Annotated in this window: 53 protein-coding genes and 1 pseudogene (2 of these 54 cut by a window edge); 25 read left to right on the forward strand and 29 right to left on the reverse strand. The window is 71.2% G+C overall.

Annotated features, from left to right (window positions below; translation table 11 throughout):
- From BI06_RS11385 to BI06_RS11425, 10 genes are all read right to left on the reverse strand, one after another.
- Positions 1–375 carry the 5' portion of an NUDIX domain-containing protein gene (locus tag BI06_RS11385; protein ID WP_043467761.1) on the reverse strand. Its footprint begins 111 nt before the window's first position, so only the first 375 of its 486 coding nucleotides appear in the window; its start codon is at positions 373–375; its stop codon lies beyond the left edge, outside the window.
- A 32-nt stretch (positions 376–407) separates the two neighbouring features.
- Positions 408–1295: a phosphotransferase family protein gene (locus BI06_RS11390; RefSeq protein WP_149030343.1), complete on the reverse strand. Its 888-nt coding sequence runs from the start codon at positions 1293–1295 to the stop codon at positions 408–410.
- Positions 1292–1783: an NUDIX domain-containing protein gene (locus BI06_RS11395; RefSeq protein ID WP_051740764.1), complete on the reverse strand. Its 492-nt coding sequence runs from the start codon at positions 1781–1783 to the stop codon at positions 1292–1294. Before BI06_RS11395 ends, BI06_RS11390 begins: the two co-directional genes overlap by 4 nt.
- Positions 1780–3156, reverse strand: coding sequence for an NUDIX hydrolase (locus BI06_RS11400; RefSeq protein WP_051740766.1), 1377 nt, complete (start codon positions 3154–3156; stop codon positions 1780–1782). Before BI06_RS11400 ends, BI06_RS11395 begins: the two co-directional genes overlap by 4 nt.
- Positions 3157–3326: 170 nt before the next feature.
- Positions 3327–4505 carry a hypothetical protein gene (locus BI06_RS11405; RefSeq protein WP_063794551.1) on the reverse strand — a complete coding sequence of 393 codons (1179 nt, stop codon included), beginning with the start codon at positions 4503–4505 and terminating at the stop codon, positions 3327–3329.
- Between the two features lie 5 nt (positions 4506–4510).
- The gene (fxlM, locus tag BI06_RS11410) at positions 4511–6604 is read right to left on the reverse strand and encodes a methyltransferase, FxLD system (RefSeq protein ID WP_033825794.1); all 2094 of its coding nucleotides are present in this window, start codon (positions 6602–6604) and stop codon (positions 4511–4513) included.
- Positions 6605–6627: 23 nt separating this feature from the next.
- Positions 6628–7887, reverse strand: coding sequence for a lanthionine synthetase C family protein (locus BI06_RS11415; protein WP_043467762.1), 1260 nt, complete (start codon positions 7885–7887; stop codon positions 6628–6630).
- Positions 7884–10844 carry a lantibiotic dehydratase gene (locus tag BI06_RS11420; protein ID WP_233290109.1) on the reverse strand — a complete coding sequence of 987 codons (2961 nt, stop codon included), beginning with the start codon at positions 10842–10844 and terminating at the stop codon, positions 7884–7886. Before BI06_RS11420 ends, BI06_RS11415 begins: the two co-directional genes overlap by 4 nt.
- Positions 10845–10977: 133 nt before the next feature.
- Positions 10978–11142: an FxLD family lanthipeptide gene (locus BI06_RS46155; RefSeq protein ID WP_082527239.1), complete on the reverse strand. Its 165-nt coding sequence runs from the start codon at positions 11140–11142 to the stop codon at positions 10978–10980.
- A gap of 148 nt (positions 11143–11290) precedes the next feature.
- On the reverse strand, positions 11291–12109 hold the full coding sequence (locus BI06_RS11425) for a TauD/TfdA family dioxygenase (protein ID WP_051740768.1): 819 nt from the start codon (positions 12107–12109) through the stop codon (positions 11291–11293).
- 177 nt (positions 12110–12286) lie between these two features.
- On the opposite strand from BI06_RS11425, the gene BI06_RS11430 reads away from it, so the two are divergent.
- Together BI06_RS11430 and BI06_RS49385 are read left to right on the forward strand one after the other, a co-directional pair.
- The gene (locus BI06_RS11430) at positions 12287–12709 is read left to right on the forward strand and encodes an NUDIX domain-containing protein (RefSeq protein WP_033825797.1); all 423 of its coding nucleotides are present in this window, start codon (positions 12287–12289) and stop codon (positions 12707–12709) included.
- Positions 12710–12712: 3 nt separating this feature from the next.
- Positions 12713–13858 (forward strand): helix-turn-helix domain-containing protein, encoded by a 1146-nt coding sequence (locus BI06_RS49385; RefSeq protein ID WP_149030344.1) that lies wholly within the window; start codon positions 12713–12715, stop codon positions 13856–13858.
- A 204-nt stretch (positions 13859–14062) separates the two neighbouring features.
- Here the strand turns inward: BI06_RS49385 and BI06_RS11440 are convergent, their stop codons facing one another.
- From BI06_RS11440 to BI06_RS11480, 9 genes are all read right to left on the reverse strand, one after another.
- The gene (locus BI06_RS11440; protein WP_149030345.1) at positions 14063–16189 is read right to left on the reverse strand and encodes an NB-ARC domain-containing protein; all 2127 of its coding nucleotides are present in this window, start codon (positions 16187–16189) and stop codon (positions 14063–14065) included.
- Positions 16190–16203: 14 nt separating this feature from the next.
- The gene (locus BI06_RS11445; protein ID WP_063794552.1) at positions 16204–18093 is read right to left on the reverse strand and encodes a glycoside hydrolase family 15 protein; all 1890 of its coding nucleotides are present in this window, start codon (positions 18091–18093) and stop codon (positions 16204–16206) included.
- Positions 18094–18125: 32 nt separating this feature from the next.
- On the reverse strand, positions 18126–18674 hold the full coding sequence (locus tag BI06_RS11450) for a hypothetical protein (protein WP_033825799.1): 549 nt from the start codon (positions 18672–18674) through the stop codon (positions 18126–18128).
- A gap of 70 nt (positions 18675–18744) precedes the next feature.
- A complete protein-coding gene (locus BI06_RS11455) occupies positions 18745–18987 on the reverse strand; it encodes a hypothetical protein (protein WP_043467765.1) in 243 nt (80 codons plus the stop codon).
- Complete coding sequence (locus BI06_RS11460; RefSeq protein ID WP_033825801.1) at positions 18984–19502, reverse strand: LuxR C-terminal-related transcriptional regulator; 519 nt, start codon at positions 19500–19502, stop codon at positions 18984–18986. The genes BI06_RS11455 and BI06_RS11460 overlap by 4 nt, the downstream gene beginning before the upstream one ends.
- A 32-nt stretch (positions 19503–19534) precedes the next feature.
- A complete protein-coding gene (locus BI06_RS11465) occupies positions 19535–21064 on the reverse strand; it encodes a Mur ligase domain-containing protein (protein ID WP_043467767.1) in 1530 nt (509 codons plus the stop codon).
- A gap of 87 nt (positions 21065–21151) precedes the next feature.
- Positions 21152–22564, reverse strand: a complete 1413-nt coding sequence (locus BI06_RS11470) for a glutamine synthetase family protein (RefSeq protein WP_051740770.1) — start codon at positions 22562–22564, stop codon at positions 21152–21154.
- A complete protein-coding gene (locus BI06_RS11475) occupies positions 22561–24054 on the reverse strand; it encodes an amino acid permease (RefSeq protein ID WP_051740771.1) in 1494 nt (497 codons plus the stop codon). Before BI06_RS11475 ends, BI06_RS11470 begins: the two co-directional genes overlap by 4 nt.
- A gap of 69 nt (positions 24055–24123) precedes the next feature.
- A complete protein-coding gene (locus BI06_RS11480; RefSeq protein WP_051740774.1) occupies positions 24124–25065 on the reverse strand; it encodes a hypothetical protein in 942 nt (313 codons plus the stop codon).
- A gap of 511 nt (positions 25066–25576) precedes the next feature.
- Between BI06_RS11480 and BI06_RS11485 the strand changes: the two genes are divergently transcribed.
- The gene (locus tag BI06_RS11485; protein WP_033825804.1) at positions 25577–26911 is read left to right on the forward strand and encodes a hypothetical protein; all 1335 of its coding nucleotides are present in this window, start codon (positions 25577–25579) and stop codon (positions 26909–26911) included.
- Positions 26912–26966: 55 nt separating this feature from the next.
- On the opposite strand, the gene BI06_RS11490 is transcribed toward BI06_RS11485, so the two are convergent.
- Positions 26967–28004, reverse strand: a complete 1038-nt coding sequence (locus BI06_RS11490; RefSeq protein WP_033825805.1) for an NAD-dependent epimerase/dehydratase family protein — start codon at positions 28002–28004, stop codon at positions 26967–26969.
- A gap of 505 nt (positions 28005–28509) precedes the next feature.
- Between BI06_RS11490 and BI06_RS52340 the strand changes: the two genes are divergently transcribed.
- From BI06_RS52340 to BI06_RS11500, 3 genes are all read left to right on the forward strand, one after another.
- Positions 28510–28674 (forward strand): hypothetical protein, encoded by a 165-nt coding sequence (locus BI06_RS52340; protein ID WP_199520558.1) that lies wholly within the window; start codon positions 28510–28512, stop codon positions 28672–28674.
- A gap of 95 nt (positions 28675–28769) precedes the next feature.
- The gene (locus BI06_RS11495; protein WP_033825806.1) at positions 28770–29981 is read left to right on the forward strand and encodes a JmjC domain-containing protein; all 1212 of its coding nucleotides are present in this window, start codon (positions 28770–28772) and stop codon (positions 29979–29981) included.
- Complete coding sequence (locus BI06_RS11500; protein WP_033825807.1) at positions 29915–30772, forward strand: aldo/keto reductase; 858 nt, start codon at positions 29915–29917, stop codon at positions 30770–30772. The genes BI06_RS11495 and BI06_RS11500 overlap by 67 nt, the downstream gene beginning before the upstream one ends.
- Here the strand turns inward: BI06_RS11500 and BI06_RS11505 are convergent.
- The gene (locus BI06_RS11505; protein WP_033825808.1) at positions 30760–31617 is read right to left on the reverse strand and encodes a hypothetical protein; all 858 of its coding nucleotides are present in this window, start codon (positions 31615–31617) and stop codon (positions 30760–30762) included. The two genes, BI06_RS11500 and BI06_RS11505, sit on opposite strands and share 13 nt — an antisense overlap.
- A 220-nt stretch (positions 31618–31837) precedes the next feature.
- Here BI06_RS11505 and BI06_RS11510 point away from each other — a divergent pair, with 220 nt between their 5' ends.
- From BI06_RS11510 to BI06_RS11555, 10 genes are all read left to right on the forward strand, one after another.
- Positions 31838–32953, forward strand: a complete 1116-nt coding sequence (locus BI06_RS11510; RefSeq protein WP_033825809.1) for a hypothetical protein — start codon at positions 31838–31840, stop codon at positions 32951–32953.
- Between the two features lie 118 nt (positions 32954–33071).
- Positions 33072–34256 (forward strand): cytochrome P450, encoded by a 1185-nt coding sequence (locus BI06_RS11515; protein WP_158515665.1) that lies wholly within the window; start codon positions 33072–33074, stop codon positions 34254–34256.
- A complete protein-coding gene (locus BI06_RS11520; protein ID WP_051740775.1) occupies positions 34253–35536 on the forward strand; it encodes a hypothetical protein in 1284 nt (427 codons plus the stop codon). The genes BI06_RS11515 and BI06_RS11520 overlap by 4 nt, the downstream gene beginning before the upstream one ends.
- On the forward strand, positions 35533–36708 hold the full coding sequence (locus tag BI06_RS11525) for a glycosyltransferase family 9 protein (protein ID WP_033825811.1): 1176 nt from the start codon (positions 35533–35535) through the stop codon (positions 36706–36708). The genes BI06_RS11520 and BI06_RS11525 overlap by 4 nt, the downstream gene beginning before the upstream one ends.
- Positions 36709–36766: 58 nt before the next feature.
- Entirely contained in the window at positions 36767–38482 is a 1716-nt protein-coding gene (locus tag BI06_RS11530; protein ID WP_233289447.1) for a carbamoyltransferase C-terminal domain-containing protein, read from the forward strand.
- Between the two features lie 84 nt (positions 38483–38566).
- On the forward strand, positions 38567–39943 hold the full coding sequence (locus BI06_RS11535) for a GDSL-type esterase/lipase family protein (protein ID WP_033825812.1): 1377 nt from the start codon (positions 38567–38569) through the stop codon (positions 39941–39943).
- An 88-nt stretch (positions 39944–40031) separates the two neighbouring features.
- Positions 40032–41993, forward strand: a complete 1962-nt coding sequence (rfaE2, locus tag BI06_RS11540) for a D-glycero-beta-D-manno-heptose 1-phosphate adenylyltransferase (protein WP_369826101.1) — start codon at positions 40032–40034, stop codon at positions 41991–41993.
- Complete coding sequence (locus BI06_RS11545; RefSeq protein ID WP_206743635.1) at positions 41990–42955, forward strand: NAD(P)-dependent oxidoreductase; 966 nt, start codon at positions 41990–41992, stop codon at positions 42953–42955. The genes rfaE2 and BI06_RS11545 overlap by 4 nt, the downstream gene beginning before the upstream one ends.
- Before the next feature lie 12 nt (positions 42956–42967).
- Positions 42968–43555 (forward strand): HAD-IIIA family hydrolase, encoded by a 588-nt coding sequence (locus BI06_RS46160; RefSeq protein WP_082527244.1) that lies wholly within the window; start codon positions 42968–42970, stop codon positions 43553–43555.
- Positions 43548–44129 (forward strand): HD domain-containing protein, encoded by a 582-nt coding sequence (locus BI06_RS11555; protein ID WP_033825814.1) that lies wholly within the window; start codon positions 43548–43550, stop codon positions 44127–44129. Before BI06_RS46160 ends, BI06_RS11555 begins: the two co-directional genes overlap by 8 nt.
- Here the strand turns inward: BI06_RS11555 and BI06_RS11560 are convergent.
- Positions 44117–44590, reverse strand: coding sequence for an NUDIX hydrolase (locus tag BI06_RS11560; protein ID WP_033825815.1), 474 nt, complete (start codon positions 44588–44590; stop codon positions 44117–44119). The two genes, BI06_RS11555 and BI06_RS11560, sit on opposite strands and share 13 nt — an antisense overlap.
- The gene (locus BI06_RS11565; RefSeq protein WP_033825816.1) at positions 44574–45350 is read right to left on the reverse strand and encodes a transcriptional regulator; all 777 of its coding nucleotides are present in this window, start codon (positions 45348–45350) and stop codon (positions 44574–44576) included. Before BI06_RS11565 ends, BI06_RS11560 begins: the two co-directional genes overlap by 17 nt.
- Positions 45351–45445: 95 nt before the next feature.
- On the opposite strand from BI06_RS11565, the gene BI06_RS11570 reads away from it, so the two are divergent.
- From BI06_RS11570 to BI06_RS11590, 5 genes and pseudogenes are all read left to right on the forward strand, one after another.
- Complete coding sequence (locus BI06_RS11570; RefSeq protein WP_033825817.1) at positions 45446–46144, forward strand: HAD family hydrolase; 699 nt, start codon at positions 45446–45448, stop codon at positions 46142–46144.
- A gap of 76 nt (positions 46145–46220) precedes the next feature.
- A complete protein-coding gene (locus tag BI06_RS11575; protein ID WP_033825818.1) occupies positions 46221–47069 on the forward strand; it encodes a hypothetical protein in 849 nt (282 codons plus the stop codon).
- A 3-nt stretch (positions 47070–47072) separates the two neighbouring features.
- Positions 47073–47895: pseudogene (locus BI06_RS52350) on the forward strand (hypothetical protein).
- A gap of 52 nt (positions 47896–47947) precedes the next feature.
- Entirely contained in the window at positions 47948–48667 is a 720-nt protein-coding gene (locus BI06_RS11585) for a bifunctional 2-polyprenyl-6-hydroxyphenol methylase/3-demethylubiquinol 3-O-methyltransferase UbiG (RefSeq protein ID WP_051740781.1), read from the forward strand.
- A gap of 234 nt (positions 48668–48901) precedes the next feature.
- Positions 48902–49267: an HIT domain-containing protein gene (locus BI06_RS11590; protein ID WP_233289441.1), complete on the forward strand. Its 366-nt coding sequence runs from the start codon at positions 48902–48904 to the stop codon at positions 49265–49267.
- 16 nt (positions 49268–49283) lie between these two features.
- Here BI06_RS11590 and BI06_RS46165 read toward each other — a convergent pair whose 3' ends face one another.
- Positions 49284–49682, reverse strand: coding sequence for a glycosyltransferase (locus BI06_RS46165; protein WP_082527246.1), 399 nt, complete (start codon positions 49680–49682; stop codon positions 49284–49286).
- A gap of 14 nt (positions 49683–49696) precedes the next feature.
- Here BI06_RS46165 and BI06_RS50585 point away from each other — a divergent pair, with 14 nt between their 5' ends.
- Positions 49697–49921, forward strand: coding sequence for a hypothetical protein (locus BI06_RS50585; protein ID WP_033825821.1), 225 nt, complete (start codon positions 49697–49699; stop codon positions 49919–49921).
- A gap of 62 nt (positions 49922–49983) precedes the next feature.
- Here BI06_RS50585 and BI06_RS11605 read toward each other — a convergent pair whose 3' ends face one another.
- A complete protein-coding gene (locus BI06_RS11605; RefSeq protein ID WP_033825822.1) occupies positions 49984–51156 on the reverse strand; it encodes a glycosyltransferase in 1173 nt (390 codons plus the stop codon).
- 225 nt (positions 51157–51381) lie between these two features.
- On the opposite strand from BI06_RS11605, the gene BI06_RS11610 reads away from it, so the two are divergent.
- Positions 51382–52437 (forward strand): hypothetical protein, encoded by a 1056-nt coding sequence (locus BI06_RS11610; protein WP_033825823.1) that lies wholly within the window; start codon positions 51382–51384, stop codon positions 52435–52437.
- A gap of 130 nt (positions 52438–52567) precedes the next feature.
- Here the strand turns inward: BI06_RS11610 and BI06_RS11615 are convergent, their stop codons facing one another.
- The 4 genes from BI06_RS11615 to BI06_RS11630 all read right to left on the reverse strand — a co-directional run bounded on the left by BI06_RS11615 (position 52568) and on the right by BI06_RS11630 (position 56392).
- Complete coding sequence (locus tag BI06_RS11615) at positions 52568–53752, reverse strand: cytochrome P450 (protein ID WP_033825824.1); 1185 nt, start codon at positions 53750–53752, stop codon at positions 52568–52570.
- 8 nt (positions 53753–53760) lie between these two features.
- Positions 53761–55014: an MAB_1171c family putative transporter gene (locus BI06_RS11620; protein WP_149030346.1), complete on the reverse strand. Its 1254-nt coding sequence runs from the start codon at positions 55012–55014 to the stop codon at positions 53761–53763.
- 25 nt (positions 55015–55039) lie between these two features.
- A complete protein-coding gene (locus tag BI06_RS11625) occupies positions 55040–55528 on the reverse strand; it encodes a hypothetical protein (RefSeq protein ID WP_082527248.1) in 489 nt (162 codons plus the stop codon).
- Positions 55529–55969: 441 nt separating this feature from the next.
- Positions 55970–56392: a helix-turn-helix domain-containing protein gene (locus tag BI06_RS11630; RefSeq protein WP_033825826.1), complete on the reverse strand. Its 423-nt coding sequence runs from the start codon at positions 56390–56392 to the stop codon at positions 55970–55972.
- 368 nt (positions 56393–56760) lie between these two features.
- Here BI06_RS11630 and BI06_RS11635 point away from each other — a divergent pair, with 368 nt between their 5' ends.
- Complete coding sequence (locus tag BI06_RS11635; protein WP_033825827.1) at positions 56761–57102, forward strand: hypothetical protein; 342 nt, start codon at positions 56761–56763, stop codon at positions 57100–57102.
- 239 nt (positions 57103–57341) lie between these two features.
- Positions 57342–57671, forward strand: partial view of a helix-turn-helix domain-containing protein gene (locus BI06_RS11640; RefSeq protein WP_051740785.1) — the beginning only. It continues 1041 nt past the right edge of the window; the window shows 330 of its 1371 coding nt (coding positions 1–330); the start codon lies at positions 57342–57344; the stop codon falls past the right edge of the window.

The following is a 57671-nucleotide window of genomic DNA, read 5'->3' on the forward strand; positions in this document are numbered from 1 at the left end:
CATCGGGGTGGGCAGCGCGGAGGCGTCCATCCACAGGACGGCGAGGTGCTTGTCCGGCTCGGTGTTCGTCAGCTCGCCCCGCCACGAGGTCGCGGCGAAGACTGAGAGCAGGAACGGGCCCTTGCCGTCCCACCCGGCCTTGACCTGGATGGTGTGGACCAGCCGCAGGTCCTCGGGGGCGACGACCAGGCCCGACTCTTCGTGCAGCTCGCGGGCGGCGGCCTCGTCCAGACGCTCGCCCTCCTCGACCTTGCCACCGGGGACGGTCCAGGCGGGCACCGTGGACCAGGAATCGTTGGCGTAGTGGACGCAGGCGACCTTGCTCGCCTTCTCGTCGTGGACGATGACGCACACGGCCTGACGCAGGGACTGCACGGAGACTCCAACCGGTAGTGAGGAAAGGGCGTTCACGCAACGGGGTTCGGGTGGCGTAGCAGGTCGAGGACGGCGCGGGCGTAGCCGAGGACCTCCTCGTCCCGGCGGTGGCCCATGGCCCAGCGCAGCGCGACGGGGCAGTCGATCGCGGCCCACGCTCGGCACGCCGCCCGCTCCTGCGGCGTGAGTTCGCGCCCGTATCCGGTGGTGAATGCGGCTCGCAGGTCGGGGCGACGGGGGGTGAGCTGGAGCGTGAGGCGCATCAGGTCGCGGCGCGCGGGTGCTTCGACGTGGCTGCGCTCGAAGTCGATGACCCCGAGCAGCAGCCGGTCGCTCTCGCGGTGCACGATCCAGTTCCGCGGGCCGAAGTCGCCGTGGCAGTAGGCGAGCGCCGTGCGCGGGGGTTCGTGGCGGGTCGCCTCGACCAAGACGGTGATGTCCTCCTCCGGGAGGCGCGCCTCCCGGGCGCGGGCCAGCGCGCGTTCGCGCTCCTGGTCCCAGGGCAGGTACTCGCCGACGGGAGCGCCGGCCGTCGGCTGCGCGTGGATGACTGCGGCGAGGTGCCCGGCCTGCCGGTACACCTCCTGCTCCTCAGCGGCGGTGAGGTCGGTGCTGATGACCGGGGTGCCGGGCTGCGCGGAGGTGACGACGAGCAGCGACCGGGTGTCCTCGGCAAGCAGGGCCGGTGCCCGGCCGCTGCCGAGCGCTGGTGCGAGGAGACGGTAGGCGGCGGTTTCTCGCTGGTGCATGAGCGCGTTCTTGTGGCGCTTGGCGAACAGCCTGCGCCCGGCGGCACCGAGGACCTCCCAGACGACCGGGTGGCCGGCGCGATCGAGGGAGCGCACGCCCAGCAGCTCGTAGTCCTCTGCCGTCGCGCGCAGCAGATGGTCGACGTCGGCCGGCATGTCGGGGGCACTCACGGGGCCCACCCGACGGTGGACAGGGTGCTGCCGCGGGTGATCTCGGCGAGCGCGTGAGCGGTGTAGGGGACGGTGTCGTGCGCCAGCGAGTCGAGCGGCCACCAGCGAAGTTCCTCGCACTTGTGCGGCTCCGCGTTGCGCACGTGGCCGTGGTAACGGGTGGGGCGGAAGAACAGTTGGAGGCGGCTGCGGCCGTCGTCGGCGTCGAGGTGGTGCAGGGTGTGGACGAGCGCGAGGTCGTCCTCGGCGATGGTGATGCCGAGTTCCTCCTCGGCCTCGCGCGTCATGGAGCGGGTGACCGGCTCGCCGCGCTCCATGTGCCCGGCCGGCAGGTGCCAGAGGCCGTTCGCGTAGGCGGTGTTGCGGCGCCGGCCGAGCAGCACGCGGTCGGCGTTGGTCAGGACGAGGTGGACGCCGACGACCAGGGTCAGCGGATCCGTCCCGGACTCCGGGGAAGCGGCGAGGCGGAGGTCGTCGCGCTGGTTCACGCAGTCCTCCCGGAAGACAGGCTGGCGGCGTCGGCGAGCAGCGGCAGGTAGTGCTGCATATAGGGCGGGACTTTGAGCAGCGGCACCTCGTCGAGGGGGACCATGCGCACGGCCAGGCCCTCGTCGCCGAGCCGCAGGTCCGCCTCGCGGCCGTCCCAGACGGCGTGCAGGACACGGGTGAGCGGGAGGCCGAAACTGTGGTGGGGGTCGGGGAGAGTCCGCAGTCCGGTGATATCGATGCCGGCCTCCTCGCGGACCTCGCGCACCGCGCTCTCCCGGGCGCTCTCGTCGGCCTCGCGCCAGCCGCCGATCGGTGTCCAGTAGCCGGGCCAGGGCATGCCGGGCCGGTCTTCGCGCTGGTGCATCAGCAGTCGACCCGCGGGGTCGGTGACGAAGACCAGGACGCCCTCGAAGTCGTCGTCGTACGGGGCGGGGCGCTCCAGGTAGAGCGGGACACCGCAGCGGTGGGCGCGCATCACCTGCCGGAGCCGCTGGTAGCGGTCCGGCTCCATGAGCGACCGCCAGTTGTGGGCCGTCTCGAACCGGAACTCGGTGTGCTCGGCCGCATCGAGGCGGATCCGAGCCTGCTGCTCGGGGGTGAGGACGCCGCCGTCGAAGACGTAGCTGCAGACCGGCACGGGGTACTCGGTGCCCGCCTGTTCGTGGATGACGGCGACCAGGCGCCGACGGGCGACCACCTCGGGATTCTCGGCGGCGAGATCGAGCCCGATCTCCTCCTCGGCCTCGATCAGCGCGGTGGTGAAAGGCGTCCGGCCGTGCTCGACGTTGCCGCCGGGGAAGTTCCACACCGCCTGGTTGACGGTCGAGCGCATTCCCAAGATGCGGCCCTGCGGGTCGGTGATCAGGAGGCTGGCGTAGGTCGTAGGCCGGGCGATGGTGGTGACGTAGGTGCCGACCGGCCGCCAGCCGGGGACGGCCAGGCGGCGGTTCAGCCATTCGACGACCTCCCGCTGCCCGTCGCTGGTCGGCGGCAGGGCGCCCGGGCTCGTCCACTGGTGGCCGTCGTGGTCCCGGGAAAGGCGGATCAGGGTGCCGTCGGGCACGACGGTGGTGAAGACGAACTGCCGCACCCGCCGCCCGCGTTGGTTGGTGAAGTCCAGGTGCCGTACGTACTCCAGCGGCCACCCGGTCAGCCCGGTCTCCTCGGCCAACTCCCTCGCCGCACCCACCGGCACGCTCTCGCCGTCCTCCCGGCCGCCGCCCGGGTACTCCCACAGGCCGGGCAGAACGTCGTGCGGGGATCGGCGGATCATCAGGATCCGGCCCGCGGCGTCCCGGACCACCACGCCGACGCCGATCCGCTCGATGCCTTCGCGGGCGGCCAGGCCCGTGAGTGTGTCGAAGTCGATCACTGGAGGGGCTCCTCGGTGTCGCGGGCGGGCAGGGTCACCCGGCCGTGAGGCCGGGCGCGGGTACTGAGAGCCGGGACGATCGGGCCTTCCACAGGGGTACCTCCGGGCGCTGGTGGTGTTCGGGCACGCCGAACCGGCTGCCGACAGCGAAGTTCACCGCAAGTGCGCTGTCAGGACGTCGAGTTGGGCGGTTCGGTGTGTGGGGTGGCGACCGATGATGGTGCTGTTCGATTGCGTCGCTCAAGCGGATTTCCCCCGGGCGATCCCGGGTCGAACGGGGCTATTTCGACCACCCTTCGGGCGTGGTCGAGGGCCCCCTCCAGTCGGCCCCGGAGGGCCTTGGGCAGGGTGCCGGAGTCCAGTGCGCAGGCGGCGAGCGCCCGTTCGAGCGGGCTAATCCGGTCCGGTTCGAGGCGGGTGCGGACGCCCTCGTGGGCGAGGAGGTCGCGAAGTGCGTAGCCGTCGCCGGATTCACTCGTTCGGCTGGTCAGCTGCCGCAGCAGGTTTTTCGCGGAGGGGGTGTCCGGGTCGGCGGCGTCGAGGGCGGTCAGCGTGAGGCGGGTGGTGAAGGCGGCGAGGCCCTCCTCTGCGTCGAGCGCGAGGCAGTGGTCGATCGCTTGCTCGGCGGCGTCGTGGTCGCCGGGGCGGCACAGCGCGGTGAGCACCGCGGTAACCGCGTCCTCCCAGGCGTCGCCCGGCTCGGTGTCCTCCAGCAGGGCGAGGGCGCCCGGCCGGTCGCCGGTTGTGGCGCAGGCGAGGACGGCGGCCTGGCGGCCGTCGAGGATGCGCCGGCCGATGCCGCGGTGCTCCTCGATGTGTCGCAGGGCATCCTTCCAGCGGCCGGCGGCGGTGAGGGCGCGGGTGCCGTCGGCGATGACGACTCGCCACAGCCACGCCCGCACTTCGGCGCGCTGCTGGTCGGTCTCGGTCAGCTCGGCCGGGACGGTGATGCCGTCGAGGAGGGTGGCGGTGGCGGTGGTGACGGCTTGGTAGAGGTCGAGGAGCAGTTGGTGGCCGCGTTGGTGGTGGCCGGCGCGGATGTGGAGGCGGGCGAGGTTGACGATCGGCTCGAGTCCGCGGATGGCGCTCATCGCGGGTAGTGGGCCCCGGGGCAGGTAGAGGTCGGCGTGGCGGTGGCACAGTTCGCGGGCGTAGTCGGGCAGGTCGAGATCGGAGGCGAGGAGGGCCGCCTGGTTGAAGACGGTGGATGCCCGGCCCGGGTCTGCTCGCTGGGAGGCCGTGTCGGCCAGCTCGGAAAGCCGGCCGACACGGGCGTTCAGGGGCAGGCACGCGGGCCGGATCCTGGCGACCAGCGGGAAGCGCCGGGCGACGGGTCCGGTCGGGTGCACGGCGGCTACTCCCAGGTGATGGTGATCGGGTGGTTCGGGCGCTCCAGGACGAAGTGGCCGGCCGCCGGGTCGGCGGCGCCGGGGGTGTCGGGGAGGGCGATGCGCAGGCTCCGGGTGCGGAAGCCGGTGCTCCAGACGCGGATCTCCTCGGAGACGAGGTCGGCGAGCGCGGCGCCGTCGGGGCCGTGGCCGATGACGCCGGTCTCGTAGGTCTTGCGGCCGTCGGGGGTGGGCTCGCCGGGGCGCAGGGTGAGGTAGGCGAGGGAGCCGTCCCGGACGGTGGCCATGGCGCCCCAGCCGAACATCGGGGTGACGATGCCGCGCTCGCGGGCGGAGCCGGTGACGCTCATCCGCAACAGGGAGTTGGGCAGCGTCAGGGCCAGCCACAGGTCCTGGTACTCGTAGGTGGTGCCGCCGGGGATGGTCACCCCGGTCCAGGTCTCGTGGCGTCCGCTGTCGAGGACGCCGAGCAGCAGGGAGGCGTCGACCGCGTCGTCCTGGTCCCTGTGGACCTGGAGGGTGACGTCGCCCTCGCCGGTGAGGTGGACGGTGCGGCGGGCGTCGTCCATGCTGCCGCGCAGCGGCATGAAGACCGCGAGCTGGTCGTCGACCGACACCCAGCCGTCCTCGCCGCGCTCGAAGGCGATGGTCCGGGAGGCGGTGCCGCGCAGCCGCAGCGGCAGCACGATCCGCCCGGTGGGCTTGACCTGCTCCAGCCACGGGGTGGGCATCTCGCTGGTGCTGACGGTGGCGATCACCCGGTCGAACGGGGCCGCGGCCGGGTGACCGAGGGCGCCGTCACCGAGGACCGCCTCGACGTTGGTGATGCCGGCGTCGGCGAGGTGCTTGCGGGCGCCGTCGACGAGGTCCTCGTCCACGTCCACGGCCGTCACATGCCCGTCCGGGCCGACGATGCGACCCAAGTAGGCGGCGTTGACGCCGGTGCCCGCGCCGGCCTCGAAGATCCGCTCGCCGGGCTGCGGGGCGAGCTGCTCCAGCATCAGGGCGACGATCGCGGGCTGGGAGGCGGCGCTGATCTGCGTGCCGGAGCCGTCTGCCTTGGTGTAGGTGGGGTTGTCCGCGTACGCGGTCTCCAACGGGAAGCCGGGCAGGAAGTGCTCGCGGGCGACGGTGCGGAAGGCGTCCTCCACCGCGGTGGTGCGGATGGCGCCCTGTTCGAGCAGGCGGTCGGTGAGGGCGGCGCGCAGCTCCTCGGCGGTCGGGGTGGCGGAAGCGGTGTCGCTGCTGAGAGTAGTCATATGGGTGACCTTAGTAGTGGTACGGATGGTGGGCATCGAGGGCGCGGGGCCCTCGTCGGAGTGGAAGACGGCGTCCAACGCCCGTGCGGCCATGGCGGCTTGGTGGTCGACCGGCAGGCCGGCGCGGTTGGCGTGGAAGAGGAGGTGGTGCGCGAGGACCGCCCGCAGCCCGCGGGTGAGGCGGCCGTCGCGGGCGGTGCGGGCGAGGTCCTGCCCGGCCTGTTCGAAGGCGTGGACCCAGCCGCCGTGGTGGGCGAGCGGGGTGGTGTCGCGGGTGAGGGCCCAGGTGTCGAGGCGCATCAGGTGGCGCATCGCCGCGGCCAGGGTGACCGCGCGTTCGGGGGCCACGGGCGCGGGGGCGTCGCGGAGCATCGCGAACTGGGCCCAGACGTCGCCCTGTTCGTACCAGTCGAGTCCGGCCGCGCGGAGCATGGCGGAGGTCAGGACGACGGCGGTCTCGGTGCGGCCGAGGGCGGGCGGGTTCGGCTCGGCGGCCCGCGCGAGCAGGTGGCGGCTGTCGGCGTGGAAGAGGCGGTGGGCGATCTCCATGGCCTCGGGGCCGCCGAACGCCTCGGTCTCGGGCTCGTAGATCACGGTGGCCCAGCCCGTGACGAGGCCCTCCTCGGCGAGGGTGTCCAGCAGGGAGGTGAGGGCGGGCACGGGGGCGGCGGCGGCGCGGTAGCGCAGGCGCAGCCCCTTCTTGCGCATGTACCACCAGCTGTCCAGGTCCCCGTTGTCCTGGGCGAAGGCGAGCACGGGGGCCAGGTGTTGGGCGGCGGTTGGTTCGACGGTGGCGGGGTCGGCGAAGGCGAGGTCGTGCTGGATCCAGCCGGTGGTCATCGGATCGGTCCTCGGTCGGGTGGTCAGGAGGTGAGCAGGCAGGCGTCCCAGCGGGTCGCGGGGGTGCTGTCGGTGGCGGGGGCGAGCAGGGCCAGGGCGGTCCCGGCGGCGCCTTCCAGGAAGGCCGGCCCCGCGGTCGCCAGGAGGCGGTGGGCCTGCTCGTCGGGGTCGGCGTACGGAGGGTGGGTGGTGTCCAGGAGCAGGGCGGCGGCCGAACGCAGGCGGCCGGCGTTGCGCGGGGAGGCGTCGGCGGCGGCGCGGTGGGCGATGTGGGCGAGCCCGGCGTAGCCGTGGCAGGCGGACAGGTCGGTGGTCGTGGCGAGGGCCTTCGGGTCCACTAGCGCGGTGGCCAGCGCGCTCTCGGCGTCGTTTCGCAGGTGCGGGTCGGTGAGGGCGGCGGCGGCGAGCTGCTGGGCGCGGGCGATGCCGGCGGTGCCGTAGCACCAGCTCGGCCGCTGCGGCGCGAGCGGTCTGCGGTCCGGGCCGGTCAGGTGCGCGGGGGTGATCCAGTACGGCCAGGCGTGGCCGTCGCGCCAGCGCTCCAGCCAGGCCAGGACGGTGCGGAGCGCCTCGCGCTGGCCGTCGACCTCGACGCCACGCCGAAGCGCGAGGGCGAGGAGCGCGAGCGGCCCGGCGATCCCGTGCGCGAGGCCGTTGTTGGCGTGCCCGCCGGGGAACCGCTCGTCCCGCTCGCCGGAGGGACCGGCGAGGGTCCACCATCCGGGCAGGACCTCCCCGTCGTGCTTGACGTCCTCGGTCAGGCGGACCAGGCAGGTCAGGATCCGCCGGATCGGCTCCCCGTCGGGGGCCCGGCGCAGGAGGACCGAGCCGATGCCGGTAAGCCCCCGAATCGTGTCGAACTCGGCGAGTGCTGGCAGGTCGCCCCGTGCGGTCCGGGCCTCGGCCTGATCGCAGCGGCGCAACGCGTCGGCGGCCACGACCTGGTCGAGGTGGTCGAGTGCACGCTGATAGGTGCCGGGGCGGGCTTGGGCGGCGCAGGTGAGGGCGTGGGCGAGCGCCGGGGCACCGTAGTAGAGGTAGCTGTCCGTCCCGCTGGTGACCGCAGGGCCGGCCGCGATCGACAGCCAGGCACGCACCGGTTCCCACGGGCCCAGCCCGGTGGCAGCGCGCTCGATGTGGAGCAGGGCGATGCCTGGGGCGCCGTGGGCGAGGGACTGGCGCCACTGCGGGCGTGACGACCAGGCGACGGGTGCAGCTGCCGGGTCGGTGAGCAGTTCGGCGATCCGGTCGGACAGCCGAAGGGCGGGGTGCGGGGCGTTCACAGGTCACCGTCCCGGGAGAGGCGAGCGAGGGCGGCGGCGCGGGCCAGGTACAGGACTTGGGCCTCGTTGTCGAAGTCGATGCGATGCGCCCGGACGAAGCTGCAGTGCAGCAGGGAGCCGAGCACGTCGTCCGCCGCCACACCTTGGGTATACGGCCCGGGGAAGAGACGGCGGTAGGCGTCCAGTGCGTCATCGCGTGCGGCCCAGGCGTCGACGACCGCGGCGCCTCCAGGCTCGGCGCGTAGCACGGCCCAGTCGCCGGCCGGATCCGCGAGGCGGACCGCCTCGGCGAACACCGGCCGGGCGACGGGTGCCGGGGGCTTGGCGGGGACATTGGCGATCAGCCAGCGCAGTCCCGCAGTTGCCGATCCGGTGAAGCCGGCCGCGATGGCGACCGCGTGGGCGGCCAGCAGGGCCTCGCGTCCGGGGAGCGCGATCTGGGTCAGTTGGGCGAGGGCGGAGGCGGAGTCGGCGCGGAAGACCTTCTCGGCGGCGGCCCAGGCGGGGCCTTCGCCCCACCGGCCGGTCTCCGCGTAGGAGGTCGGGTACACGACCTCGGACAGCAGCCCGGCGTGGTGGAGTTCGGTGCTCCAGGTGCTGATGGCAGCGGCGGCGGGGCCGAAGGCGTTCGGGGTGGGCAGTGCTATGCGCAGCCGCAGGTGCTGGCGTGGGTCGCGGAAGCGGACGAACCACCACCTCGGGTTGCCGAGGCGTTCCAGCAGGTCGGGCAGGTGGCGGGCGAGGACGGTGTCCTGGCGTTCCAGGTCGCCGTAGAGGGAGGCGAGGAGCACCGGGGAGGTGGCGGGGGCGTCGCCGTGGCCGCGGCGGAGGATCCTGGCCGGTGTGGGCTTGGGCAGGCGTGGCCAGGCCGGGGCCAGGGTGGCCGTGACGGGAATGGCGATCTCGTGGGCCCGGCCGTCGGCCCAGCCGAGGTCGGCCGGCTCGGGGGCCTCGACGAGGACGGCGTGCGGGGCGGAGCGAAGGTGCTCGCGCAGCAGGACGCGGTGACCGGGGTGGTCGAGGTCCAGGGGCAGGCCCTGGCTGTCGGCGGCCAGCGTGACGTGCCGGGCGACGCGGCGCCGCACCACCCACGCCGAGAGCATCTCGTCCCACTCGGTGAACCCGGCGGTCGTGGCGGGGAGTTCGGATCGGTTCAGGCGCCAGGAGGTGGCTGAGACGATGACGCGGCCGTGCCGAAGCCGGGGAAGGAACGGCAGCGCGCCGAGGGCGCCCCAGGAGAAGCGGGTGACCTGCGCGGTGTGTGCGCGGGAGAGCTCGGTGATCAGCCGGGCCAGGGGCGGGGTGTGGGTGCGCAGGTTCAGGGCGTGGGTGGCGGCGGCCTCAATTCGTACCCCGAGCGCCGGCGCGGCCAGGTACATGCGCCGCCCGTCGCAGCCCACCGTCAGGTCCTCGGGACCGAGAGCGCCGTCGGCGGACGGGCGGTGCTCGGCGAGGGCGATCACCAGCTGGCCGGTGGCGATGCTGCGGGCGACGTGCCCACTCGCCCCGTCCAGCGGAGGGTACGAGAGCTGCGCAGTGACGGCGTGCTCGTCCATCGTCGGCAAGCTGGTCATCAGGTTGGTGAACGCGGCCCGGTGTGCGGGTTCGAGGAGGTGGAGGAAGCGGCCGACCGAGACACCGGCCGCGCGGGACGCCGTGACGGCCTCCAGGCGGAAGGCGCCACGGTCGAGTTCCTCCCGTGTGCGGGCGTGGATGCGGGCGATGATCTCCAGGTGCGGGCGCAGCCGCGGCTCGTCCCCGGCGATGTCGAGCGAGGCGAGCAGGGCTTCGTCCAGGACGACCTCACGCTCGCCATCGAGCGCCGCGCGCTGGGCGAGGGCGGCGAGCAGCTCGTCGCGTTCGTCGAACCGCGGGCGGTCGGCGGGCCGGGCACCCGGGTAGCCGTCGGGCCAGCCGATCCCGCTGTCCGCCACCACGTCGAGCAGCGGCACCAGCGTGCCCCGGCCGTACCGCTCGTAGAAGCGCTGATGGTAAGCCCGCCACGCTGCTGTTCCCTTGGGGGCCGGGCTGAGCCGGGTCAGGAGGAGGGCGGCGCGGGCGGCCTCGTCCGCCACAGCCTGCGGGAGGACGATGTCGGCGTCCAGTCGCAGGTCGACGGCCGCCCCCGCGGGGTCGGTGCCGGCGGTGCGCAGGTTGTCCAGGATCTCGGCGACGCCCGGCAGGTCACCCGCGCCCGCGCCCTGCACGGTGGTGTGCAGGTGAGTGACGGGGTCGGGGTCGGTGGTCGGCGCGTGCAGGCTGGTGATCAGCGCGCGGTGGGCGACCAGCTCGGTCAGGACGTTCGTGACCTGCTCGGCGGTCGCGGCGGGGAACTCGGCGCGGACCTTCTCGGCGAGGTCGCGGAAGCGGACCGGGTCGCGGCCGGTCGCCACAGCGAGTGCGACGGGGCGGGTGCGGCGCAGGGTCGTCTCTGCGGCAGCCGTGCCGAGGCCGGGTCGGGCGAGCGGGCGGTGCGGAACGACGAGGCGCTCGCCGCGCACCTGGACGGTGTTGTTCGCGACCACGTCGAGGAGGTCCAGCAGGCCCGGGAGGCGCTCCAACTGCTTGATCGCCTCGTCGAGCCGGGCCGCCGCGACTGTACGGGTGGCGCGGTGTCCGCGCCCCCAGCGCAGGGCGGACACTGGGGCGAAGGAAGCGCCCTGCACGCCGGCGAAGTAGCCGAACGGGGTGGCGCGGCCCGAGGCTCGCAGCACGTAACGAGCGGTGGAGAGTGCCGTGTGCCGCACCTTGCGGGGCTCGGGGCTGGCTGCTGCGGTGAGCTTCCGGACCTGCTGGGCGAGGACAGGGCTGGCCTGTTCGAGGGCCTCGGCGAGGCTCGGGTCGGCCCACACCTCGCGCAGCCACTGCAGCTGACGGTCGGCCTGGCCCGCCTCGTCGAGGCCCGGCCAGGCGGGCACCGCAGGGGCGGAGTGCGCGACGGCACGCACGAGAGCCACGCCGGCGGCGCGGTAGGAAGCCGTGGAAGCGGTTGGGCGCATGGGTGGCGGACCTCGGGGTCGGGGCGGATCGGGACAGGGTGGCGGCCGGTGCCCCGGGGGTGTGCTTCCCCCGGGGCACCGGCCGGGCGGGTCAGTGCACGCCGGTGGTGCAGGCGCCGCAGGTGGCGCCGCAGCCGTCGTCGGTCAGGACCTGCAGGCTGGCCGCGTCGGCGGTCTCGACGGTGCGGACGTCGAGGTCGAACTCGTCGCCGACGGCGACAGTCGCCTTGGTCTCAGCCGTGATCGTCTGGGCCATGTGTTCCTCCTGTTGGGATTTCCCTTGCGGGACCTGGCGTCGGGGCGCGGGATGCGCCTCGCATCACCAGGAGTCGGTGAGTCCGGGACGGGCCGTAGGGCCCGCCCGGAAGACTTGTGAGCGAATGGCAGCCCGGATGCTGTCGCCGTCAGCCGCAGTCCACCGGGGGTGCGGTGTCGGCCGAACCGGGTGCGGGCCATGGGGCCGGGAATCCGGCGGCCAGGCCAAGAAAGGGGTGGGGCTGTCCGAGTGCCCGCAGTAGCAGCCGCTCCCCGGTGAAGCGGGTGCGGCCGTGCAGGATGCGGTGGTTGTCCAGCACGACGCCCTGCCCGCAGGCCAGGCGCAGGCGGGTGGTGTGGCGCTCGACGGCTCGGCGCAACGCGGGCAGGTGGGCCTCGGCCTCGGGCGAGAACCGGGCCAGCTCGTCCTGGCGTAGCCGAAGACGCCATCGCCCGTCGGGCAGGCGCTCCAGGACGGGGGCGAAGCGGCCGTCCGATCCGCCGAAGTACGCGGCCCGCGGCGCCGAGAGGGCCTCCAGCGCGGTCGGGCGGGAGGCGGCCAGTTCGGCGAGGACAGCCCGGCCGTCCACCAGCAGGCTCTCGCCGCCCTCGTCGGCCGCCCGCGCACAGGCCAGCAGCATCAGCCGCGGCGGTTGGGGCAGCTGAGCACACTCGGTGTGCAGCGCGAGGTCGCCGCGTCCGAGGCCGGCGAAGCCCGTCCGGCCCTCGTGCCGGCCAGTGTCGCGAATGACGGTCAATCCGTCCGGATCGGCGTCGCGGTGCCGCCACCGCGCGGACATCAGCAGGGCCGCCGTGTCGAGCACATTGCTGCGACCGCCGAGGCGGGAGAGCCGCACCAGGCCGCGCTCGCGCAGCACGGCCGCGGCCCGTTCCAACCCGTCACCACCCAGCGCGCCGAGGGTGAACTCTTCGTCCGTGGCAGGCAGTGCGGTACCGGAAGACGGCATGGAGGATCCCCCTCGTGAGAACGGGCGGATGGGAGAGGACACACTGTGGCGGGCGCACCCGCCCCGAGTGAAGTGACAAATTGTCAAAGATCGATCACTGAGCCGTAAGAGCGTTCGGCGGCGGCCGGCTGCTACGTTCGACAGGCCCGTGCCCGTCCGTGCGCCGTGGAAGTAGAGATGACTGAACAGCCCTATGTGCCGCCGGCCTTCCCGATCTCGATCAAGGGCGTGGTCCTCGACCCGCACGGGCGAGTGCTGCTGCTGAAGAACGAACGGGCCGAGTGGGAGCTGCCCGGCGGAAAGCTGGAAGGCCCCGAGACACCGGAGCAGCGGGTGGAGACCGAGATCCGTGAGGAGAGTGGCTGGACTGCCACCGCCGGCCCATTGCTGGACGTGTGGATGTACGAGCCGGTCCCCGGCCGGAAGGTCTTCATCGTCACCTACGGCTGCACCGCCGCCGATGCACACCGGCTGCCGGTCGTCAGCCACGAGCACAAGGAAGCCGCGCTCTTCCACCGCGACGAGGTGCCCCACCTGGTCATGCCCCAGGGCTACAAGGACTCCGTCGCCCGCTGGTACGAACTGCAGGGCCGGGCCTGACCGGTGACACGCCGCGACCAGCACGGCGGCATCCGCTGGCACTGGACGACCCCACGGGCCCAGGACATCCTGCGCCGCCGCAGCCTGCCCGAGATCCTCACCTTCTACCGGCAGCTCAACCAGCTCCCGCAGGAGGAACTCGGCACCCTCCTCGGCTACTCCACCAGCTACATCTCCCGTGTGGAGAACGGAAACCGCACCATCACCGACATCGGCGCGCTGCGGCACATCGCCCAGAGCCTCGGCCTGCCACCCCACGTCTTCGGCATCACCGACGACGCCGACGGAGACCACCACGCCATGATCCAGTTCGGTGAGAGCGTCCTGCGCCTGGCCGAGATCGCTCGCCAAGCCGGACAGGCCGCCGCCGCCGTCGACGAACTCTGGCCCCTCGTCGCCCGCCTCGAAGCCCGCGCCGCCGACGGCCACACCGACACCGACGTCCTGCGCCTGCTCGCCCGCGCCCGCACCGGACTCGGTGTCGCGCTCGGCCACGTCCTGCCCGAAGAACGCCTCGCCACCGCAGCGCGCTGGACCGGCAGCGTCGCCATCGCCCGCCGCCTCGACGACCGGGCCCTGCACGCCCACGCCCTGCGCCACCACGGCAACGAACTGCGCAAGGCCGGCCTTCACCACGCCGCCCTGGAACGTCTCGGCCGCGCCCGCGACCTCGCCCGCACCCCCGACGACCGAGCCGCGGCCGTCATCCTCCTCGCCCGCGCCGCCGGAACAGCCGGCGCCACGACCGTGTTCGACGACGCCGTCGCCGAGAGCCGACGCCTGCTCGACACCGCCAGCGTCACCCCGCTGTTCTCCGAGTTCACCCTTCACGAGGTGCAGCTGCGCGGCCTCGCCGCCACCGGCCGCGTTCCCGGCGCCGTCGAACTCCTCGAACGCGCACCCGCACCCGGCTTCCAGACCAGCCCGCAATGGCGCATCATCTCCGCGATCACCGCAGCCCAGATCCTGCTGCGCCGCGGCGACCGGGACGCGGCCGGGGAACAGATGCGCGCGGCCCTGCAAGGTGCCGAACTGCACCGCCTGCCACACCAGGTCCAGCGCGTCATCCGCGCCAGCAGCGGGCTTCCCGACATCCGCGAACAGGCACAGGGCACCCTCGACCGGCTGAGGGCGGACATAGCAGCCTGACACGAAGCAACCTCGAGATGTGGTGCTCCTGTCGCTGCGTACCCGCCACACCACAGCACCGGATCGCGAGCCGGCCACCGGGCCGGAGCGCACCAGGGCATGCCGCCGACGGACCTCGCTGGCGGTGTCGAAGGTCATCATCAGGTCTCTCCGCGGTACCGGATTGTCAGGGACAGGTGGGCGTAATGCAGGGATGCCGGTCTGTCAGGGCTGCCAGGGCGTGCCAGGGCCGAGGTGAGCCAGGAGTGTGGTCAGGCGTGCTGTGTCCCGGCCGCTGCCTAGCCCCGTGTACTGGTTGAGGCTTGCGGTGTACCAGCCGAGGGCGACATCCGACTGTCCGGAGCGTTCGGCGGCCTGCCCGAGGAACTCGGTGGTGCGGGCGATCCAGTGGCGGTGGCCGAGGTCGGCGAACTCGCGCCGGGCCTGGACGAGCGTGGCGGCGGCGAGATCGTGCTGGTCGGCGAGGGAGTAGCCCTCGCCGAGGTAGGCCAGTGCCCTCGCGGCGTTGAGCGGGTCCGGTGGCTGGAGGCTGGTGAGATCGGTACGGGCCATGCGCAGAATCGGGAGGGCGAAGTCGACGTGGCCTTGGCGAGCGGCTGCGGAGGCGAGGAGCATCCCGGCGAGTCCCGCGCCCCGGCGGTCGTCGAGGTCGCTGTAGAGGCTTAAGGCTTCTCCGAGGAAGGACTGGGCCTGGTCGTACAGTCCGGCATCGTGGAGGGCTGCCCCGATGCCAGAGGTGTACTGGGCGACGCCGGCGAGGTCGCCCGCAACGTGGGCCAGCGCGGCAGCCCGTGAGTAGTGGGTGGCGGCCTCCGTGTGGCGTTCGGCGGCGACCAGGCCGAGGGCGAGGGTGGAGGACATCTCGCGGATCGCCATCGGGTCGCCCCAGCGGAGTGCGGCACGCAGTCCGGCCTCGTACACGATGATCCACATCGGGACGTCGCGGTGGTAGTGGAAGAGGGGCCACAGGTCGGAGGCGAGCGCGCAGGCAACCGCCGGGTCGTCGCAGGAGACAGCGGTGATCATGGCGGAGCCGACGGCGGGGGCGATGGCCTCCAGCCAGGCGAGGGCCTCGTGCCGGTTGGTGAAGCGGACCGGCTCGACTGGGTGCCCCAGCAGCGGGCGGGGCAGGGCGCGGTGGTGCGGGGTGAGGAGCTGGGCGCAGGCGCGGGCGGCCTGGAGCAGGTGGGTGAGGTAGCCGGTGCAGGCTTCGTCGGCGGCCAGCCTGGCCGGTGCTCCGACGCCGGTGGCGGCGCTGCGGACGGCCGGGCGGAGCGTGTAGAGGTCGCCGCGGACGGCGGCGCGGTGGGCGGTGTCGAGCAAGCCCCGGGCGGCCAGTTCGGTGAGGAGCACGCGGGCCTGGTCGCGGGTGGTGCCGGTCGCGGCGGCACTGGAGGCGAGGTCGAGATCGGGAGCCGGGACCAGGGCGAGCCGCTGCAGGAAGCCGGCCTCCCGCAGTGACAGGTGGTCGAGGGCGGTGTCGACGGCGTCGCGCACGGGATTTTCCGATCGGGTTGCCCCTGATGGGGAGGGCGCGGGTAGGCCGGCGCGCAGTGGCAGGTCCGGCTGGAGGACGAGGTCGGCGGCGGCAAGCCCGATGGCCAGCGGCATCCCGCCGTGGAACCCGACGAGGGCCGCGGCCCCGTCCGGGTCGCGGCCGGTACGGTCCTCGCCGACGATCCGCGACAGCAGCCGCAGGCCGTGCTCGGCCGCCAGCGGTTCGAGGCGCTGGTGAACGGCGCCGTGGGCCAGCAGCGCCGGCAGCGGGTCGCGGCTGGTCACCACGACCAGGCAGCCCGAAGCCGCTGGAATCAGCGGCAGCACCTGCCCGGGGTCGGCCGCGTCCTCCAGCACCACCAGTACGCGCCGACGGGCGGTCTCGCTGCGCCACAGGCCGAGCAGCTCGTGTTCGGCCCAGGGCAGCGGGGCGTGTCCGCCGAGGCCAAGTGAGCGCAGCAGTGACCGCGCGACCTCGGCGGCCGTGGCGGGGCCGCCCGGGGAGTGCGCGCGAAGCCGGGCCACCAGCTGGCCGTCCGGGTACCGGTCTGCGATCTGGTGGCCCAGCTTCGTGGCGAGGGCGCGTTTGCCGACGCCGTCCGGGCCGGTGATCACCACGACGGGCGCCGTTTCGTCCGCCGGGGCCCGGCCGAGGACGGCGTTCAGGGACTGCAGGGCCTCCTCCCGGTCGGTGAACACGGCAGGGACGGGGGCGAGTTGTCGCGGCACCGGTGTCGGCAGCGGGGTCGGGCCCGGGCCGAGGTGCACGCCGCCGGTGATGGTCCCGGCCTGGACGGCAGTGGCGACCGAGGAGCTGTCGACGGTGTTGCGCACCTCGTCCCCGCCCACTACGCGACCACGGCGGCCGGTGCCGCCTGCTCGACGGCCACGCGGCGGCGGGGCGGTGCGGCCCGCCAGGACCGGGGCCTGGGGGCGAGGCGGACGGCGGCGTCGACCATGCTCCAGTGCGAGAACGCCTGCGGGTAGTTCCCGAGCTGGCGCCCAGCGAGGGGGTCGTACTCCTCGGCGAGCAGGCCGAGGTTGCTGCGCAGGCCGAGGAGCCGGTCGAACAGCTGACGGGCTTCGGCGGTGCGGCCGATGGCGGCGAGGCCCTCGGCGAGCCAGAACGAGCAGGCCAGGAAGGCGCCCTCGTGGCCGGCAAGGCCGTCCACGTTGGCGCCGGACGACTCGTGGGTGGCGTAGCGCAGCACCAGGCCGTGCTCGGTGAGTTCGTGCTGGATGGCCTCGATCGTGGCGATGACGCGCTTGTCGTCGGCGGGTAGGAAGCCGCCCTGGGGGATCAGCAGCAGGGAGGCGTCGAGGGCCTGGCCGGCGTAGTACTGGGTGAACACGCCGCGCTCGTCGACGCCGTGGGTACACACGTCGTGGTGGATCTCCTCGCGCAGCTCGGCGACGCGGACCAGTACGGTGGGATCGGTGGTGGTGCGGCGCTCCAGCATTCGCAGGGTCCGGTCCACGGCGACCCAGCACATGACCTTGGAGTGCGTGAAGTGGCGCGCTTCGCCGCGGATTTCCCAGATGCCCTCGTCCGGCTCCCGCCAGCGCAGCTCCACCTGGGAGACGAGCGCCAGGAGCAGGGCGTCGACCTGTGGTGAGGGCGGCAGGCCCGCGTCCTCGGCGAGCAGCAGTGTGTCCGCGAGTTCACCGAACACGTCGAGCTGGAGCTGGCCGGCGGCGCCGTTGCCGATGCGCACGGGCAGGGACTCCTCGTACCCGGGCAGGTGGCCCAAGACCTCCTCGTCCAGGTCGGTGTCGCCGTTGATGCGGTAGATCGGCTGAAGGCGCTCAGGGGCGACCGTGTCGATGAGCCAGCGCCGCCAGCGCCGGGCCTCCTCCAGTTGTCCGAGCCGGATCAGGGCGGCGATGGCCAGCGCGCTGTCGCGCAGCCACACGAACCGGTAGTCCCACTGGCGTTCGCCGCCGAGCTGCTCGGGCAGGGAGGTGGTGGGCGCGGCGATCACGCCACCGCCCGGGTGGCACATGGCCTTGATGGTGAGGGCGGAGCGCACCACGGCCTCGCGGTACGGACCCCGGTAGGTGCACCCCCGTGCCCACTGCTCCCAGTACTCCACGGTCGCGTCCAGCTCGGCGAAGGCGTCCGGCGGGATGGGCGCGTGCTTGTTGGAGGGCTTCCAGGTGAGTGAGAGCGCGATGCTCTGGTGGGCGTGGAGGGTGAGGTCGGCCCGGCATACCCCTTCGCGGTTGACGGTGTGGGAGGGGCCGTCGAGCCAGTACGTGTGCGGGTGGGTGGTCGCGGACAGGCGCGGGGTGCCGTGGTTGAAGCGCTGGATGGTCGGCAGCGTGGCGCCGTAGTCGGTACGGGGGCGGAAGACGGAGGCGACGCGCACCACGCCGCTGACGCACTCGACGATCCGGATGATCTGCGGTTCGGCGTCGTCGGTGACGTCGGGGGCGGGCATGAAGTCGGTGACGACGAGGGTGCCGGTGTCGGTGTCCCACTCCTGGCGCAGGACCATGGTGTCGCCCAGGTACTGGCGGCGGTCGGCGGGCGGCGGCGTGCCGTCGTAGACGGCCGGGCCGATGCGCCAGAAGCCGTGCTCGTCGTCGCCGAGCATCGAGGCGAAGACGGCCGGGGAGTCGAAGTCGGGCAGGCAGGCGAAGTTGATGGCGCCGTCCGGGCGGACCAGGGCGGCGGAGCGCGTGTTGCCGAGGAGGGCGAGGTCCTCGATCTGGAACGGGGCAGGGGCGCGGAGCATGGTCGTCCTGACGTGGGCGGGAGAAGTGGTGGTCAGCCGCGGACGGCGGGCCGGGTGGTGAGCGCGGCGAGGGCGGCGGCGACGGTGTCGGCGAGCGTGTCGGCGACGGGCAGCCACGGCATGAGGTTGGCCAGCAGGACGCGGTTGGCCTGCTGCACGGGGTCGGCCGGGTCGCAGCCGACGACCACCGTCCCGCCGTACGGGGAGAACAGGTCGGCCTCGTAGCAGTCGTGCACGCGCACGTGGCCGAGCGGGTTCCAGAACAGGACGACGCTGGTCCGGCGGATGTTGGTGTCCTGCCAGCCGAACGGGGCCCACGCGGCGTAGGGGTCGGTGGCGGGGTCGCGGGAGGGGCGCGGGTTGAGGACGGTGCCGTCGAAGCCGGCGGCCTCCAGCAGGTCGACCGTCTCGGACTGCCAGTCCGGGCAGCCGACGGTCGCCCCGGCGAGGAACACCGACGGCAGGCCGTCCGGCTCGAACGGCTCCGGCGCCTCGATGTAGCGCAGTCGCTCCGGTCCGCCGTCGCGGCGGCCGGGGGCGCTCCCCAGGGCGACGGTGTGGTGGGTGGGTGGTGTGGTCATCTGGTCTCTGTGGTCGAAGGGGTGCGGCCCTGGCCCGAACGGCCGCCATGGGTAGTGCGGGTCGTGCTGCTCAGTCGGACCGGCGGGTGCCGGCGCGGCCGGGGTCGTTCGGGGGCGGCGTGCGGTGGTTGACCAGGCGGTCGGCGACGCCGAGGGTGGTCAGGGCGGCTGCGGCGAAGATGCCGAGGTAGACCGGCTGACCGAGGGTTGAGAAGTGCGCCAGCAGGTAGACAGCGCAGCCGCCGACGATCACGCCGAGCAGGAAGGACAGCACGGCGAGCGCGATCCGCCCAGGTCTCAGCCGGGCGCTCACGGCGCCGCGCTCCTCGTCCCGGCGGTGCGGGCGAGCGGTTCGGCCGGCCACGCGGGGTCGATGTCGCTCAGCAGCACCAGCTCGGCGAGCACCCCGACGACGACGGCCTGGGTGTCGGAGTCGACGTTCAACGTGCTGAGGAGGGTCTTGGTGTAACTGCGCATCGTCGTCGAGGAGATGCCGAAATCCGCGGTCAGCTCCGGGGTGCTGCGACCACCCGCCCAGCCGCGAAGGACCTGCGACAGGCGCGGGGCGAGGGAGGGCTTGATGGTCAGTGCCCCGCTGGGGTGCACAGGCTCGGTGACGATCCGGTGAGCGGTGGCCCAGCCCGCGAGCTGGAGCACGGTGCGGGTACCGCTCGTGACGAGCACCGCCTCGATCGCGCTGCGGACGTCGCCCAGGCGGAGCCGCGTCTCGGGGTCGGCGGCGATCTGCTCGAAGGTGGCTCCGGCGGAGGCCAGGACAATCAGCCGACGCTCGGCGGCGGCGAGGGCGGGCAAGGGCTCGGTGGGCACAGCGGTTTCTCCAACAGAGCGGCTCGGACGGTTCACAGGTGCTGTGGGATCGGCGCACCCGGCGCCGCCAGATGAGACAGCAGACGGGCCCCAAGCCGCTCGGCCTGCCCGGTGCCGACGACCAGGACCAGGTCGCCCTCGGCGGCCAGCTCACCGATGAGCTGCTCGGGGCCGGGCTCGCACGGGCCGGAGCGGGCACGCTGGACCTTGCCGTCGCCGAGCTTGCGGCGGGCGGCCTGCTCGACGGCGTCCAGCGGGTCGGGCACCGTGTGGTGGACCAGTGGGGTGCTGACCGGCAGCAGCAGTGCGTGGTCCACGCCCTTGAGCGCTGCACCGAGTTCGGCCGCGTGCTCGCTGGTGCGGGCGATGCCGTCCGGCTCCAGGACGACCAACAGCGAGCCATCGGTGAGCATCCGGGCGGCCTCCACGTCCTGGGCGACCTCGCGCGGATGCCGGGCCCGGGAGTCCACCACCGCGACACCGCGCTGCGAGCCGACTGGGGCGAGCGAGCGCTCAACCCCGCGGAAAGAGGCGGCGCGCTCGGCGACGGCCTGCGGGTCCTCGCCGAGCACCAGGGCGGTGGCGATGGCCGCGCACACCGCCAGCGCGTGGTGGCGTCCGGCCACCGGGAGGACGAAGGCGTGGTCCGTCTCCTGGTAGCGCAGGACGACGCGGAAGTCCGTGCCGGTCCAGCGCGGTGTCATGATCCAGACGGTGGAGGCAGGGTCGGTGCCGACGGTGACCACCCGCTGATCGGGCACGGGACGGTCGCCGAGGCGTTCGCGCAGGTTCGCCGTGCTGGTGTCCCAGGTCGGCAGGACGACCACGGCCGCGTTGCGGGCGAGCCTTTCGGCGGCGTTGAGCCCGGCGATGTTGTCCTCGAAGTGCGGGGCATTGGCACTGGTGGCGAGGATCAGCGCGGCGGCGAACTTGGGCTCGGTCGTCAGGAAGTGCGGGGCGGGGCGGTGCTGCCAGGCACCGGGCGGAGCGGCCTCGTGGGTGCCGGCGTCCGGGCACAGGTCCACGACGACCCGGTCGCCGTCCCCCGCGTGCCCGGCGGCACCGTCGCGGGCCGGGGCGGTCAGCACCCAGCCCGTCCGCCCGTCGTCGAGGACGTGCGCGAGGGCGGCTGCCGCGGTCGTGGTGCTGCGGCTGCCCGCCACGGCCACCGCCCCGGCACCGGCCTGAACGGAGAGGGCCTTGAGCGCGACGGCACGGCCGATGACCGGCAGCCGCAGCACCTGGGCGCGGTCCAGCTCGGGGTGCGATCCGGCGACGACGCCCGACCAGACCACCGCCGTGCGGTCGGTGCGCACGTGCCCGGCGTCGAAGCCGACGTGGACCCGCACGCCCGCCGCTTCGAGCGCGGCGACGACGGGGCTGGTCTGGGTGGCCTCGGGGATGCTGCCGGTGACGTCGGCTCCGGCCTCGGCCAGCCACCGGGCCAGGCCCTCCATGCCGGGGGCGAGGATGTCGACCAGGTGCACGGCCGTCAGCAGGCCTGGCACGGCCGGCCGCGGGTCGGTGCCGACCACGGTCTCGGGTCGGGTGGTGGTGTCCATGATGTTCTCCAACGGGGAAGCGGGGTGCGGGGGTTGGGTCCGGACCGGGCGCGGGGAGGGGGATTCGACCCGCGACCGGCCCGGGGCTCATGCCTGGGCGAGACCGCGCTCGACCTCGGCGTCGGTGACCACACGGGAGTGGTGGTCCAGGTCCATGCGGGCGATCCGTGCCAGGTGCGCGACCACCCGTTCCTCCAGCAGCTCACCGGCCAACGTGCTGGCCTCGAACGCGCCGACTGCCTCCTCCAGCGACTGCGGCAGCAGCGGCACCTCGCGCTGCTCGTAGGCGTCGCCGCTGACGGCCTCCGGGGGCTTGAGGCCGGCCTCGACGCCGTGCCGGATTCCGGCGAACACCGCCGCCAGGGCGAGCAGCGGGTTGGCGTCCGCACCCGGCAGGCGCACCTCCAGCCGCAGGCTGCGGCCGTGGCCGACCACCCGCACCGCGCACGTCCGGTTGTCCCGGCCCCACGTGAGGCGGGCCGGCGCGAAGGAGTGGTCGCTGAGCCGCTTGTAGCTGTTCACGTACGGCGCCCAGAGCGGGGCGACCTCGGGCAGTACGGCCAGCAGTCCGGCCACCGCCTGCCCGCCCCGCTCCGACAGCTCGGTCCCGTCTTGCGGGTCGGCGGCCAGCATCGTCCGGTCGTCGAAGTCGGCCAGCGAGACGTGCAGGTGCAGGCCGCTGCCGACCCCGGTGGACGGGGCCGCCATGAACGAGGCGGTCATACCGGCCTCGTCCGCGACCGTCCTGGCGGCGTGCTTGAACAGCACGTGCTGCTCGCACGCCGCCACCGCCTCCCCGTACGGGAAGGTCAGCTCGATCTGACCAGGGGCTCCTTCGCCCTTGACGGCCTCGACCGGCAGGCCGGCGGTGGCCAGGACCTGGCGGAGCCTGCGGCCGAACTCCCGCACCGTGGGCGGCTGGTCGAGGCCGTAGTCGCGGTTGTCCGTGACGGCGGGACGAAGGCCCCGCCAGTCGGCCGCCGCAGCGTCCCGGGCGGTGCCTTCGTAGAGTACGAACTCCGTCTCGATCCCCACCGCTGGCACCACACCGAGCTCGGCGAGCCGGTGCAGCTGCTCGGCCAGCACCGTGCCCGGCGCCAGCGGGTGCGGCCACCCGCCTGCGATCGGCTGGGCAAGCACCAGCGCAGTGCCCGGCAGCCACGGCAACAGCCGGGCCCGCTGCAGGTCGGGCAGCAGAGCGACATCACCGAACCCGGACTGCCAGGAGAACGGACCAGTCCGGGCCGGGGTCATGCCCAGGTCGGTGCCGAGCACGTACCCGCACATCTCCGGGGACAGCGCCCCCGACCGCAGCCGCTCCACCAGCTGGGCAGCGTCGTACTCCTTGCCCTTGAGCCGGCCCTGCGCGTCGACCGTCGCCAGCAGCACCGTGTCGAGGCCGAAGGCGGACACCAGCTGCTCCAGCGGCCCGGTTGGCGAGAGTGCCGCCGTCTGGGTCTTGGCCGCGCGGGAACGGGCGGCCCGCATCGTCGCCTTCATACGATCTGCGCCTCGACCCGGGCCAGGTGCGGGTCCTCCACCACCGGCACGGAGAACTTGTTGCCGGCCAGCTTCCACCACGCCCACGCCAGCACGAGAACCGCCGCGAGGGTGATGGGCGCGTAGTTGAACGTCTCGATGGTCACGGGGGCCCGCTGCGGCAGGCACACCAGCACCGCCAGGATCACCACCCACACCACGGCGGCGATCCCGATCGGCCTGCTCCACCGGCCGAGGTTCCACGGCCCGGGGGCGAACCTGTCGCCCTGCCGCAGCCGCAGGTAGACGGGGATGATGTAGGAGGGGGTCATGCCGATGACGTTCACGGCCGTCACCGCGCCGTAGGCGACCGGAGACCAGAGCGACGGTACGGCCAGGACGAAGGCGACCGAGACCGCCAGCCACACCGCGGGCACCGGCACGCCGTTGGCCGAGACCCGGCGCCACGTCGCCGAGCCGGGCAGTGCACCATCCCGGGAGAAGGCGTAGATCATGCGCGACGCGGCAGTGGTCTCCGCGCTGCCGCAGAACAGCTGGGCCCCGATCACGACGAGCAGCAGCAGCTTCGCGCCGGTCGTCCCGACCGCGTCCTGGAAGATCTGTGCGGGCGGCACGGCGGCGGCAGACGTGCCGGTGTAGTCCTGGACGGCGAACAGCAGGCCGGCCAGCAGCACCGTGCCTGCCAGCAGGGAGACCCAGATCGAGCGGACGATGCCGCGCGGCGCGGCGACCCTGGCGTCCTTGGTTTCCTCTGACAGGTGCGCGGAGGCGTCATAGCCGCAGAACGTGTAGCCGCCGAGCAGCAGGCCGATCGCCGAGACGTAGATGGGGCTCGTCCAGCCGGTTCCGTTCTCGAAGTGCGTGAACACCCAGGACAGGGACTGGTGGTGGGAGGGGACGACGGTGAGCACGCCGACGATCAGGGCGACGCCCAGAAGGTGCCACCACACCGAGATGCTGTTGAGCAGGCTCACGACGCGGACCCCGACGACGTTCAGCAGGGCGTGCAGTATCAGGACACCCGCGAAGATCGTCAGGATCAGCCCCGGCGTCGGGGCGACCCCCCACTGCAATCCGGCGAACGCGGCGATGAACGAGGCCGCGCCGTAGTCGATGCCGGCAATCCCGCCCAACAACCCGAGGAGGTTCAACCACCCGGTCGTCCAGCCCCACCGCGGACCGCCGAGCCGCTGGGCCATGTAGTACAGGCCGCCGGAGGTGGGGTAGGCGCTGGTGACCTCGGCGAGCGCCGCGCCGACCAGCAGCACGGCCAGGCCGACGGCGACCCAGCCCCACATCATCACCGCCGGGCCGCCGGTCACCAGCCCGAGCCCGAACAGGGTCATGCAGCCACTGAGCACCGAGATGACCGAGAACGACACGGCGAAGTTGCCGAACGACCCCATCCGGCGGACGAGTTCGGGCTCGTAACCGAGCGACCGAAGATGCTGGTCCTCGGGGCCGGACGCGGTGCGCTGGTGCCAGGACATGGCGAAGCCTCCAGGAGAAGTCGGGTGCTGGCCCGGCGCGGCGCCGGGCAGAAGATTGGTCGGTGGTGGTCAGCTGGCGACGGCGTAGGACTGGGCCATCGCCTGCCACAGCAGGTCACCCGGTCGGTCCGCCAGGCTCTGCCAGGGCTGCAAGGAGATGAACGGGGCCATCGCGGAGAAGACCTCGGCAGCCTCCCGGCGTTGGCGGCTCGCCCAGAGCGCGTGGGCGAGGTGGCTCTCGTCCGCCACCGGCCACCGGCTGCCGCGCCCGAGCGCGGCCCGCCAGTGCCCGAAGGCACGCAGCACCGTGCCGCGGACCGTCTCGTCGTCCGTCCACTGCAGCTGGATCGCCTCCTTGCGCTCGGCGCGGCGGTAGCGGTCGACGTACAGGTACAGCGGCAGGGCGTGGAGGGCGGAACCGTCCGGTGCGCTGGGCAGGTAGGTGGCCAGGAACTCGGTCGCCGGGCCAACCTCATTACGGGCCAGCCAGAAGCGGAGCATCCGGTGGAACGCTTCCCGACCCCACGGGTCGGTCCGGCGGGCCTGGTCGAACAGCCCCCACGGACCGGGCGGGAGCATCTTGTCCGGAGCCGGAACCTTGTGTTCGGGCCGTTCCTGTGCGGTGTCCAGCTGCGCGAGGGTGAGCAGTCCGAGCCACGGCACGGGATCGCCCCCGAGCATCGAAGCTGCCAGCCAGCACCACTGCCGGGCACTGCTTTCGAGCGCCATGTCCCGCGAGTCCGGCTGCCGTTGGCCGACCAGCAGAGCCTGGTCGACGGCAACGCGGGTGTGCAGCGTGGTCAGGCCGAACGCGCCGGGCTCCTCGTCACCCCAGTGACGGAGGACGTTGTTGTGGCCGGCCATCGCACCGAGCACCTGGGTGCGCGCCGCCCACAGGCCGGGTTCACCCCAGGAGTTGGCGAGAAGTGCTCGTGCTGAATACCACCGGCCGTGCCGCAGTTCCTCGACCGCCGCCCGCAGGTCGCCGTCGTGGCCGGCGGGGTGCTGCACGAGCTGATCGGCACCAGCGCTTGGCGCAGATGGCATGACCTGATCCCCCTTTGTGGTCTGTCGGTGTGATCTCCCCAGCATCCGCACACCGTTCGGTTGCCGGTGCCGTTTGGGGTTGGTGGGACGCAACCGCAGCGGCGAAGAGCTTGGGACCGTCCTGCGACATCGGGTTAATGCTGTCGGCCAGGCGATGGACGGGGTCACTACGGAGACGGACGGTTGAGGGACGTCCCGGGACGATTTGGCGTCGTGACTGGCCGGCCTGGTGCAGCGCCCGACGACGCCGCCCGGAGCGTCGGCCACCTACTGTCCTGTTTCCCGCCGTATCGCCACCACTTCGCGGGGCGATCGTCTGCTGAAGTGTCAAGGTCATCGGGTATCACTGCGATGTCATTTGGCTGATAACGGCTACACAGAACTGATATGAGGCTGTATCAGTGAAGAGTCGAACTGGCTCTTCTGAACAGGCCACTGGATCCCAGCGCGTCGAACGAATGGAAGGGGTCACTGAATGACAGCCACCAGGACGCTGCTGTGGGTTCTCGTGTCGGAACAACGCCACTGGAGCTACTCGGACTTCGAGCGGGCGTTCTCGGCTGCAGCTAAGCAACTGGGGAGGCGGCTGGCGGACTCGACGTTCGACAGCCTCACGGTCTCGGAGCCGACGTTTCGCCGCTGGACAGCTGGGCGGGTCGAGAAGCCGAGCGGCCACTCGGCTCAGGTGTTAGAGCACATGTTCCAGATCCCCGTTGCCGCACTGCTGGCTCCAGCGACCGATGGCAGTCTCACCTCACCACCCGTGTACGACCTCGAAAGCGATCTCACGATGACGTCACGCGACGCGTCCGACCACGCCTTCTCCCTGGCGTCCCAATCGCTGCCTGGCATGTCGCTGGACCAGCTCCGCGACGACCTCGTCACCCTGGCACGCACGTACGACCAGAAGCCTCCCTTCGATGCGTTCCGCGATCTCAAAGTGCTGCGGGAAGGCGCAGCGAGCATGCTGGACCGAACGCAGATCCCCACCCAGCGCCAAGAGCTGCTGATCATCGCCGGCCAGGTGTCAGCGCTGCTGGCGATGTCGGCCTTCGACCTCGGCTCCTTGGGCGCTGCGACGCGGCTCGCTCGCTCGGCGGCGACCTACGGCGAAGCCGCCCGCTACGGGCCGCTCAAGGCATTCGCCGACGGGACGCTGGCTATCCTTGCCTATTGGGACGGCCGCCCTGCCGAGGCCCTGCAGCACGTCAGGCAGGCGCAGTTGCACCCAGGGCTCGGGGCGGCAGCCAGGGCCCGGCTCTTCGCAATCGAGGCACGGGCCTACGGTCATCTCGGGGACTCCGCCCGCGCGACCCGAGCGATTCGCGCAAGCGTCGACGACTGCAACGACGAGAGGGACGACCTCCACGACGGCATCGGCGGCGAGTTCCACCACGACGCCGCCCGTCTCGCTCGATCCCACGGAACCACGTGCCTCCTCCTGCGCGATGGCGTTGGCGCCGAGGAGCACACCGCTCGTGTGCTGGATCTGCAGGCCGCGCTCCCGCCGGGAAGACGGACTCCCCGGATCGAGGCCGAGGCCCGAACGGACCGCGCGGCGGCTCTGCTCATCGCCGGCGACCTGGAGGGCGCGCGGGAGATGATCACGCCGATCGCCCTGCTGCCACCGGACCGCCGGATCGCCGGGCTGGTGGAGCGCGTTCACCAGGTCCGCGCTCTGCTGACGACCGAGCCTCTTCGAACGGCAGCCGCAGCGGTAGCGCTCGGAGAGGACCTGGAGGAGTACGTCAGGGCATCCGCGCCCAAGCAGCTCGGCCCGGGTGCGAACCGTCTCACGCTCGGGGGCTGATGTCGGGCTGGAGGGCGCGCTCGTCAGGTAGAGCAGCCGAGCGGGCGCCCTCACCTCACGGTCTGGGCGAAACTGCTGACAGGATCACCTCCTCCTTCACAGGGTCGATTCCGTGCGCAGCGGCCCGCGGGTGCGGCACCGGCAGGTGCCCCGATTGAAGCCAGGCCCAGGTGTCGGCGACCGTCTCGGCCAAGGGCCGGCAGACCAACCCGGCCTCGTAGGCGCTCCCCGAGTCGATCAGCCACACCCCTTCATGGGTGCGCCACAGCGGGAGCTCTGTCCACTGCTCCACGCCGTACTCCAGCAGGACTTCATCGCCAACCCATTCGAGCTGCCCGCTGCTCGCAGTGACGTCGAGACATGTCTGCAAGAGCCGGCCCATGGTGTCCCGACCGATCGGGCCGGTCGCATTGTGCACTCCGCCTCCGGGGCGGCTCGCGAGGTCGAGGGCGAACTTGGCCACGTCGCGCACGTCGACCGGTTGGATGCCCTTGGTCGGCTTGCCGGGTGCAAGGATCCGGCCGCCGCGCCCAGCTCGGTTCAGCCACCAGGGAAGTCGGCCGACGTACTCGCCCGGCCCGAGAATGACCCCGGGCCTCACGATCCAGCTTCGGTGCTCGCTGAAGGCGGCGAGCACGGCGCGCTCGGCTCCGGCCTTCTGCCGGCCGTAGTGAAGGTTCGGGCCCAGCCACCCCGGGGGGTTGCGGCCGTAGTCCTCGTCAGCGTCCGGCGGCCCATCCAGGAGCTCGTCCCCGACGCTCAGAGGATGGTCGGGCCAGCCGGCGTACACCGACGCCGTCGAGATGTAGACGTACCGCTCGGCCACAGGCTCCAACGCCTGCGCGGCGGCCAGAACGGTCCGGGGCGGCTGCTCGCCCGCTGAGGTGTCGATGACCGCGTCCCAGGGCCCGTGGGACGCCAAGCGACCCAGGTCTACTGGATCGGTTCGATCACCGTGGATTGCCTCCACATCAGGAAGATCCTGGCCGGACCGGCCGCGGTTGAACGTTGTGACCGCCCAGCCGCGGTCGAGGGCGTCCTGTACGACCGCCCTGCCTAGGAACCACGTCCCGCCAATGATCAGAATCTTCATGGCTCAGATCTTGCCGAATCCGATAGCGGAACCGCCACTCATGACGGTCATTCATGGCGGCAATGACTGCAGGTGCCCCAGGCGCCGGGGCGCAGAGTAGGGCCAGTGACACTCCGCCGATACGTGGATGATCGGCTGACCAAGGACGTGAGTCGTCGCTGATCTGGCGGCGATATCTCCTCACCCGGGATCCTAAAGGACCGAACGAGCGGTCACACAGAGAGATCGCTCGGTCGCTCCAGAAGGTCAGAGGCGTTCGCACTCCTGAGACTGGATCGTCCCGGGACGTCTCCGGGATGTCCCAAGACGGGGTCGTGCCGTCCCAGCGGCGAGCGCCAGCATCAACGGACCGTCAGCCGACGGTTACTGATCCGAATCTCCGCCAGGGACCAGGCCGGCTAGAGCTGTTCTGAACCAAGCCGACCGACGGCAGTTGGACGCGCGCTCACTCAAGACTTCCCGCTGGAACCCCGGCGGGAGTACCCGATGTGGAAGGAGCACAACAGTGCCCGAGAACCCGCCGACCCCGGCCAGGAGCGGCCTTCTGGTCGCCGTGGAGGTGCTGGCAAGCGTCCACGACCGGCACGACAGCGACCGGTCCGACCCCGGGACGGGCAGTTCGGGTGACGGCCCCTGGCCCGAGGGCGATGGCCTGAACAGCCCCGCCTAACAGGCCAGCGCTCTGGGGCGGAGGACCCCGTAGGCCAACTCGGCGGGCTCCTCCGCCCCCCTCTCGCGCTACTAACTCGAAGGAGGAGAAGGACCGTGAAGCACCGTCTGGTACGGGCCGTTGAGGATGCTCTGGGTTGGGATGGCCCCGGACCTCTCGGGAAGCAGTTCGCTCGGGGCAGCCTCAGCGACATCGAGCTGGTGGGGCGACTGCTGACCCCGCAGGGACTTCTCGACATGGTGATGCGCCGCAGCCTGGCGAACCCTCAGTTCCGCTGCTTCCGCGGCGGCGAGGAGCTGCACCCCAAGGCCTACCTCAGCCCGCAGGTCTCACTCAGGGGCCAGAGCATTCCGATGGCGGACATGCGGCGGCTGGGCAACCTCCTGCGCGAGGGGGCGACGATCGTCTTGGACCAGGCGAACGTCTTCGACCCCACGATGGAGGTGGCTTGCCGGGCCATGCAGTGGTGGTCCCGGGAGAACGTCCAGGTCAATGTCTACCTGACCACCAACGACGCTGCCGGCTTCGACCTGCACTGGGATGACCACGATGTGCTGATCATCCAATTGGCCGGCGAGAAGGACTGGGAGGTCCGGGGAGCCTCACGCCAAGCTCCGCTGTACCGCGATGCCGACCGGAACAACACGCCCAGCGATGAGGTCGTCTGGGCCGGCGCGATGAAGACCGGCGACGTCATGCACATTCCGCGCGGCTACTGGCACCAGGCGTCCCGCGTCGGCTGCGGCCAGGGGCAAAGCATGCACATGACGCTCGGCTTTGCCAAGCGGACTGGAGTGAACTGGCTGTCCTGGCTGGCTGACTGGTCCCGCGAGACCGAACTCTTCCGCCGTGATCTCGACCGCTGGGGCACCCCCGAAGAGCGAGAGAACCAGCAGCGGGAACTAGCCGCCACTGCCACACGCATCGTCGCCTCACGGAGCTCGGCAGACTTCCTGGCTGCCCGCGAACAGGAGGCCATCGCACCCAGGCACGTGCCGCTCCTGGATATCTTCGGCCCGCTGGAAGCTGCGGTGTGCATCACCGACTTCCCGCCCGTGATCGAGGAGAACGGCGAGACGGTCGACGTTCGCGGGGCCGGGAAGAAGCTCACCTTCACCGCCGAGGCCCTGCCCGCTCTGCGCATGCTTCTCAGCGGCCGGCCCGTGAGACTGGACGAGGCAGCACTCCTTGTGGGCAACGAAGTTGAGGATGTAGCGAAGATCCTGACGGAGGAAGAACTGTGCGCGAGCCTCACCCCCCAGTTGTTCTCGGGTTACACCGGTCTCGTTACGAACGCCGGCTGCTGACGAACGCCCTGGACCTGGGCATCACGGCGATCGACACGAGCTTTAACTACCGTGAATTCGGGGCGCACAGGAGGCTGACGGAGATCGGCGGCGACCTCCTCCCGCACTTCACGCTGTCGACCAAGGTCGGGTTCTTCCCGGGGACCGGCAGAGCAGAGCACTCTCTCGACCCCGGTCGACTACGGCTCGCCCTGGAGCAGACGAATCGGGACCTTCAGCGAGTTCCGGACCTCGTCTTTCTGCACAACCCGGAACGCTCACTACGGGAAGCCCCAGACGCCCGCGACATGCTGGCCCAGGCATGCGCTGCCCTCAATGCCGCCACTGCGCAGGGGCTGTGCAGGTCTTGGGGAATCTCGTCCTGGAATCCGTCCTCGCTTCCCAACCTGATCGACCCGACGGTGCCGAAGCCGACTGTGCTCATGGTCCGTGCCGGCCTGCTGGTCGGAATCCGGACTCTGGATGCCGTCGACGATCTCGCGGCCAGCTGGGGCTTGCTGGCCGATTCGATGTGGGGCATGAGCCCCTTCGGGGGCGACACCACAGACCCCGTCTGGGACAAGCTCGATCCTCGCATCTTCCTCCGGGACCAAGGGAGTTCACTGTCTCGTCCGCAGGCAGCGTTCCGGGCCGCCTACCACCTCCCACGGGTCGGGACGTTGGCTGTCGGCTCGGACAATCCCGCGCACCTTCGCGAGCTGCTTGATGCCTTGGACTGCGCTGCGGACGAGCAGGTGATGCTCGAGTACCGGGATCTCTTGCGTGAGCGGGCGAGCCGTCAACCCGCTTGAAGTTCCTCCATGATCCGGGCGGCCATGTGCCGGGCCGGCTGCACCCGAGGATCTTCCGGATGGGCGTCAGGTCCGGTGATCTTCGAGCAGGCGAACAGCGTCATCAGCCTGCCGTCCCGGCTCTCCAACTCGTCGCGGCGCTCGCGGCGTACGCGGTCAGCCAGCGCTGGGACAGCAAGCGAATTGGCCCACAACGACGCCGAGTCCAGACCTCGCGGCGCGTTCCCCCAGTCCTCCCAGTCGAACAAGCAGAATCGCGGGCCAGTGACATTCGCCCAGTTCAGGTCCGCGTGGGCAGGTGCCCACTGCGTGATGGTCGTCTCGAAGATGCTGGGAAAGGCGGTGCGAATGGTCTCGGTGACCACAGCCTGGGTGATGGTCACGGTGTCGGGGGTGGCGATCCGCGTCGTGTGTTGCCCAGCCAACGCGTCCAGTGAGGAGTTCAGCGCTTGCCACCAGATTTCAGGAAGATCCGGATCGGCTGCAAGTACGCTGGTACCGACCGGGTTTCCCGGCAGGAGGCTTGTCTCGTCGGCCCGCCACATCGCCGCGCTCGATGTATCCCGCCAGGCCAGTCCAGCGCACCAGGTGGGCTTGTCGATCGCTGTCAGGGTCGCCGCGCATTCGGTGCCGTTCCAGCCCTGGCCATCGATCCTGTCGAGTCGGCGCCGTTCGATCCGGACCCAGGTATCACGATCCGTCCGCGCCCCGACGGAACGGCGCTTACGCAGCACCGTGTCCCGCTCCAGGCGAACCTGGAGAGCCTGCTCAACGCGGTCCAGAACGTCGTCAACCGGCTCAACCCGCAAGTCAACAGCACGGGCAGAGGACATGGGGAGAGTCATGCGTGCGACCGTAGCAGCGGGCCAGGCTCGGCTCCATCTCGCGAACGACTAGGGCCCGGAGCACATCGCCAAATATTGGCTTCCAGAGGTCAGATGCGCTTCCCCTTCGCCGACGGCAAGGCGCACTGCTGGAACAGATTTTGGACTCACAGACGGCTGCGCCGCGCCTCCGGTCCGCGGGCAGGTTTGGCTGACCAACTGGTGAAATGGGGGCTTTTTCATGCCTGAGCACGCGATCGACCTTCCGATGCCCGTGAGGGACCTCCGGCGCCGGATCGGTGATCTGTCCCTGCGGCTGCGCACGTCCGGATTGCAGGCGAAGCCGGGCGAGCCGCGGTTCGTCGACTTCGACAAGATCCGACTGCCGAACGGTGAGGTGGTCGGTCGCAAGAAGGTGATCGTCATGTCCGGCGGTTGCTCGGTGCCGACGTGCACGATGTGCCCCTTCACCAACCTGAACAACTACGGTATCGAGGGCGGCAGGTCGGCGAAGAGCCTGCTGGAGCAGGTTCGGCTTACTCTGGCGCGGACCGAGGATGAGCCGTCGTACGAGGTGCTCTCCCTCTACAACGACGGCAGCTTCTTCGCGCCGAAGGAGATCCCCCGGGACGTCCAGGTGGAGATCGCTCACCTGGTCGCGGCAGCCGGGGTGAAGCGGCTGGTGGTGGAGTCGCTGCCGCAGTTTGTCACCGAGCCGGTGCTGCGCCCGTTCGTCCAGGCGCTGGGCGAGGTGCGGCTGGAGATCGGCATCGGTCTGCAGTCCGCGGACGTTCTGGTGCGCGAGACGCTGGTTAACACCCGGATCACCCAGAAGTCCTTCGAGCGGGCGCTCGCGGTGATGGCTGGCCTGGGAGTGGACCCGAAGATCTACCTGATGGTCAAGCCACCGTTCCTGACCGACGGCGAGGCGGTGACCGACGTCGTGGAGTCGGTGGACTACCTGACGGGGCTCGGCGTGAGCGGGATGACGCTGTGTCCGACGCGGGTATCGCCTAACACCGTGGCGTGGGAGCTGTGGCAGGCCGGGCAGTACACCCCGCCGAACCTGTGGACGGTGGTGGAGGCGATCCGCCGGGTCCATAGGCAGCTCGCGGTGCGGGTGGCGTGCGTGAATCTGAGGGGGTCGGATTTCGAGTCGGTGTTCCCCGACGCCTGCTCGGCGTGCGCTGATGGGGTGGTGGACGCGCTGATGCGGTTCGGGGAGACCGGCGAGGCGGGCGACCTGCCCGCCGACTGCTCCTGCCGGCCGTTGCTGGAGGTGACCGGTCTCGACCACGCGGCCATTGCCGCCCGCGCGGCGCAGCAGCTGAACGTGCTGGAGCAGGCGGGTGTCTGAGCGGACCATGGTGCCCGTGGCTGGCGGGTTACCCCCGCAGCACTCGGAGCGCGGCTTCGAGGCGGATCCGGTGGGCGTCCTGGATGAGGGGCACCGACGGCACGGGCCGGTGTTCCGGATGACGGTTGACGGAACCGACACCGTGCTGGTGGGTACATGGGCCGGGCTGGGCGAGCTGTTCGCGGCCGAGCGCGGCTGCCTGGAGGTGCTCAACACTCCGCTGGTGCACGACTTGTTCGGCCGGGCGCTGTTCAACCTTGCCGGGGACGGTCATAGCGAGGCCCGGCACCTGCTGCGTCCCGCGCTGTCCGGGCGGGCGCTGCCTGGCTACCTGTCGGCCCTGCTGGAGGTGACGGAACCGGTGGCGGCCCGGTGGGCCGACGAGGGCGCTGGGGATCTGTACGCGGCGGCGCGCGAGGCGACCGGCGCGATGAGCGCCCGCGTGCTGCTGGGCATCGCCCCCGGGGACCCGGACGCGGCGCTATTCACCACGGACTTCGAGCGGTTCGTCGCGGCAACCGGTGCCACGCCAGGGCTGCGGCGATTCGCGGCCGACCGGTACTGGGCGGGCCGCGTGGCGCGGCGGCGCTTGCATGCCCTTTTCGTCCGGCGGGCCGCCGAGGCCGCACAGGGCGGATGTCCGGGATCGGCGCTCGTCCGCCTGGTGGCCGCGTTCGAGGGCGCTCCGGGGGCGGTGGGGCCGCTGGAGGATCACCTGTTGGCCCTGCTGATCGCGGCGCGGGAGACGACGGCGAGCCTGGTCACCTGGTGCCTGGTGGAGCTGGCGGGCAACTCGGAGCACGCCGCGCTCGCGGCGTCGGAGGCCCGCTTGGTGTCGGCGCGGCCGGAGCTGCTGGTCGGGCGTGACCGGCTGCCGGTGCTGCGGGCGGTGCTCGCCGAGACACAGCGTCTGCACTCCCCGAACCTGTTGGCCATGCGGAAAGCGGTCTGCCCCGTGGTGCTGGGCGGCCACCGGATCCCGGCGGGCACGCGGGTGGCGTACTCCCCGTCGGCTGGACACTTCGACCCCGAGGTGTTCCCCCAGCCCCACTCCTTCCGGCCGGGGCGGTTCCTCGCTGGGCAGGCCCAGGGGGCGCGGCTGTGGGCGTTCGGCGGAGGCGCGCACGCCTGCCTGGGCCGGCCGCTCGCCGAGCTGATGGCCCTCACCGTCGTGGCGTCAGCCCTGGGCCGGGGTCTTCCGAGGCTGCCCGGCGGCCCGCCCGTCTGGATCCGTTACCGGCCCGCCAAGGCCCCCATCGACCCGCTGCCGTTCGTCCTCGACGACCAGGAGACCGCTTCGTGAAACAGACCCCACCCGCCGCGCTCGCCGTCCTATGGCAGGCCGCAGCCCACCACGAGGTCGACCGACACCGGCTGCACCTGGTGCCCAGTGAGAACGGGCTGTCGCTCGGGGCCCGCGTGCCGCACCTGATGGAGGCTGCGGTCCGGTACGCCTTCCCCGGGCCTGAGGGCGGAGGCGAGAACTGGGCGTGGCCGGGCCAGCAGGATCTGGTCGGCATCGAGCGGGCCGTAGCCGGGCGGCTCGGTGAGCAGCTGGGCGCCGAGTTCGTGAACCTCAAGCCGACCTCCGGGGTGTCGGCGTTGACGGTGGCGCTCTCCGCGCTGGCCGGCCCCGGGGCGACGGCGTTCAACCTGGCGGAGCGGGACGGCGGCCACGGCTCGACCCGCTTCATCGGCACTCGGCTGGGGCTGCGGATGAAGGACCTGCCGGTCGACCCGGCCACCTGCACACTCGATCTGGACGCCCTCGCCCGTCGGCTCGGCACCGGGCCCCGGCCGGAGCTGGTGTACCTGGACGCGTTCATGTGCCTGTTTCCCATGGACCTGCCGGGGCTGCGCGAGGTGGTCGGCCCCGAGGCAGTGATCCACTACGACGCCTCCCACACCCTGGGCCTGATCGCCGGCGGCGCCTGGCAGAACCCGCTCGCCGAGGGCGCGGACAGCCTCGGCGGCTCCACCCACAAAACGTACCCCGGCCCGCACAAGGGCCTGCTGGCCACCAATGACCCGGGGATCGCGGCTCGGCTGGACGAGCACGCCTCGCACTTCGTCTCCCACCACCATCCGGCCGACGTCGTCGCCCTGGCCGTGGCCGCCGCCGAGATGGACGAACGCGGCCCGGCGTACGCGGCGGCCACCATCATCAACGCCCGCCGCCTGGGCGCGGGCCTGGCCGAGCGCGGGTTCACGGTGTGCGGGGAGAAGGGCGGCTTCACCGACTGCCATCAGCTGTGGATCGACATCGCGCCGTTGATGGACGCCGAGGAAGCCTCCCGCCGGCTGCTTACGGCCGGGATCGTCGTCAACGCGATCCCGCTGCCACACATCACCGCCGACGCCGGGCTGCGCCTGGGTGTGCAGGAGATCACCTGGGCCGGGATGGGCACTGCCGGAATCGACGAGCTGGCCGAGATCGTCACCGCCGTGCTGCGCGACGGCCAGGACCCGGCCGCCGTTGCGGAGCGGGCCCAGGCTCTGGTGGAGGCGCACAGGCCAGACAGCGCCGACGAGCACGTCCTGCGCGTGGCCCTTGCCGCGATCGGGATCGGGGGTGGGGCGTGATCCCGGAGCAGGTCCCGGGCAAGGGCGTCTTCCTCGGGCCCGTGCACACCACTGGCACGTTCGAGATCCGCCCGGACTGCCGACACTTCGCCGGTGGGATGCCCTGCCGCCACTGGCGCCCTTGCCATGGCTGCCCGCACCATGACCCGGTCGAGTTCCGGGTGCTGATCGTGATGCTCGGCCTGCTGGGGGACATGCTCATCGCCTCCCCGCTGCCGAAGCGGATCCGCGACGAGCACCCCGGCGCGCATGTCACCTGGCTGGTGGACGAGGCAAACGCGCCGATCCCGCGGATGAACCCGTTCGTCGACGAGGTACTCGTCCACGACTGGCAGGCTGCCGCCCAGCTGCCCTCGCGCTACTTCGATGCCGTGTTCGCGTTCGAGCGGACCCCGTCGGCGGCGGCGCTGGTCGACCGGATCGACGCCGGGCACAAGGCCGGGCTTGCCTTCGGCGGCCCTCACCACGCCCTGTATTCGATGGGCGAGGCCGCAGTGCAGTTCTTCCGGCAGAACACCTGGAACGACTACCGCACCCTCACCAACCAGCAGACGTGGACCGAGCTGTACTTCGCCGTCGCGGGATACGAGTACGCCGGCGAGCCCTACGTCCTCCAGGTACCGGAGGCCGCCCGGCGGCGGGCGGCCGGGCTGCTCGGCGAGCGCACCGGGCCGCGGGTGTGCCTGAACCTCGGCGGGTCGCTGACCACGAAGCTGTGGCCAGCAAGGCACTGGGCCGAACTCGCCGACGCCCTGCTGGATCACGGGGCGCAGCTGGCCGTCCTCGGCGGACCAGCCGACCGGGAGGCATGCGAGGACCTGGTACGCCACCTGCGAACGCGCGGCGCCGACGAATCCCGGGTCGCGTACGCGCCGCTCAGCCTGGAGGAGGCCGCCGCGCTGCCGGGCCTCGTCGACGCGGTGGTGACCGGCGACTCCTACGGCTTCCACCTCGCCCTCGCACACGCCAAGCCGACCGTGCTGCTGCTCGGACCAAGCAATGGCGCCGAGGTCATCCCCAAGCACGTCGCGAACGTGACCGCGTTGCGCTCGACCCTGGGGTGCTCGCCATGCGCCCATCAGGTCGCGTGCGGCGGCGTTGGCGGCTGCATGGACGCCATCGACCCGCCGACCGTCCTCAAAGCCACCCTCGGCCACCTGAGAACTGTCTGAACCAGCCCCGCACCGCCCGGTGTTGAGCGACCACGAAAGGAGCACCACGTTGGGAATCGTGCTGGGGCTGGGCGGCCCGTACTACCACGACGCCTCCGCCTGCCTGGTCATCGACGGCCGGATCGTCGCCTTCGCCGAGGAGGAGCGATTCTCCCGCCGCAAGCACCACAAGGACTCCCGATCCTGCGCGGTGGCAGCGGCCTACTGCCTGTCCGAGGCAGGCATCACGTTGGCCGAGGTGGACGAGATCGCCATCGCCTTCAACCCCAACTGGCCCACTCCGAGCGAGACCTGCAGGGACGCCGAGCTGATCGCCGAACTACTCGACCCCTCCCTGTTCGGCCATCACCGGCCCAGCCAGGTCATCGTGATCGAACATCACCTCGCGCATGCCGCGTCCGCGTTCCATCCCTCCGGGTTCGAGGAGGCCGCCGTGCTGGTGGTCGACGGCTCCGGCGACGGCATCTCCGCGACCCTCGCCCACGGCACCGCCGACGGGCTGAAGCTCCTGCGCCAGTTCCCCTTCTCCCAGTCGCTGGGCTGGTTCTACGAGACCGTCGCCGAGCATCTTGGGCTCGGCGACTGGACCAGCTCTGGCAAGCTCATGGGCCTGGCGGGCTATGGCCGCGCAGACCGCTACGCCCTGGACTTTCTCACCCCCAGGCCCGGGGGCTATCACCTGGATTTGACCCGCTACGGGATCTGCCCCGACGAGCCGGTCGACGACCAGTACACCGACCTGCGGTACTACGGGCGCCTGAAGAAGGCGTACGCCGCCGCCTACACCGACCTCGGGATTCCACCTCACCGTCGCGACCGCACCTACGCCGGTGGCCGCGTCGTGCCCGGTACCGGCTACCTGCCGGAACACGCCGACCTCGCCGCCTCGGCCCAGCACCTGCTGGAGCAGTGCCTGGCCGAGCTGGCCCGCGAAGCCCTCACCCTCACCGGCACGTCCCGGCTGTGCGTGGCGGGCGGGGTGGGGCTGAACTGCTCCGCCAACGGCCGCCTCGCCCAACTTCGCGGGGTAGAGGAGCTGTTTGTCCAGCCGGCCGCCGGGGACGCCGGCTGTGCCATCGGCGCGGCGCTCGAGGTCGCGCAGCGCCGCGGCGATCTCGCCCTGCCGGGCCCGGCGATGACCACCGCCGCCCTCGGCCCCGCCTTCGCCCCGGGTGCCATCCGCACCGTCCTGGACGACTACGGCCTTGTCTTCCGCGACCACGGCGACGACCTGCCGACCTTGGTGGCCGGGCATTTGGCGCTCGGGCGCACCATCGCCTGGTTCCAGGGCCGCATGGAGGCCGGGCCCCGCGCGCTCGGACGACGCAGCATCCTCGCCGACGCGCACAACCCCCAGGCCCGCGACCACATCAACGACCACGTCAAGCACCGGGAGCCCTGGCGGCCCCTCGCCCCGGTCCTCCTCCAGGAGGCCGCGCGCGACCTGATCGGCACCAGCACGCCGCACCCGTTCATGATCGTCGCGCGGCAGGCCACCAACGCCGCACGGGAGCTGATCCCGGCCGCCGTGCACACCGATGGCACGCTGCGCCCGCAGACCGTAGTCCGCGATGACGCCGATCCGTACGCGCGGCTGCTGGCCTCGTTCGCCGAGCAGACCGGCCGGCCACCCGCGCTGCTGAACACCAGCTTCAACCACGAGGCCGAGCCGATCGTATGCACGCCCCGCGACGCGGTCGCCACCTTCGCCGCCAGCCCCCTGGACATGCTCGCGATCGGACCGTTCCTCGTCCGTAAGGAACGCCCCAGCTAACTGTCCGACACCATGCGCTCACAGCCGGTACGTTGAAGCCCGGCCTCTGGCCCTCATCCGCAGCAAGCGAAGGACCAACTCGCGATGACCAGCACGACCACCCCTGACCTGACCGTCGCCGAACGGCTGAGCGCCGAGCACGGCCGGGCGCTCACCATCGGGGCCGACTGCGACCTACCCGACGACCTCATCATCGAGATCGACACCGACGCGCACCTGACGATCGGCGACCGGGTCTCGATCCGCCGCGGCTCCACCATCCAGGTTCACCGCGGCGCCACCGTCGCCATCGGCAACGACGTCGCCATAGGAGAACACACCTTCATCTCGGCCATGACCGGTATCCGCCTCGGCGACGGCTGCGCCCTGTCGAACATGGTCGACCTGCACGACCACAACCACCGCGAGCGCTCCGCCGCGAACGTGCCCACCGGACAGCTCGTGCCGTGGGCGTCCGGCTTCGAGGCCGCCCCGATCATCATCGAGCCCGGCGCGACCCTCTCCAACAAAGTCACCGTCACCGCCGGGGTCCGCATCGGAGCCAACTCCCTGATCGGGGCGAACGCGGTTGTCTCCCACAGCATGGCCCCCGACACCGTCGCCGCAGGCGTCCCCGCCAGCGTCCGCCGACACTTCGACGGCGCTCCCGCATCGCGCGAGGACCGGCGCACCCTGACCATCGGGTTCTTCGGCACGTCGATCATGGAACATCTGGAAGCCTTCAACACGCAGATGACCACGCAGGCGAACCTGCCCGAGATCGGCGCCAAGGTCACCGTCGAGGGCTGGCACCAGCGCGGCTGGGTTCACCGTCTCGCTCTGTCGCTGCGCGCCGCCCATGCCCACGTCGCCTTCGACGTCCATAACCTGGGCGAGGGCGGCGCCACCAGCCGCGACATCGCCGCCATCGTGGAAACCGACCGGGCCACCACCGGCACCGACTACGACCTGACCTTCCTCGGCTGCGGCATCAACGACGTCTGGCGCCGCTTCCAGGGTCGGCTGTCCGAGGCCGTCGACCTCGACGAGTACACCCAGCACATCAACACGATGCTGGAGCAACTGACCGGCTACTCCCGTCAGGTCGTCGTCGTCAGCGAGACCCCGTTCGGGCCCGTCGAGGCCCCCGGCACCGTGACGGAGATGAACGCCGAACTCGCCCGCTACAACGAGGCAGCCCGAACAGCGGCTGCCGCGCACGGCACACTGTTCCTCGACGTGTGGACCCCGTTCACCGCGGTTGCCCGCCACGTGCCGACCGACGACGCCACGGGCGGGGTGTGGAGCGACGGTGTCCACCTCACCGAACTCGGTGACACCGTGCTGCTCCAGCAGACCGAGCGGCTCCTCGCTGAGCATCGCATCATCAACAAGCTCTTGGACTACCCGCTGTTGGAGCGCGATCAGGCCCTGACGGCGTACGGCCCGCTGTTCGCCCGCTGCCGGCCGAACGATTCCTGAGCCAGCGGGGTGCTGGCGCCAGCCAGCCAGCGCCAGCACCCGGCCGCCATCCTGACCTTCCCACCCCTGTCCTTCGAAGGAGCTGACTGTGACCCCGCCGGGCCGCGCGCACATACAGGCGCTCGCCGCCGCGTTACCCCTGCTCGATGTCGGCCGTCTCCAGGAATGGGGCCGGATCCTCGCCGACCGGCTGCCCGCAGGCCGACGGCTGCTGGTTGCCGGCAACGGCGGCAGCGCGGCCGAGGCCCAGCACCTGACCTCCGAGCTGGTGGGCCGCTTCCGCGCCGAGCGGGCTCCGTTGTCCGCCATCGCGCTGCATGCCGACTCTTCATCGGTGACCGCCATCGCCAACGACTATGGCCCGGACGAGGTGTTCGCCCGGCAGGTTCGCGCGCACGGTCGGCCCGGCGACGTCCTACTTCTGCTCTCCACCTCTGGCACCAGCCCCAACGTGCTCGCCGCCGCGAAGGCGGGCCGGGAACTCGATCTCACCGTCTGGACATTGACCGGCCCGGCACCGAACCCGCTCGCCGCCGCCGCCGACCGAGCCGTGTGCGTGGACACCGCCGAGGTCGCCACCGTTCAGGAATGCCACCTGGTGGCCGTGCACGTCCTGTGCGCCGCCGTCGATTCCCACCTCACCGAACCGGCCGCCTCCGGGGGCGGTGAGCTTGAGGGCGTGCGGCGCTTGGTGGTGGTCGGTGACGTGCTGCTGGACCGCGACATCACCGGCACGGCCGACAGGCTCTCCCCGGAGGCCCCGGTCCCAGTCATCGCGGACAGCCGCTCAACCGAACGGCCGGGCGGCGCCGGGCTGGCCGCTGTCCTGGCCACCCGAGAGCCGGGCTGGCACGTCACCCTCGTGTGCGGCCTCGGACAGGACGCGCCGGGGGCGCGGGTCCGCACACTTCTGGATGAGGCGGGCGTCGAGGTCATCGACCTCGCCACCAGCGGCACCACCCCCGTCAAAACCCGTGTCCGGGCCGCCGACCGCACCCTGCTCCGCTTCGACACCCCGGCCGACCCGCTCCAGCTCGGCCCGCTCCCCGACACTGTCCGCGCCCGGCTTGAGGAAGCCGCGGCTGTGGTGGTCTGTGACTACGGGCGCGGCATCACCTCCCACGACGAACTCCGCCAGGCCCTCACCAACGTTGCCACCGGCCGCCCCCTGCTGTGGGACCCACACCCCAAGGGCGCCGCACCAGTGCCGGGGACGGCACTCGCCGTCCCGAACACGGACGAAGCCCTCCTCCTCACCGGCGGCAACGAGCCCCATGACCTCGGCGGCGACACCGCGCGGGCCCTACGCCTGCTGACCGCTTGGCCGGTCAAGCAGGTCGCCATCACTAGAGGCCGCGACGGCGCGGTCCTGGTCGCCGACCCCGACGCCCACCCCCTTGTTCTCCCGGCTCGCCCAGCCACCGGGGACACCTGCGGGGCCGGCGACCAACTGGCGGTCACCACGGCCGTGATGCTCGGCACCGGACGGCTGCCCTCCCATGCCGTGGCCGCAGCCGTCGACGCCGCAACGGCCTATGTTCGAGCCGGCGGCCCCGCCGGTCTGACCACCCCGCCGTCTCACGGCTGGCCCGGTCCGCTGGAGCTGGCCGCGCGCGTACGGGCACGGGGCGGGAAGGTTGTGGGCGCTGGCGGCTGCTTCGACCTCCTGCACGCCGGACACCTCTCTCTCCTGGCCCAGGCCCGCCGCCTGGGCGACGTCCTGGTCGTGTGCGTCAACAGCGACACCTCCGTCCGACGACTCAAGGGCGAGGACCGGCCGGTCGTCGGCGAGCACGAGCGCGCCGCCCTACTGAGGGCCCTGGACTGCGTGGACGGCGTGCTCGTCTTCGGCGAGGACACCCCCGAGAAGCTGCTGGCCGAACTCCGCCCCGACATCTGGGTCAAGGGCGGCGACTACTCGGGCCGGCGGATCGCTGAAGCCGACCTCGTGGAGAGCTGGGGCGGCGAAGTCGTCACCGTTCCCTACCTGGACGGCCACTCCACCACCACCCGGATCAACCGGCTTGCCCAGCAGGCAGGCACCCGGTGATCCAAGAAGACGACGTGCTGGTCACAGGGGCAGCCGGGTTCATCGGCCGGCACACCGTGGCCGCCTTCCACCGCGCCGGTCACCAGGTCACCGCCATCGACCTGCGCCCCGCCCCCGGCCATCTCGCCAGCGCGGCCCGATGGCAGCGCGGCGACTTCGCCGACCCTGCTCTCCTCGCCGAAATCGCCGCCGGCCGGTATGGCACGGTCGTGCACCAGGCCGGCATCAGCGACACCCGCGCTCCGGCCGGTCCCGAGCTGGAGGAAACCAACACAGCGGGGCCCCTCCGCCTCGCCGACGCCTGTCGCGTTGGCGGCACCCGCCTGATCTACGCCTCCTCGCACTCTGTCTACGGCACCCTCTACCACCGCACCCCGATCACCGAGGACGCGGACACCGACACCGGCCGCTGCTCCGGCCCGCTCAACCCGTACGCGGCATCCAAGCTCGCCCTCGACCAGGAGATGCGCATCCGGTACGCCGCCGACCTGGAGTGGGTTGGGCTGCGCTACACCAACGTGGTCGGCCCCGACGAGACCGACAAAGGCCCGATGGCCTCGATCCTGTCCCAGCTCCTTCGCCAGGCCGCCTGCACCGGGCACATACGCATCTTCGACGACTCCCTGACCGCCGCCCGCGACTACATCCCGGTCGAGACAGTCACCGCCACCATCGTCCAACTCGCCACCGCAATGCCGCCGGTGCCGGCCGCTGTCTACAACCTCGGCGCTGGCTTCGCCGTGTCCTTCGCGGAGGTCGCGCAGTGGTGCGCCCGCCTGCATCGCGAGACGACCGGCCAGCCGCTACTCGCCGAGCTGGTACCGAACTTGGCCCCGGCCGCCTACCAGTACTTCACCTGTGCGGACATGACCACACTCGACAAGGCATTGCCCAGCCGGCCGACGCTCTCCCTGCGGGACACCGAGGTGCGGGTGGCCGAGCTGTTCCGGCTCTTCCGGTAGAAAGGCACGTGCGTGAAACGAGAGACTGGCGGACCGCCCGCGCGACGCCATGCAGTATTCCTCGACCGGGACGGCACACTTACCGAACCCCGCCACTACCCCTCTCATCCTGACGACCTCGTTCTCTCGCCCGGCATCGGACCACCACTGCGCGCTCTTCAGGACGACGGCGTCGCCCTGCTCGTCGTCACCAACCAGAGCGGCCTCGCGCGTGGGCTGTTCAATGAGGATGACCTGGCCGCGATGCACGAACACCTCGGCGAGCTCCTGGCCCACGAGAACGTCCGGCTGGACGGCATCTACGTCTGCCCCCACCACCCGGAGGGCTCAGTCGCCCATTTTCGTACGATCTGCGCATGTCGAAAGCCCGCCCCAGGGATGATTACCCAAGCCGCCCACGACCTTGACCTCGACCTGGCTCAGTCCTGGATGGTCGGCGACTCCGCCTGTGACATCGAGGCTGGCCGCCGAGCCGGAACCCGCACCGCGCTCGCAGCGGGGGCGCCGCAAGCCGGTGTCACACCACACTTGTACGGGGCGACGACAGCCGACGTGCTCGACCAGGTCTGGCACGCGAAGAATCGAGGACACTGTGAATGACTTGCTGTCCGGATGGGCGGAAGAGATTGCGGTCCGGGAGCTTGCCGTGAGCCTGCCGCAGAGATGGGCGCACTCCCAAGGGGTAGCGCGGCAAGCATCTCGTCTGGCTCCAGCCCTCGGCCGCGCCGCCGACCTGTTGGCCGCAGCCGCAGTGCTCCATGACGTCGGCTACGCGCCTCGGTTGGCCGCTACGGGCTTCCACCCGCTCGACGGCGCACGGTTCTTGCGCGACAGCCACGGAGCGGACGAGCACCTGACCAGGCTGGTGGCAAACCACTCGTTCGCCCTGTTGGAGGCCGAGGAGCGAGGGCTTCGAGGCGATCTAGAGCGGGAGTTCCCGGTGCCCGAGGACCGGGTGCTGGTGGACGCCCTGGTCTACTGCGACATGACGACGACCCCAACCGGTGAGCTGACGACCCCGGCCGCCCGTCTCGCCGAGATCCTCGGCCGATACGGCGACGACAGCATCGTGGGCCGGTTCATCCGGCTAGCTGAGCCTGAAATCCACGCCGCGGCCGCCCGTACCGAGGCCCTGCTCGCAGCTGTTGTGAAGGGCCTGGCTCAGCCCAGGTAGGGGTACTTGCCGCTGAGGTAGTCGCCGATCTGCTGGCGCATGCTCGGGTGGACGTCGTAGTCGTCCAGGTCGCGGGGATGGACCCAGCGCACTCCGTCGGCCTCGTCGTTGACGGTCGGCTCACCGCCGACGGGCCGACCGATGTAGGTGACCTCGAACTGCTGGCGGGCTTCGCCGTTGCTGCTGTAGACAACGATGTGCGCGGGGTTGGAGTAGACCCCGAGGAGGCCGGTGATCTCGGCGACGATGCCGGTCTCCTCGAGGCACTCGCGCACCGCGCAGTCGGCGGCCGACTCTCCGATGTCCTGCTTCCCGCCCGGCAGTGCCCACTGGCCGGTGTCGCGTCGGCGCTGAAGAAGGATAGCGCCGGCCGCGTCCTCGACCAGCAGGTTGCTCGCGGGTACCAGTGAGTTGGCCGCCGGGGCAGCCGGATCGCCGTAGTACTCAGTCCTCCCGGCCATACGACTGGGCCCCCTCTGCGTTGTCGGTCCACGGCCGTGCGCCGTTCCAGACCGCGTCGAAGCTCTGAGCGTAGCTGTCAAACCACCCTGGCTCGGGTGCTTTCTGAAGGTGCAGCAGGGGGTTCGCGCTCGCGGGCTGGCCCCAGATGTGGGGGTTGACCAGCAGGTCCGTGTCGTACCGGAACAGCGAGTTGTAAAGGGTGGTGTCGTGCAGCCGGATTTCGCAGCCCGGCGTTGCCAGCAACGGCCGGTAGTAGGTGAGGGAGGCGCGGACCTTCGCCGCGAGCGCATCTCCGATGCCTTCCTCGCGACCTCGGACCATCACGGCCTGGCCCCGCGGGTCGCCGAAGCAGAGCCGGATCTGAACTCCGTCCGCCGCGCGCTGGGCGAGCATCGTGGCGATTCGGGGGTTCGACTGGGCGAAGAACGTCCCCGAGAACACCAGGACGTCGATCTGCTTCACGGACTCCAGCAGGAGGGACAGCCACATCTCCCGAGGGACACTCGCACGATCGGGGTAGGTGGATACAAGACCGGGCCCGCGGGGCTCCGTGGCTTGGCCGGCCCTGGCCCGCGGCTCAGGCCACAGGAACGTCTCGTCCACCCGCAGGTGGTGCGCAACGTTCCAGCGGTGGCGCGCGTGTGGGACGCGTCCGCCTAACCAGCGGGTCACGGTTTTGGGGTCCACCTCGCAGACGGTGGCGAGCCCCTCAGGGGAGACGCCGCGCTGAGCGAGTACGGAGCGAAGTCGCTCGTTCACAGGCGATATCCAAGCGGAGGACGACTGGACTCGCAAGGACGTCCTGGGACGCACGGCAGCCGGCGGAGCGCTCCGGCAATGCCTACGCTTGCCGAATGCCCCTCATCATTCTGTGGGATATCGACCACACGCTCATCGACAACGCAGGCGTGAGCAAGGAGATCTACGCTGCTGCCTTCGAGGCGGTGGCGGGGTATCCACCCAGCAGTCCTGCTGTGACCGAGGGGCGCACCGATCGCCTGATCATGGGCGAGATGTTCCGCCGACACGGTCGGACGTCGCCCGGCTGGGACATCGTGGAGGCCACGCTGGAGGCCGCAGGGCGCGAGCGTCTGGATGAGATCCGACGTCGGGGTCACGTGCTGCCTGGCGCACGCGAGACGCTTTCGGCGGTGGCTGAGGAGAGCCAGTTCATCTCCTCCGTGCTGACCGGCAATATCGCGGCCAACGCCCGGACGAAGCTGGCAGCGTTCGGCCTCGATGGCCTGGTGGACTTGGCTGTCGGGGCGTACGGCGCGGACGACCCGGAGCGGAAGGAACTCGTGGCTGTAGCCCAGCGTCGCGTGAGTACGGCGTACGGCGTTTCCGCCGGAACTCCTGTGGTGCTGGTTGGTGACACTCCCCGGGACGTCGAGGCGGCGCTGAGCAACGGAGCCGAGATCGTCGCGGTCGCCACCGGAGCGCATACCGGCCAGGAGCTGCAGGACGCGGGGGCTGACGTCGTGCTGGCAAGCCTGACGGGTACGGAGTTCCTCCTAAACCACTTCAGGCGCCTCGCCAATGCGCGTGGCTGATAAGCCAGTTACTGGGACTATGAAACGATAGCTCTCGCTCTCCCGGTCCCCGTCGGCCGACTCAGGAAGGTGCTCGATGTCCTTGCAGCCGGACGACGACACCCGGCACGGCCTGACGGCAGCGCACGAGAAGGCCGCCGGATTCCTCGGCCTGGTGTGCACCGGACCGCCGGTCTTCGGCACCTCCGGAACCACTGTCGGCCGCCGGGCCGAGGACGTCTGGCTCCGGGTCTCCAGAAGCAGTCGCCGCAGGGCGCCGCGGCCGACCGGCCAGGGCGCTCTCGGCGCTGAACAGCTCGTCCCCGCATCCGTCCCGCGTCCCAGGCTCCACGACACCGTTGACTGGACGGAGGCCGCCTGGTTCTACCAGGCCGACGTCTTCGACCTGGTAGGTTCCGCGGTTTCCTCGACCCCGGACCTCCGCGATGACCCTGGCCTGGACGATGGCTGGTGGGGCTCGCTGCGGAACGCGCTGACCGGCATCGCAGAAGCACCGGGCACGAAGATCACTCTGCGCGAGGCGTGGGTCGAAGAGGTCTTCCCGAAGTACCTCGGCATCCCGGCTCCAACCGAGCTCGAGCGGACGACCGGGCACGGTGATCTCCAGTGGGCCAACCTGACCGCCCGGCCGCTCAAGATCCTCGACTGGGAACGCTGGGGCCTGGTGCCGGTCGGCTACGACCCTGCGGTCCTGTGGGTCAGCAGCCTCCTCGTGCCCGAGGTTGCGGACCGTATCCGCACGGAGTTTGTCGACATCCTCGACACCCCTGCCGGACGCGTGGGTCAGCTCATCGCAATTGCGGAGATGCTCCAGGCCGTTGACCGCGGGTACTACCCGGAACTCGCCCCTCTCCTCGCTGACCGGGCACGTGAGCTGACCGGTGTCACCCCACCGCAGGGCACCGACGCCGGCCTCCTCCGGTAGACCATGGACCTCCGGCAGGAGCCCGTCGATCACGTCCTGGACCAGATGGAGCAGCGCCTCGGCATGAGGTTGGACCGGCGCAGCGTGGTGCGGAAGCGCCGGACGGTCGGAGACGGCACCGACCGTGGCAGCTGGACCCGGGTCGAACGCCGCCCCTGGGCACGGGAACAGGGCTGGGGCGGATTCGAAGCCGCAGCGGCGTTGGCCAGCGTGGCGATGCCACGCTGGTACGGGTCGGCGGCATGGCAGGACCCGGACGACCGGGCGATCTGGCACGTGGACGAGACCTCGCTGTTGCCTGAGCTCCCGGTCGGGGCCGCAGTGGTGACCGTCGACCCGGAGCTGCCGGACGATTGGTGGCGCGCTGAACGCCTCGCTGGCAGTGCTGGCCGCTCAGCGAACGGCTCGGGCGGCGGCCCCGGACACCGAACGGATTACGCAGCAGCTGGTCGACGACACAATCAAGGCCGCCTTCCCCGGAGCGCACGAAACTCGGGTGAAGCACTGGTGTCCTGCTCACACCGACCTGAAATGGGCGAACGTCACCGGCCCTGGTGAGTTCTGCATGTTCGACTGGGAAGACTGGGGAATGGCGCCACGCGGACTCGACTCGGCGTCGCTGTACGTCGCCTCCCTCGCCCTACCGGCGCTCGCGGACCGGGTACGCAGGGAGCGCCAGGCAGACCTCGAGAGCAGCGACGGGATGGTGATACAGCTGTTCGTGCTGGCGAAGATCGTCGGACCACGCGCCGGTCCGAACGACCCGCGAATGGGGCCGGCGCACCGGGAGGCTGCGCGGCTGATCTTCGCTCTTCAAGGGGACTGAACGTCACCCTGCCTGCAAGGCGCCAACGTCAGCAAATAGGGAAAGAGTACGCATGGACCCCACCACGCTCCGTCCGGTCGGCCACGACGCCGAGGACATCGCGAGCGCGAAGGAGCGAGGCTGGAGCGATCTGGCACCCATCGACGACGCGTACCAGGCGGGCGAGATCACGGCCACCGAGTGGCACGCCGCCGTCTTGGGCGTCATCGAACCGGCCTACCTCAACGGCGACAACCCGCGGGCCCAGTCCGGCCACAGCGGCGACGAGACCCGCTGGCGAGAAGCCCGCAGCCTGCTCGTCGACCTGCTCCCGCCCCACGGTGGGACGTTCCTCGACATCGGATGTGCCAACGGCCACCTGATGGAGAGCCTGACCGACTGGGCGGCCGAAGCCGGGATCATCATCGAGCCCTACGGGGTAGAGATCTCCACTGCCCTTGCCGACCTCGCCCGAACCCGCTGCCCGAAGTGGGCGCGTCGAATCTGGACCGCCAACGCGATGGGCTGGAAGCCTCCACACCGCTTCGATGCCGTCCGCACCGGCGTGGACTACGTGCCACCGGACCTGCGTGGAGCGTACGTGACCCATCTGCTGGACTATGTCGTCGCCCCGGGCGGCCGATTGATCATCGGCGTCTACAACGAGGAACGAGACCAAGTCACAACGGCGGACCTGCTGCGGTCCTGCGGCTACACCCCGGCCGGTACCACCACAAGAGACCACCGTCACCCCAAGATCCAGTACAAGGGTCTATGGCTGGCCAACGCTTGAGTAAGCGCTTCTCTGCTGGCGCGTCACCAGCACCGCGGAGGAGCGCAGCCGCGAGGTCAGCAGCAGCGTTCTCAACCCACGGCCAGAGTCTTATGATTGTCCTGCTAATTAACCGATGTGAGTGATCGTCAGCACACGGCTGTACTCTGGGTCGCTGGTTGGTCAACTTCAATGACTGCGGTGCCGCGAGCACTTCCTGCCCGGGTTCGCCGCAGAACCAAGGACAGGTGCACCGTGACGACTTCAGAGGCCCCGGTGACGGTTTCGGACTTTTACTGCAACGAGGCATTGAACGGCCGTACGCCGGTGAAGGTGGTGGAGGAGACCGACACGGTGCTGGCGTTCGAGCACACCAGGCCGTCCTACCCGGTGCACATCGTGGTCGTCCCGAGGAAGCACATCCCGTCGCTGGCGGACCTCGGCGACGGCACCGAGGAAGATCTCGCCGACGTTCTCCGGGTGGTCCGGAAGGTCGTGGCGCGGGTGCGCGAGGAGTACGGCGCGGCGTGCGTCGTGACGAACGAGGGCGCGTACCAGGAGTCGAAGCACATGCACTGGCACGTGCTGTTCCGCGGCAACCTTCCGGAGGGCCTGGCCTAGGCCGCCCGCGGGTGGCTCAGCGGGCGTGACGGCCGCCGCGGGCGGGAGAGGGCAATCGTCCTGGTGGCGATGTTCCGCGCGGTGTGGCGGACGGCTTCGGGGTCGGGGTGACGTCGGGTGCCTCACAACGCGGGCAGCAGTTGCTCGCAGGCGCGAAGGAGGGGCTTCCCGTCGCCATCTCCTCGTCCGCGACGACAACGCAGGTGGCACGTCGTGCGTACGCCTTCGCGTTGTCGAGCTGGTCGCCGCCGCTTACGGAGGCTGGCAGCGGGACGAGGACGGCTGGCTTGGAGAGTGCCTCCGGCTCCGCGAGTGTGGTGGCGCCGGCGCGCCCGATGACGAGGTCGGCGAGCCAGAGGGCGTCGACCATGTCGGCGTCGAGGCACTCGGATGCGGGCAGCGACTGCATGGTCATGACCCCTCCATGACGTGGTCGGCGAGCAGGCCGCGCAGCGCGCGCGGGTGGTCGATAGGGCTGGCTGGCAGGCCGAGGCGGTCGGCCAGGTGTGCGGTGGTGGCGACTGCGACCTCGGCAGCCGGATGTACCTCGACCACGACGACCGCGACGTCCCCGACCCGATGGGCCGCCCCGCCGCTGAATTCGCCGCCTGCGCCCTGCTCATCGAAGCGGGAGCCGTACTCCACCTTCGCTGACCCGCACCGACCGGCCCCGGTGGCCGACCTCGAACGGGGTCGGCCACCGGGGCCGGTCCGGTTCAGGGGCTGGCGGCGTCGAGCACCACGTCGACCAGGCGCTGGGCCGCGTCCGGGCGGCCGTGCTCGCGGGAACGCGCCGCCATCGCCCCGCGCCGCGCCGGGTCGGCGAGCAGCGGGTCCAGCGCCTCCCGCAGGCCCTCCGCCGTGACGTCGCCGATCAACGCGACGGCCGCGCCGGCGTCCTGAAGGTGGACGGCATTGTGGGCCTGCTCGTTGCCCGCCGAGGTGGGCAGCGGGATGAACACTGCGGCCTTGCCGAGCGCGGTCAGCTCCGCGAGCGTCCCGGCGCCGCTACGGCTGACTACGACGTCCGCCAGCGCCAGCACGTCCGGCAGCTCCGCCCCCATGTAGCCGGTCAGCAGGTATCGAGCGGCCAGGTGCGACGGCAGCGCCTCAACCGGGCCGCGCAGTGCCGCCTCGTTGGCCGGGCCGCACTGGTGGACGACATTCGCGTGCTCCAGCAGCCACGGCAGGACCGCCGACACCAGGGTGTTGATCTGCACCGAGCCCTGCGCGCCGCCGGTGACGTACACCGTCGGCAGCGACCGGTCGAAGCCGTCCAGGCCCAGGGCGGTCACCGCCTTGTCGGCCTGCCCGGTGAGTACCGCCGGGCGCACCGGGTTCCCGGTCATCACTGCGGTGCGGCGCGCGGACTCCGGCAGCAGCGGCAGCGTCGACTCCGAGGACACCGCGACCCGGGTCGCCGCCCGGGCCAGCACCTTGTTCGCAAGCCCGAGTCGCACCGTCTGCTCGTGCACCACCAGCGGCACCCCGCACGAGCGCGCCGCCAGCCCGACCGGCACCGCCACGTACCCACCCGTCGCCAACACCACGTCCGGTCCGAACTCCGTGATCAGCGACCGGGCCTGCGCCGCGCCCAGCGGCACCCGGCCCATGTCCCGCACGTTCGCCGGGGAGATCATCTTCAACGGGTTCGAGGAGCGCCGGACCTTGCCGGTGGCGACCGGTGCGAACCGGATGCCCTCCGCCGGAGCGACTCGGGCCTCCAGCCCCTCAGCGGTGCCGATCCACAGCACCTCCACCGTTCGACCCTGTGCCGCGAGCCGGCCCTGCAACGTTTGCACTGCGGTCAGCGCCGGGTAGGTGTGCCCGCCCGTGCCGCCGCCAGTCACAACCAACCGCAGCGGTCCGCCCTGCTCGTTGAGCCCCATGCCCGTCTCCCATCGACCATCGCGTCGCACATGTTGACTGAGACCCCTCAGCCTACGGTGGAACGGACACTGTCCGTTGTGGCTCGGTTCCAAGGCGTACCACCCTGTCGGGCCCGAGAACCGCACCGACCTCACCGCCATCACCCGGAGCACGCTGCGTACGCCCGCCTCTATACCGCTGGCAGCAGATGCAGGAGGAGCGGGCTGCGCGCACTGTCGTTCTGTGTGATCAAGGTCGCTCGGCGTTGGCTTCACTTGCGGACGGTTCGCGGCTATGGTCCGTCGTCCCTCCGGTCGGGACAGTCCCGACCGAGGAACGAGGAGGTCCCCCTGCGCGTCCACCGCAGCCCGCACCCGTCCCGCTTCGTGATCATCCCGAACGCTCTGGCGCAGAACCGCGCGATCTCGTACACCGCGAAGGGTCTGTTCGTCGACCTGATCTCGCGGCCGGAGGAGTGGCGGGAGACCTGCCGGCAGATGGCGGACTCCAGCCCGCAGGGCCGGAAGTCGGTTGAGGACGCGCTCGACGAGCTTCGGGCGTGGGGGTACTACCGGGTGGATGTGGTACGGCTGCCGAACGGCCGACTCCGGTCCGAGGCCCATCTTTTCGACGTGCCGCAGCGGTCGATGCTGCCGGGTGCCGACATACCGGCGTCCGGTGAGCCGGAGTGCGGTGATCCTGACGCCCTTCTTGGAAAGTACCTGGTCAAAGAACCCTCCCTCCCTGTCGCCGAGGAGCCGCAGGCGGAGGAGCCGCGCGGATCGCGGGCCGAGGAGGAGCAGGGAGGGAGGGAGGACGAACTCGACTCCCGAACGACCGCCGACGGCGGGGAGGAGGCCGACGAGGACACCCGGGCGGCGGCTGTGGTCCTCCTGCGGGCGGTCCGACCCGAGCGCAGACTGCCGCTCGGCGAGGCCGAGGCGGCGGTGCTCGCTCCGCTGGTGCGGGCGTGGCTGGACCGAGGCGGCTCCGAGGAGGGGCTGCGCGAGGCGCTGCTGGCCGGTCTGCCCAGCGTGGTCTACTCGCCGGCCAAGGTGCTGCAGAGCCGCCTCGAGCGCAAGATGCCGCCACCGCAGCGCCTGAGCGCGACGCCGTCGCGACCCAGACGCTTTGCTGAGTGCGAGGAGTGCCGCGATCCGCTGCCGGAGCCGGGTCTGTGCCCGACGTGCTCGGGAACTCGCCGCCAGAGCGGTCCGGATGAGGCGCGGGCAAGGGTGACGGCCAGGGGGCGGGCCAAGGTCCGGGCTGCGATGGCCACCGGGGCGGGGGAGGCCGCGTAGGCCCTGTTGTCAGGCGCGGAGCAGACCGGTGACCCTTGCTGACCTGGGTGAATACTTGTGGCCCCGTGTGGGGCCGGTGCGACACGTGTGCGGGGGCGAGGAGATCCTCCCGCCCCCGCACGGCGCGAGCCTAGAGTGTCACCGGCAGGGCGACGAGGCCGCGGACCAGCCGGGACTGCCGCCAGACGAGCTGGTCGGTCGGGACCGCCAGCTGGAGGCCGGGAAACTGCTGCAGAAGGATCGTGAGGACGATCTCGACCTCCGCACTGGCCAGCGGTGCGCCGAGGCAGCGGTGGATTCCGTAGCCGAAGGCGAGGTGGCTGGCGGCGTTCGGGCGGTCGAGGTCGAGTCGGTCGGGGTCGGGGAACTTCGCCGGGTCGCGGTTGGCCGCGCCCGGGCAGACGAAGACCGGGCTGCCGGCGGGCACCGTGGTTCCGGCGAGGTCCACCTCGTCGGGAGCCCAGCGCCACGTTGCGATGCTGACCGGGGAGTCGTACCGGAGCAGCTCGTCGACGGCACCGGCGATGCAGTGCGGGCTCGTGCGCAGGTGATCCAGATCGGCGGGGTGATGGAGCAGCGCCAGCATGGCGTTGCCGATCGCCGCGGTGGTGGTCTCGTGGCCGGCGACCAGGAGCAGCACGGCGAGCGAGAGCAGCTCGTCCTCGCTCAGCCGGTCCTCGTCCTGGTCGTGGACCGCGATCAGGACGGAGAGCAGCGAGCGGTCCGGGTGGGCGCGCTTGGTGGTGATCAGCTCGGCCATGTAGCCGGCCAGGGCGTGGGAGGCCGCGTCGATACGGGAGTGGTCGCCGGTGGCGAAGAGGTCGGTCGACCAGGAGCGGATCAACGACCGGTCGACCGTCGGCACACCGAGGAGCTGGCAGATGACGGTGACCGGCAGCGGGCCGGCCAGGTCCTCGACGAGGTCGACCTCGGTGCCGGGCTCCCACATCCCGATCAGCTGCTCGGCCAAGGCGCGGATGTAGGGGCGGAGTCCGTCGATCTGGGCTGGGGTGAACGCCTTGGTCACCAGCCGCCGCAGCCGGGTGTGCTCGGGTGGGTCGACGGTGAGCATGGTGCGGGCGACGGCCGGGTGGAGTGAGCGGCCGGAGGGCTTGTCCGCGAAGTAGGCGCCGGCGTCCTTGGACAGCGGAGCGGTGAACGCCTGCCGGGCCTCGTCGTAGCCGGTGACGACGGCCATGGTGGAGGCGCCGCCGTCCAGCGACGCCTGCAGGACCGGGGACTTCGTCCGCAGAGCGGTGTAGGTGGGATAGCGGTCGGCGTAGAACGCCGGGTCGGTGAAGGGCGAGGAGGCCATGTCGATTCCTATGCCGCAGTCGCAGTGGGTGCTGCTTGCCGCTGGACGGCTACAGCGGTGCGGACGATGTCGTTGGTCGCGTACTGCTGGGAGACCGAGCGTAGCCAGAGGGCCTCGGCGCGGAGGTCTCCCGCGCGGGCGGACTCGCCGGTGGCCTGGGGAGCGGGGTCGTCCTGGTCCCGGGCACCGGTGCGGGCCGCCTCGATCGCTGCGGCGACGACGGCCGCTTCGACGATGGCGGCGCCGGTCGCGGTGCCGGCCTGCCCTCGGCGTTCGACGGCCTCCGTGGCCATGCGCTGGATGGCGCGGGAGCGATGGTTGTCCAGGTCGAGGATGCCGTCGCAGACCTCCACCACCCTGCGGTGCAGAACGACGTCCGGGTCGGTCTCGATGACGACGGCACGCAGGACGACCTGCGGGCGAACCGCGGTCACGTCCGTCCACAGCGGCAGGAGGTCCTGGGCGGTCTTTCGCTCCCACCGACGGCGCAGCAGTTTGGCGGCCGGCCACAGCAGGGCCGGGACCGTGAGGCCGGCGGTGATCAGCAGCACGCCCAGCAGCGGCGCGGTGAAGCTGAAACTGCAGCGGAACGGCGTGACGAGCGTCGTGCAGCGAGGGCCGCCGGGGAACAGCTCGACCCCGGCGATGGACGCGCCGGCGTTGACGACCTTGTAGGCCAGGTAGAGCAGGACGAAGAAGCAGCCGATCGCCGCTCCGCGAAGCCCTGCACGGTGGACCCGCCAGGGCGACTGGCTGCTGCGACGCCAGGTCTGGGCGAGGCAGTCGTAGGTGGCGTGCCCCATCACCAGCACGTAGGCGAGGGTGTAGACGTGGAGAAGGATGGGGGCCTGGCCCCAGTGGGTGTTCGTGAACTCGCTGCTCCAACGGCGGTCTGCGGGGACCGCGAAGAAGGCGACAGTCATCACGGTGACCGCCGCACCGAGGAAGGCAAGTCGGGGCCGGAGCCTTCTGCGGGCCTCGGCCTGCTCGTGGTTGAGGAACATGAGCCACGAGACGACGCTGACGCTCGCGACGAGCATCAATACGTTGCTGACCAGCTTCGCGAGGTCGCGGGTGACGTCGTCCGCAGCGTCCTGCACGCCGGGGTGGAAGCCCACGATGGCGACGGCCCAGGCCAGCAGCATCGTGATCGTGCTGCCGGAATGAGCCGGCCGTGCCTGGCCGTCTCGGCGCGGGCGAATCCAGAACAGGGCGGCTGCCACAAGGAGGGCGGGGAGCCCGAGCGTAATGAGGCGGATCATGGCTGGCGGCTCTTTCGGGGTCAGGTCAGGTGAACATCGCGTTCCACCGCTCGTCTGCGGCGGTGGGACGCTTCGCGGGCATCACGGTGGCGCGGTACATCCGCTGGACGATGAGGCTGGCCATCAGCTCGGCCTCCTGCTCGTCCTGCTCCTCGTAGGACGTGCGGGCAGAAATGCCGAGAACCGACCAGTCGATCATGTCGGCCAATTCGTCATCCGAGGGGATATCGGAATAACGGATCGAGCCCTTGTGCCCGCAGAGGATATGGGCCAGCTCGTGGCAGACGATCTGGCTTCGGTGAAGCGGTGACGTGTTTATCTCGAAGGAGATGACCTCGCGGTCCGAATACCTCTCACGGAGGCCGCAGGCGAAATTCCCCTTCATGTCACGCGCTTCGACGTAGATCGGGCGGCCGATCAGCGTGGAGACCGCCTGGACCAGCTCCTCCTCGCTGAAGCGATGAGGCAGGAGCGGGAGAAGGTCGCCGAGGCGGTCCTCGCAGGCCGCATGCACAATCCCCTCCTGGAATGATCTTGGGTGAGTCCGTGCTCATGGCGACGGCCTGCACCGTGGTCGTGACAGAGGCGATCGTATGCATATCCATGAAGATCGTTCTCGTTAATGATCTCCACGCGACAGAGGGGGGCCGGGAGGGCCTCTGCGACTTTGTTTCAGGTCGTGACAGAAAGTGCCGGTGTGCATGATGCAACCACCTGGGATGCGCGAGACCATGGGGCGGGATTGGGTGACGGGGCGTTAGTTCATCACCGAAAGTGAGTCAACGTGCCCACGTCAAAATGGCCTCGTGATCTGCGTCTCAGTCTCGTATCCACCCCCATTTCGTCCGCGCCCCGGGACGGCGTGCCCCGAAAGCCGAAATGCGCACAGACTCGCCGGGCGAGTCTATGCGCATAGATGAGGTTGAAAAATAAAGGACCCGGCGGGCCCGGACGCTCAGGGCGTGCCGGGCTCCTCGGGGTCCAGCCCCTGGGACTTGCGCGCGACGGTGATCATGTCGGCGACGAGCTTGCGGTTCTCCGGGGTCAGGTCCTTGCTGCGCAGGGCGATCGACTCGATGCCGGCATCCCGCATGGCGTTGTGGAGGTCGCGGTCGACCAGCACCTCGTCGAGGGGCTTGTCGGTCACCCAGATGTCCGGCGGCACGTCGAAGAACCTCGCGACCATGACCAGGGTGTTGATCTTGGGGTTGTCGTTGGAGCCGGACTTCATCTGCTTGAGGGTGCTCTCGCTGACGCCCGTGCCCTTGGCGACCTCGGGGATCGAGTAGGGCCCCCGCTCCCGGGGGTGGCGGTGCTCCAGCAGGTAGTTGAAGATGCCGGCGATCCGCGTCGCACCCTCTCTCGCGGCCTCGTTCATCGGCGCTCCCTCGTGTCAGATCGTCCCACGCGGACACTTTAGTGCCCGATGGTGCTCAAGTGCACATCTCGATCGACAGTTAGCTGTCCCCCTGGCCGGTATTTTGGTGTACGTTGATCGCACCCGGTGGACAGTTAACTGTCGATTGCCTGGTCAGGGGGTGTTTCGCTTCGCCCTGGACGAGGTGGGCGGCAGGGGGAACCGGCAGCAGATTGCTGCCGGGACCGAGTCCGCGGGCCGTCCTCGGCGGGCGTCCGGAGATTGCAGCTCCTTGATGCCACCCGCCGAGGGCGCGGATCACGTCCGAAGCAGCTCGGCCAGCCTGTTCCACCACGCGGCCGGTCTGCTCCACCGCCCAGGAGTCTCCCATGCCCATCCTTGCGGGTACAGCCGGGTCGCCGTCGCGACCGGCCGCCACCGAGATCGCCACCGCCCCGGCCGCCTTCGTTGAGATCCTCGCCGGCCTCCTCGAGCCGCGCGCCGCCGTCGTGCGGCTGGACGCCGGTACCGGCGGCTTCCCCCGCACCGCCAGCGCGTTCGACGCCGAGGGCCAAGCGGTTCCGCAGCCCCTCGCCTACCGGCAGGCCGCAGCCCGGTGGATCGTCCAGTGCTTCCCCGGCCTGGATCCCGACCACGCCCACGAGCTCGACCTCGTCACCGGCCGCCTGACGGCAGTGGCCGTCACCGACACGGCCGCCGTGGCCGCCTGACCGGGAAGTCCCCCCGACACAGCCCGACCGTCTCCGACCCGCAGGCCCACCGCCGCCGCGACGTCGGCTGATCAACCCTGCTCCGGCCCGCGCCGTGAGAGCCCCCGGCTGCCCCTCCCGAGCGAGACAGCCCCTGCCGGTGACGCCGCAGGAGAGCCTCCACCGCGCACAGCCGCCCGCACTCGCCGCCGCGCCCCGGCCGTCCCGGGCGCTGGCCGCCATGCCCAGCGAGGACTTCCGTGCCCAGCATCCCCCTGCCCGACCGCGCCGCCGAGGCGCACAGCACGGAGAGGACGACGAGCGCCTCCGGCCTGCTCGTTCCCGATTCTTCCCAGTGGATATCGACCACCACCGGCCGCATCGCGCCGGACACTTACACCTGGCTGCAGGCCGTCCACTGGGCGTCCGACACCCAGGCGCACGCCCCGGCCCGCGCCCACGGCCCGCGGTTCGGCCCCACCACGCTCCGGATCGCCCAGCTCCTCGCTCAGCTCACCCCGTGCAGACCCGGCGTCGGCTACCTCGTGCGGATGCTGAAGGTCTCCGAGCGCACCGTGCAGTACCACCTG

Origin of the sequence: Kitasatospora sp. MBT66 (assembly GCF_000710405.2) — a bacterium.
GTDB lineage: Bacteria > Actinomycetota > Actinomycetes > Streptomycetales > Streptomycetaceae > Kitasatospora > Kitasatospora purpeofusca.

Bases quoted from the DNA above. Each gene is read 5' to 3' on its own strand.
- BI06_RS11470 (WP_051740770.1), bottom strand. From the start codon at position 22,564: ATGAAGGCGACGATGCGGGCCGCCCGTTCCCGCGCGGCCAAGACCCAG.
- BI06_RS11605 (WP_033825822.1), bottom strand. From the start codon at position 51,156: ATGGGGCTCAACGAGCAGGGCGGACCGCTGCGGTTGGTTGTGACTGGC.
- BI06_RS11425 (WP_051740768.1), bottom strand. From the start codon at position 12,109: ATGCCGTCTTCCGGTACCGCACTGCCTGCCACGGACGAAGAGTTCACC.
- BI06_RS11615 (WP_033825824.1), bottom strand. From the start codon at position 53,752: ATGGCCTCCTCGCCCTTCACCGACCCGGCGTTCTACGCCGACCGCTAT.
- fxlM (WP_033825794.1), bottom strand. From the start codon at position 6,604: ATGACCACCGGCTGGATCCAGCACGACCTCGCCTTCGCCGACCCCGCC.
- BI06_RS46165 (WP_082527246.1), bottom strand. From the start codon at position 49,682: ATGACCATGCAGTCGCTGCCCGCATCCGAGTGCCTCGACGCCGACATG.
- BI06_RS11485 (WP_033825804.1), top strand. From the start codon at position 25,577: ATGACAGCCACCAGGACGCTGCTGTGGGTTCTCGTGTCGGAACAACGC.
- BI06_RS11560 (WP_033825815.1), bottom strand. From the start codon at position 44,590: ATGGCCGGGAGGACTGAGTACTACGGCGATCCGGCTGCCCCGGCGGCC.
- BI06_RS11475 (WP_051740771.1), bottom strand. From the start codon at position 24,054: ATGTCCTGGCACCAGCGCACCGCGTCCGGCCCCGAGGACCAGCATCTT.
- BI06_RS11535 (WP_033825812.1), top strand. From the start codon at position 38,567: ATGACCAGCACGACCACCCCTGACCTGACCGTCGCCGAACGGCTGAGC.
- BI06_RS11510 (WP_033825809.1), top strand. From the start codon at position 31,838: ATGCCTGAGCACGCGATCGACCTTCCGATGCCCGTGAGGGACCTCCGG.
- BI06_RS11515 (WP_158515665.1), top strand. From the start codon at position 33,072: ATGACGGTTGACGGAACCGACACCGTGCTGGTGGGTACATGGGCCGGG.
- BI06_RS11465 (WP_043467767.1), bottom strand. From the start codon at position 21,064: ATGGACACCACCACCCGACCCGAGACCGTGGTCGGCACCGACCCGCGG.
- BI06_RS11450 (WP_033825799.1), bottom strand. From the start codon at position 18,674: ATGACCACACCACCCACCCACCACACCGTCGCCCTGGGGAGCGCCCCC.
- BI06_RS46155 (WP_082527239.1), bottom strand. From the start codon at position 11,142: ATGGCCCAGACGATCACGGCTGAGACCAAGGCGACTGTCGCCGTCGGC.
- BI06_RS11445 (WP_063794552.1), bottom strand. From the start codon at position 18,093: ATGCTCCGCGCCCCTGCCCCGTTCCAGATCGAGGACCTCGCCCTCCTC.
- BI06_RS11490 (WP_033825805.1), bottom strand. From the start codon at position 28,004: ATGAAGATTCTGATCATTGGCGGGACGTGGTTCCTAGGCAGGGCGGTC.
- BI06_RS11505 (WP_033825808.1), bottom strand. From the start codon at position 31,617: ATGACTCTCCCCATGTCCTCTGCCCGTGCTGTTGACTTGCGGGTTGAG.
- BI06_RS11430 (WP_033825797.1), top strand. From the start codon at position 12,287: ATGACTGAACAGCCCTATGTGCCGCCGGCCTTCCCGATCTCGATCAAG.
- BI06_RS11570 (WP_033825817.1), top strand. From the start codon at position 45,446: ATGCCCCTCATCATTCTGTGGGATATCGACCACACGCTCATCGACAAC.
- BI06_RS11585 (WP_051740781.1), top strand. From the start codon at position 47,948: ATGGACCCCACCACGCTCCGTCCGGTCGGCCACGACGCCGAGGACATC.
- BI06_RS11575 (WP_033825818.1), top strand. From the start codon at position 46,221: ATGTCCTTGCAGCCGGACGACGACACCCGGCACGGCCTGACGGCAGCG.
- BI06_RS11620 (WP_149030346.1), bottom strand. From the start codon at position 55,014: ATGATCCGCCTCATTACGCTCGGGCTCCCCGCCCTCCTTGTGGCAGCC.
- BI06_RS11630 (WP_033825826.1), bottom strand. From the start codon at position 56,392: ATGAACGAGGCCGCGAGAGAGGGTGCGACGCGGATCGCCGGCATCTTC.
- BI06_RS11635 (WP_033825827.1), top strand. From the start codon at position 56,761: ATGCCCATCCTTGCGGGTACAGCCGGGTCGCCGTCGCGACCGGCCGCC.